The following is a 57,671-nucleotide window of genomic DNA, read 5'->3' as shown; positions in this document are numbered from 1 at the left end:
ATTGACGTTTTCTTATTGAGTTAAAACTTTCGTATATTCGTATGTTAGCCACAATTTGTACAGAATGAACCCGTTAAGTAGAAATTTAATAAATATTCCATCTCAATTTCATCGTTATCTAAATCAGAAACATGAATTTAGGTTGATAGATTGTTATCCAACTGTGGAGATTGAGGGTGATTTGATTTCTTGGAAAAGGATACCAAAATTCTACCAGGATAAATCTCATAGATTAAGCGAAGAAGTTTCTTATAAATTTTCAAAATCATTGTTTATAAAATATTCAAATAAAAATAATGGTATAGCTGAGAATTTGCTTGTTGCTGAGAACAAGTATCCTAAATTATTTTTAGCTGGCCAACTTTTTGGAGAAGTAAAACATACTGGAACAAGATTTCTTAAATACATGACATTATTTAAATCATATGAAACACTTACAAAATCTAATGTAAGAGATATTAAATTTTCATCTACAAGACATAGTATTTCTCATACAGTAACTCAACTAACACAACCAAATGTAGTTAAAACACTATATGATCTTTACGATTCCTTAGAAATTGATTTATCAAAATTCAAACATCAGAAATCATTCTATATTACATTTTGGGATATGTTGATTGAAACTGAAAATCTATTATTAGATTATATCTATGAAATAGATAATGAAGCGGAATATTTATATCCTGATTTGAAACAAATAAAATAACCGTCACTAACAATGACTATAATTCATTGCAGTTGAATTACTAACCCGATGTCGCAGATTTCTAATCCGTGACCGACTACAAATCCTCAACTGAAATTGAGGTTTTTTCATTTCAAAAAAATCCTTACTTTTACTTTTATAAAAAACGAATAACCAAAATGCTAGTAAAGATTTTCGGGAGCGCTATTCATGGCGTTTCGGCGCAAACCATCACTATAGAAGTTAATGTAGATACAGGCGGAGTAGGCTATCATCTTGTAGGCTTACCAGATAATGCCATTAAAGAAAGCAGCTATAGAATTAATGCCGCACTCAAAAATGTAGGCTACAAAATTCCGGGTAAGAAAATCACCATCAACATGGCTCCTGCAGATTTGCGAAAAGAAGGTTCTGCCTATGATTTAAGCATTGCCATTGGTATTTTGGCTGCTTCAGACTTAATAAAAGCCGAAAATTTAGAAAAATACATCATCATGGGCGAACTTTCACTAGACGGAGGTTTGCAACCGATAAAAGGCGTTCTGCCGATTGCCATAAAAGCCAGAGAAGAAGGTTTCAAAGGCATTATTTTACCCAAACAAAATGTAAGAGAAGCCGCAATAGTCAATAATCTGGAAGTTTACGGCGTAGAAAACATCAAACAAGTTATTGATTTCTTTAACGAAGATATTCCGCTAGAAAGAACAGAATTTGACACCCGAAAAGAATTTCAAGAAAAAATAGACCATTTTCCTTTTGATTTTTCTGAAGTGAAAGGACAAGAAACGGCAAAACGTGCGATGGAAGTTGCCGCAGCTGGTGGTCATAACATTATTCTCATCGGTCCTCCCGGAAGTGGAAAAACCATGCTCGCTAAACGCGTTCCGAGTATTTTGCCACCATTAACCATGAAAGAAGCTTTGGAAACTACCAAAATTCATTCTGTGGCAGGAAAAATGGGCGCTAATAATTCTTTGATGACGGTGAGACCTTTTAGAAGTCCGCATCACACGATTTCTGACGTGGCTTTAGTTGGTGGTGGAAGTTATCCTCAACCTGGCGAAATTTCTTTGGCACATAATGGCGTTTTGTTTCTTGATGAAATGCCAGAATTTAAAAGAACAGTTCTGGAAGTGATGCGTCAACCTTTGGAAGACCGAGAAGTGACAATTTCCAGAGCGAGATTTTCGGTGAATTATCCTGCAAGTTTTATGCTGGTGGCAAGTATGAATCCATCACCAAGTGGTTATTTCCCTGATGATCCTAATAACACTTCGTCTCAATTTGAAATGCAACGCTACATGAATAAACTTTCTGGACCTTTATTGGATAGAATTGATATTCATATAGAAGTTCAAAAAGTAGAATTCGAGCAACTTTCAGACAGAAGAAAAGGAGAAAGCAGTATTGCAATAAGAGAACGCGTTTTGAAAGCCAGAGAAATGCAAAATGTGCGCTACCAAGATTTAGACATCAGTTACAATGCTCAAATCGGACCTAAAGAAATAGAAAAATACTGCGAACTGAACGAAGATTCTAAAAATCTCATCAAAAACGCCATGGAAAAACTAAATCTTTCGGCGAGAGCTTATGACAGGATTTTGAAAGTTTCTAGAACCATTGCAGATTTAGAACAATCAGAACATATTCTTTCTCATCATATTTCTGAAGCCATACAATACAGAAGTCTGGATAGAGAATTTTGGAATGCTTAATTTTTTAAACTATTATAATTTATGGAAAACAATTTACATGTAGAGAACGGCGAAAATTTAGTAATCGATTGGCGTTCGAAAGAATTTTTAAAAGAAACAGCAAAATGGACTAAGTTTTTAGCCATTTTAGGATTTATTGGTGTCGGATTCATGGTATTAGGTTCAATATCAATCCTTTTCGCATCATCATCTTTTATGTCTAATGATGCTTTTCCTTTTGGTGGAAGAATATTTATGATGTTGATTTATTTAGTATTTGCAGTATTATACTATTTTCCAATTTCTTACCTGTATCAATTTTCAGAAAACACTAAAAAAGCGATTAATAGTAATGATAATGTTGCCATGAGAAATGCATTTGAGTTTCTAAAATCTCATTATAAATTTATGGGAATTTTAACTATCATTCTGCTTTCTTTTTATGCCATTATTATTTTCATTGGACTTATTGGAGCGGGAACAGCTGCAATGATGAATTAAGAGCTAACTAAAAGTTTTAAAACGCAAAGATTTAAAATAAAAAATCCACCAATAATTTGGTGGATTATATTTTTCTAAATTATTTAAATTTCATTATAAAAATGGTTTTACCACTTTTTTAACTTTTGGCTTGTCTTGGTTTTCGATGCCGAGGTTATAAGAAAAACCTATACCTAAAGTTTGCTTAAACTGCATTCTTTTAATTTGGTCGTGATCGTACAATAAATCTGCACTTACATTGGCAGAAATCAATTTATTAACTCTAAAGTTCAATTGACCGTTGTAAGAAAAATCCACTCGTTCTGTATGATATAAATAATTCGCAAAGAAATTAAACTGATTTACCAAATTAATGTCTTTATAAATTTTTTGTCTGTACAAAATATTCACCATGGCTCCCAACTCTTTTCTGAGGCTTTGACCATCTTTTTCTAAACCGTAAAAACCTACTTTTTGCAAATGCTTATCGGCCACGATGGTAAACTTACCATTAATCGGTCTAAAAATCACTTGGAAATTTTCATTAGGATTATATGAGATACCGATACCCGTATTAATATATGCAGGTGCTAAAAATTTAGAAATTCTGTCATCAAAATTCGGACTTGGCGTTTTTACATAATTATAACCCGGCGCAAACTGAGAAATAAACTGCAAACCTGAAGACAAGTAATAATTCCTTCCTAAATCATATCCATAATTCGCCATGATATTGATGAAATCTTCTGTTTTTCTAGTGGTTTGTCCGCTTGCTGCTACAATTCCGTATCCTAATTGGAAATTATTTTCTAAATAATGTTTGCGCTTTTTAAAACTCAAATTGTAGTTGATTTTCCCTAAAATCCCTATGTTATTATTTCCCCCAGAATTCCAATTGCTGAAACTCGCTTGGTTAAAAACCATATTGTTTTGACCATAGAAATACCAAACTTTTTCTTCTTTGGTTTTAATCAATTGAAACGGTGTAATAGGAAGCTCTGTGCCGAGTTCCGCAGTAATTTTATCGGTTTTTAAAATAATGGTGTCCTTGTGCTTTACATCTATTTTTTGTAGATTAATTTCTGCCAAAGAATCTAAGTTAGGAATGTTTTTTTTCCAATTTTCTGCGCTGATGGAATCTAGTATTCTTTTACTCTCAATTTGGGAGTAATACATATTTATAGATAGACAACCGAACACAAAAATTAACAACTTCTTCATTTTCAAAATTTAAAAAACCAGTCCAAAAATACAATTTGTAAAACGAATGGAAGTCTTGAAAACGAAAAAATCTTACTTTTTGTCTATAATTTTTAAAAAATTCGGGGATTTATAGTCAAATTTTCCATAAAATTGTCTTGGCATTTATTTAGTCACATTTTATTTATGCTAAAAAACACCATCCACATCAAAGCGCTTTTAATTCCTCTCTTCATGCTTTTTGCCATGTGGTTAGGTTTCTTTTTACAACACATCGGTTTTGTAGAAAACTGCGAAGGTTCCCTCATTCCTCTAGTTCCTGAAGGATTAAAAGGCGTAATATTTTCTCCGCTTTTACACGGAAATTTAGAACATATCGCCAGTAATTCTGTACCGATTGCAGCACTGCTGTTCTTGCTTTATCAGTTTTATCCTAAATTGGCCAATCCTGTATTTTTTTACGGATGGATTGTTACGGGACTCGTAGTTTGGTTACTGCCACCTATGAATTTTTTCGGACAAGAAGCTACTTATACCTGCATCATCGGAGCGAGTGGAATTGTTTACATGCTAGCATTTTTCTTATTCTTCAGCGGAATTTTTAGAAAAGACAAAAAACTGCTTACCGTTTCTCTTTTAGTTGCCTTGTATTACGGAAGTTTAATCTGGGGAATTTTTCCGGAAGAATTATTCTATCGATTAGACGAACCGAGCCGAATTTCTTGGCAAGCTCACCTTTCTGGAGCGGTAGTTGGCCTTTCTTTGGCGCTAATTTTTAGAAAAAAACATCAAGAAAAAAAGAAAAAATTCATTTGGGAGTTTCCGAATTATTACAGCGAAAAAGACGATAAACTTTGGCAAGAATACATCGAAGGTCATCCTGAACATTTTCTAGAAATGCCACAGAAAAAGAAAGAAGAAATCTGGGAACATTTAGACGAAATCAGAAAAAAGTAAAGCGATTTTTTCTTATTTTTGAGAATGTTACATGAAGAACATCTATATTCCATAGCGTTACGCGCTACTCCGCTTATTGGCGATGTAAATTTTATGAGATTGGTAGAAATTACAGGTTCTGCCAAAGAAACTTGGCATCTTTCTAAGAAATTGCTCAAAGAAATTCCGGGAATTGGCTCGAAAATTACGAAAGAAATCGGCAACGAAAAATATTTGCAATTCGCAGAAAAGGAAATTGACTTCTGTGAAAAAAATAACATTAAAATAAATCTTCGCCATTTAAAAGAATTGCCAAAATTGCTTTCTAATTGTGATGACGCTCCTGCAATTCTTTACCAAAAAGGAAGCGTAGACGAAAGCTTAACTCCCATTTCCATCGTAGGAACCAGAAACATGACCAGTTATGGCAAACATTTCATTGAAGAATTTCTAGAAATTTTAAAAAATAAAAAAGTGCTCATTGTAAGCGGCTTGGCACTCGGAACAGATGGTTGCGCTCATACAGAAGCCTTAAAAAACCAACTGAAAACAGCAGGAGTTTTAGCTCATGGCTTGCATCTTATTTATCCTTCTCAGCATAAAAAATTAGCCGCAGAAATTTTAGAACAAGATGGCGCTTTGCTTACAGAATTTAATTCTAGTGATAAACCAGACCGCGAACATTTTCTGCAAAGAAATAGAATCGTAGCAGGATTTTCTCCAGTTACCATTGTGGTAGAAACTGCTTTTGGTGGCGGTTCTATGAGTACCGTAAGTTATGCCAATGATTATAACCGAGAAGTTTTTGCTCTGCCAGGAAAAATCAATGATAAATACAGCCAAGGTTGTAATTTGCTCATCGCACAGAACAAAGCTAGAATTTTACAAAATTTTGAAGAAATTTTAGATGAACTTCAACTAGGAAAGGAAAAAGAAAAGATAGGAAGCCTTTTTGCAGCGAGAGAAATTAAACTGAGCAAAGACTTGCAAACCATTTATGACACGATTGCTTCTCAACCTCAAATTTCGTTAGACGACTTGAGCGAAAAATTAGACATTCCCCCTTATAAATTATTGCCCATTTTGCTTGATTTTGAGTTAAAAGGATACATTAAAGCACTTTCCGGAAAGCAATATTCTATAATTTAAAAATTCACAATTTTTTAATATTTCATTATTTTTCACATAACATCATGTTTTCCTTAACAGAAACATTATAATTATGAATTTAATAAAATTTTTAACATAATTTATATAATTTTCATTAAAGTCAAAATATTCCTTGTGAGAATAGAAAAAAAAATTAAATTTGTCTTTAATAATTCATAACATCTATGGAACAAAACACTATCGAACAAAAAATACAAGAGTTCGTTGCGAAAATTGAAGCAAAAAACCCAAATGAGCCAGAATTTTTACAGGCGGTAAAAGAAGTAGCAGTTACAGTTATTCCTTTTATTGTTACTAAAGAAGAATACAGAGGAATGAAGCTTCTAGAGAGAATGGCTGAACCTGAAAGAGTAATCATTTTCAGAGTTCCTTGGGTAGATGATAAAGGTGAAATTCAGGTAAATAGAGGTTTCAGAATTCAGATGAACTCTGCAATCGGACCATATAAAGGAGGAATTAGATTCCATCCTACAGTAAACTTATCAGTGCTTAAATTTTTAGCATTCGAACAGGTTTTCAAGAACTCATTAACTACTCTACCAATGGGTGGTGGAAAAGGAGGATCTGACTTTGACCCAACAGGAAAATCTAACAACGAAATTATGCGTTTCTGCCAATCTTTCATGACAGAAATGTGTAAACACATTGGTCCAGAAACAGACGTTCCTGCAGGAGATATCGGAGTAGGTGCTAGAGAAATTGGTTACCTTTTCGGTCAATACAAGAGAATTAGAAATGAGTTTACCGGAGTTCTTACTGGTAAAGGTTTAGCATATGGTGGTTCATTAATCAGACCAGAAGCTACAGGTTATGGTGTAGTATATTTTGGTGAACAAATGCTAAAAACAAAAGGCGAAGATTTCAAAGATAAAATCGTAACCGTTTCAGGTTTCGGTAACGTAGCTTGGGGAGTTATCAAAAAAATAGAAGAATTAGGCGGAAAAGCAGTAACTATTTCTGGTCCTGATGGTTATGTTTATGATAAAGACGGTATTACTGGCGAAAAAATAGATTTCTTATTAGAATTAAGAGCTTCTGGAAACAACAGAGCTGAAGATTATGTGAAGAAATTCCCAACTGCAGAATTCCATGCTGGTAAGAGACCTTGGGAAGTGAAATGTGACGTGGCGATTCCTGCTGCTACACAAAACGAACTTCACCTAGAAGATGCTAAAAATTTAGTAGAAAACGGTTGTAGATGTGTAGTAGAAGCGGCAAACATGCCTTCTACTCTAGATGCTATCAACTATTTCTTAGATAATAAAGTATTATTCAGCCCAGGAAAAGCTTCTAACGCTGGTGGTGTAGCAACTTCTGGTCTAGAAATGACGCAGAACTCAATCAGATTAAACTGGAGTTCTGAAGAAGTAGACGCTAGACTAAAAGAAATTATGATTGGTATTCACAATGCTTGTAGAAAATACGGAAAAGAAGAAGATGGATACGTAAACTATGTAAAAGGTGCTAATATTGCAGGTTTCGTAAAAGTAGCTGAAGCAATGCTTGCACAAGGTGTAGTCTAAATAATTGATGATTTTTTCAAAATAAAGACCCGTAAAACGGTAGAAAGTCTCGGATTTTATTCGAGACTTTTTTATATTTGAATAATGAAAGTATTCCTAATCAATTTATTTAAATATTCATATTACGAGGTTTATCTGCAATATAAATCCAATCCGTTTTGGGGAATAATTACCAAATACAAAGTATCAAGATACTATGGTTCTGGTTTATTTTTCTTTTTATTTCCCTTATTTCTTTCGGCTTTAATTTTAAAATTGAATTATGTAGGATATTTCATTATGATTTTCCCTTTCATTCTATTTTTGTTTTATGAGGATAAATTAATTAATTTTGAGAATATTGAAACTGAAATAAATCAATTTTATCTAAACAATAGTTTACATAGACAATGTAAAATAGTTCTTAATGTGAGTTTAGTTATATCTTATTTAATTTTGACTCTTATATTTATTTTGAAACAATTTTACTAATCATTTTCTCTACAAACGTAAATGCAGCGGGACAAATCACAGTGTTTTTCAACATGAGATTATTGATTTGATAAATCTTTTTTCTATCCGTATGAGGATATTCTCGGCAAGCTTTTGGTCTTACTTCGTAGATAGAACACGTGTTATCTTCATTCAGAAAAAAGCAAGGTAAATTTTGCAGAACTTTATCATTATCTTCGTCTATTCTTAGAAATTTTGCTTCAAAATCTGATGGTTTCATTCTCAAATGTTTCGAAATTCTCTCGATGTCTTTTTCAGTATAAAGCGGACCTGTAGTTTTGCAACAATTGGCGCAAGACAAACAATCAACCTCATCAAAAACCTCATCATGCTTTTCTTGAACCACATAATCTAAATTTTTAGGTGGTTTTTTCTTGAGGTTATCCAGAAATTTCTTGTGCTCTTTCTGCTTCTGTAAAGCTTGATTTTTATAAAATTCTAAATCCATCTTATCATTAATGATGCAAAATTAAAACTAATTGACTGAAATCATAAATTTTTGATGTTTTAAACCTCTATTTTTGTAAAATGAAAGACATTACCACCACTCAAGATATACAATTACTCGTCAATACTTTTTACGAAAGCGTTCGAGAATCAGAAATCGGTTTTTTCTTTGAAGAAATCGCCCAAGTAAATTGGGAAAAACATTTGCCCAAAATGTACATTTTCTGGCAAGCATTGTTATTTGCTGATGTAAAATTTGACGGAAATCCAATGGGTGCTCATTTTCCTATTAACGAAAAAATGGCGATGGAAAAACATCATTTTGACACATGGTTGAGACTTTGGAAATCTACTGTAGACCAATTATTCTCTGGCAAAATCGCAGAATCTGCCAAATCTAAAGCCGAAAATATTGCCAGTTTAATGTCCTACAAAATGGAAATGGATACCAAACTGAGAAAACTATAATTTCATTAACCATCTCCAGAAATAGAAATCCTGAAAATCTGTAAACATGTGAAATAGCAATCCTATTGCTATGATTCTGTAGTTCCCTCGTAGAAATAAAACGCCTAAAAAGTATAAAAAAATCATAGGATAAGTATGCAAAGGATGAAAACCAATGCTGCTTCTTCCCTCTTGGAAAATTGGCGTAGCTAAAAGATGGTCTACATCTACCAACATGGTGGCCAACATAATGAAATAAGCCTTTTTCCCATTTTCTTTATAGAAAACAAGCGCTATAAACACTGGAAATATCAAGTGTAAAAAATAGTGCGTTATGATTTTTGCAATTTCCAAAGTTTAAATTCTTCCTTTTAAAAAGTCTTGGCGTAAATCTTCATCTAGCTTTTCAATCGCATAACGAAGTGAAGTTCTTGGCATATTTTGGTAATGGTTTTTCAAGAAATTCAATAATTTTTCTTCATCTTTTTTCCCCATTTCTCTTAGAAGCCACCCGTTTGCTTTGTGCATCAAATCATGTGAATGATTCAAATTATTCAGCGCCAATTCTATGGTTAAATCATGACTTCCTTTTTTGACATGATACATGGTCGCCACAATTGCGATGCGTTTTTCCCACATATTTTCAGAATTCGATAACTTTTTCAAAATATTATCTTTCTGATTGTCAAAGCAATATCTTCCTAATAATTTATAACAAGATAAATCTACCAAGTCCCAATTGTTGATATACTTTGTATTTTTTAGATAAAAATCGACGAGTGTTCTCTTCTCTTTTTCGTCTTTGGTTTTCTCAAATTTTGTTACCAAAATCAACAGCGCCACTAATCTCATCTCGTGAAATTCTGATTTCAAAATTTCTTGAACATCATCTAAAGTGGCTTTTTGCCAATATTCCTTCACCAACTTTCTAGAATCTGGAACCACTACACCAATGAATTGGTCACCTTCTGCATATTGGCCTTTTCCCGTTTTAAAAAAATACGGCAAAAAATCTCTCTTTTCTGGTGTAGAAAGAAATTGTAAGGCTTCAAGGATTTGGTTGTGGAATTTCATTTTATTTAAATGCGTCTTTATGGTGGACTAATCTTACAAAAAATAAATCAAGACCATTCTTGAAAATGTAAAGCCAAGAACCATCTGGTAAAACTTTTTCTTTAAAATCAAGACCAGGAACAAATACAATAGAAAATTTTTCTACAGAGAGCATCAAATCTTGAAAACTTGTCACTAGAATAGCTGAATTGTCTAACTTTCCATTTCCACTTTTTTCTATGGTTTTAATTAGAAGCTGATATTGATTATAATGAAAATCGCTTTTTTCTTGGTCACTTTTAGCTTTATACAAATCTGACAAACAAAGTAAAAGTTCTTTATTTAATGGATTTTGTTCATAGAGAGGTAAAGCGTCTAGTAAAATTTTCTCTGCAAATTTCTTTGAAATTCTATTATGTGCGAATTTTGAAATTTTACCAGATTTTTGATTAAATGTTAATCTGTCATATCCATAATCTACATAATTATTCCCGTAATAAATATAATTAAGTTGTTCTTGAGAAAGTGTTTCTGGAGCAGTTTTGAAAATTTCTAAATATTCATAATAATATTTTTGAGGATTTACGGTGACATTTTTCTTTATTTCCTCAATATTAACTTGAGAAAAAACAATGCTATGTAAACACAAAAAAATAAAAGTGAATAGCGTTTTTTTCATAAATTACTATTTAGATGCTTTGCCTTCGTCGAATCTAAAGATTTCAGCATGACAAAGTGAATGCAATAATTTCATCTTCAAATTTTCAAATCAGCACATTTTCAAATTAACGTTCCTCGTCATCAAAATATTCAAACAAGAAATCGTTATATGGGAATCTTGAAATATGAATTTTATGAACCTCATCGTAAATCATTTTCTTCATTTCTGGAAAATTTTCTTTAGACAAAGCCGAAATGAAAACCGTAGGATATTTAGATTTTGCCATCCACGTTTTTTTCCATTCTTCTAGAGAAATGTTCTTTTTGGTAGCTGGAGTTAAATCATCTTCGTCTTTTTTCTCATAAGCAAAAGCATCTATTTTATTGAAAACCATAATCATAGGTTTTTGATGTGCATTAATTTCCATGAGAATTTGCTTCACAGAATCAATGTGATCTTCGAAGCTTTCGTGAGAAATATCTACTACATGAATCAGCAAATCAGCCTCGCGAACTTCGTCAAGCGTAGATTTGAAAGATTCTACCAACTGAGTCGGCAATTTTCTGATGAAACCAACCGTATCTGTTAATAAAAATGGTAAATTTCCAATCACCACTTTACGAACGGTAGTATCTAGCGTTGCAAACAATTTATTTTCTGCAAAAACTTCAGATTTAGAAAGCGCATTCATCAAGGTAGATTTTCCTACGTTGGTATATCCTACCAACGCAACTCTCACAACTTTTCCACGATTATTTCGTTGAGTTGCCATTTGTTTATCAATGGTTTTCAACTTTTCTTTTAGAAGCGTAATTCTATCACGAATAATACGTCTATCAGTTTCAATTTCGGTTTCACCAGGACCACGCATTCCGATTCCTCCTTTTTGACGTTCTAAGTGCGTCCACATTCTGGTTAATCTCGGAAGAAGATATTGATATTGAGCGAGTTCTACTTGAGTTCTTGCGTAAGAAGTTTGGGCTCTTTGTGCAAAAATATCGAGGATAAGATTAGTTCTATCGAGGATTTTCACTTCCATTTCTCTTTCCAAATTTTTCAATTGAGAAGGTGAAAGTTCGTCATCAAAAATAACGGTTCCTATTTCGTTTTCTTTTACAAAATTTTTGATTTCTTCTGCTTTTCCGCTTCCTACAAAGGTTCTAGAATCTGGTTGAGATAATTTTTGCGTAAAGCGTTTTTCTACAGTTGCACCTGCAGTATAAGCAAGAAATTCTAACTCATCGAGATATTCGGTAAGTTTTTCTTCGTCTTGATGCTGTGTAATTAAGCCTACTAAAACGGCTTTTTCGTATTGATGTTCTTTTTTTTCGAGCATAAGGTTTACTGACTACATTATTTTACAAAGGTAATATATATTCACCTATCATAGAGATTTTGAGAATTTCCATTTTAAAATCAATAAAAAAACGGTGATGGCAATAGAAATACTGTTGGTAACCATCATAGAAATGCTGTCTTTTACCACACCATAATACAACCAAAGCACACTGCTGATGATTCCTATAATACAAGTGAGCAAAGAGATTTCTTCGGCTGATTTTTCCTTGAAAATTTTAACAATTTGTGGGATAAAAAGCGCTGAGGAAATTCCACCAGCTATAAACCCAAAGACTTCTGGATTGATATTCATGTTTTTCTTTCAAAGAAAATTCCTTTTCTCCAAAAGAACATTTCAAGGTTTAAAGAATCTTTTATAGAATTTACTTTTCAGAATATTTCCACTTGAGCAAAAGCATGATAACTGCTGATATACAGACCACTACATTGGTGAGAATTACTGAAGGAAGCTCTTTCCAAATTCCGTAAACCAACCAAATTAAAGTACTGGTTACTACAATCATAAAAGACGTTACAGAAATATCTTTCACCGATTTAGATTTCCAAGTTTTAAAAATTTGCGGAACAAAGGTAGTGCAAGACAATGTTCCTGCAATCAAGCCGAGAATTTCTGGGTTAAAATTCATTTGATAATGTGTTAATATGATGATGAGTTGATATAATACTTTTTTTAATTCAAATTTGCGAATTTTTTCAAAATCTTCCTCAAATCTACTCAATATCAAACTATCAGTCCCAATCTTCAGCAACAAATTTCATGGCTTGTCCATTTTTATTTTTCAAAGTCAAAAAATGTCCTTTTACTTGATATTTTGTTATCGTAGGTAATAATTTCCCGAAGTTTTCTTCTAATTTCATGTTTCCATCACAATACATCATGGTAGAACCAACTCCTGAGAAATGTATTCTGTGATTATTTTTCAGTTTTACAGAGAAAAAAATACTATTGCAACCCATTTTTGCACCACCTCCTTTTTCGAAGTGAGTTAAGTCAAGATAAGCTTTTTTCTGAATGAGTTCTTCCTTGGTAAATCCTTGAAATTCAACCAACATCCACTTTCTCTTCAGAGAAGAAACTTCTTTCTGTGGAGCAAAACTCATCATAAAAAATGAAATTGATAATAAGCTGATTATAAAAAAACGTGTTTTCATCATAGGTAATTTGTAACAGACCAGTCAAATTATATACCAATTTTCAAAAATCGCTTTTAATTCATACATTTACCCATAAAATTTTTTAGATCAATGAAAAGAATATTTTTACTATTCACATTTCTATTGAGCTTTGCACAAATGCGTGCAGACGAAGGAATGTGGCTGATGATGCTCGTAAAGAGATTAAACGGAAAAGACTTGCAAAAACAAGGTCTTAGATTAACTGCAGAAGAAATTTATTCTGTAAACAACTCTAGCCTAAAAGACGCCATCGTACAGTTTAATGGTGGTTGTACCGCAGAAGTAGTTTCTAAAGAAGGTTTGCTTTTCACAAACCACCACTGTGGTTATGATGCTATTGCAGCACTTTCTACGCCAGAAAAAAATTATTTAAAAGATGGTTTCTTCGCCATGAACAACAAAGAAGAGCTTCCTGCAAAAAATCTTTATGTGAGATTTTTAGTAAGAATGGATGATGTAACGGCTAGAATTAACGGGAAACTTAATCCTCAAATGTCTGCTGACGAAAGAAAAGCGGTAATCGATGCAGAATACAAAGCCATCCAAAAAGAAAATTCAGAAAATGGTAAATATACTGTAGTAGTAAGAGATTTCTTCAGCGGGAACGAATTCTACTATTTCGTATATCAAGATTATAAAGACGTAAGATTAGTAGGAACTCCTACAGAATCTATTGGTAAATACGGTGGTGATACCGATAACTGGGAATGGCCAAGACACACTGGTGACTTCTCTGTTTTCAGAATTTATGGAGATGCTAACGGAAATCCTGCAGAATATTCATTAAACAATGTTCCATTAAAACCTAAATATCACCTTCCTGTTTCTATGAAAGGAGTAAAACCTGGTGATTTCACCATGATTATGGGTTATCCTGGTAGAACTAACAGATATTTAACTTCTTATGGAATCAATCAATTGGTGACTAAAGATTATATCGGTTGGGTAGAAGCTTCTAAATCTGCAATGGATGTGATGAAGAAGTACATGGACAAAGACACTCAGATCAGATTAGATTACGCTTCTCAATATGCTTCTGTAGCAAACTACTGGAAAAACAGAGCTGGAACCATAGAATCTGTAAACAAAAACGGAACAGTTGCAGACAAACAGAAAGTAGAAGCTAAATTTCAAGAATGGGCAAACTTAGCAGAAAACAAAGCTACTTATGGAAATGTTCTTTCAGAAATCGAAGCATATTACAAATTAATTGCTGATAGAAATTTAGAAAGAAACTACGCTACTCAATTCCAAAGAAATGCTAAATATGCAGTTCTTCCTTACAGAATTGGTGCTGCTCTTAAATCTTATATTGAGCAAAACGAAGCAGGTAAATCTGCGATGAAAGCTAGAGTTCTTGCTGGTGTAGAAGCTTCTTACGATGGTTTCCACCCAGTAGTAGAAAAAGATATGTTACAAACTTTGCTTTCTCTTTATAAGAACAAAGTACCGTTTGATTATCAACTTCCAGTGATGAAATATTCTAATCCAGCAGAATTAGCCAACCAAGCAGAAGCTTCTATTTTCAGCACCAAAGAATCTTTACTTAAATTCATCGAAAATCCTAGTTTAGCTGTTCTAGAAAATGATCCGCTTTACAAATTTTCAGGAATTATGGTAGCAGAAGCTATGATGTTTGGAGACAAATATGTAAAAGCTGATGACCAATTTGCTAAAAACACTAGATTATATTTTGACGGTCTTAGAAAATCTATGCCAGAAAAAGAATTCTATCCAGATGCTAACTCTACTATGAGAGTAACTTTTGGTAAAGTAGACAGATTACCAATCAGAAAAGACAGACAATATTATGGCGTAAAAGATAACTTCTATACTGATATGAAAGGTATGGTGGCTAAATACAAAAAAGGCGACACAGAGTTTGATTTACCTCAAAGATTGTTAGATTTATACAAGAAAAAAGATTTCGGTCCATACAAAGACAAAAAAGGTTACATGCCTGTAAACTTCTTATCAGATAATGATATTACAGGTGGAAACTCTGGTTCTCCTATCTTAAACGGAAATGGTGAATTAATTGGTCTTGCTTTCGATGGTAACTCTGAAGCTCTTTCAGGAGATATCGTTTTCGAAAAACAATGGCAAAAAACCATTAACCTAGATGTAAGATTCTTACTTTGGGTAATGGATAAATATCACGGAGCTGGTTATTTATTAAACGAAATGACTATCAGAAAATAAGGCAACTTTGTTGCTTCTAAAATTAACCTCGGAGAAATTTCTTCGAGGTTTTTTATTACTTTTTACTCCGTTTAGTTTTTAAAAAACTTTTATAAAAACTCAAATTTTCTTATTTTTAGGAAATCATAATTTTTTAAACGTTTCTTTTTTCTCAAAATTCATAAAATGACAACGGATTACATCACTTTTGAAGCAGAAATTAAGCAAAATGGCACTATGAATGCTACCTTTGTAGATTTTCCTTTCTCTACAGAAGAATTATTTGGCAAAAAAGGTCAGGTAAAAATCAAAGCTTTGCTTGACGAAAAAGTAGAATACAGAGGAAGCCTTGCCAAAATGAAAAGTGATGGTCATCTACTTGGATTAACTCAAGAAGTGAGAAAACAACTTGGGAAAACTTTTGGGGATAAGGTTACGGTGAAACTTTGGGAAGACCAAGAAGAAAAAATTGTAGAAATTCCTGAAGATGTTTTAGAAGTTTTCGAAAAGAACAAAGATGCTTTTGAAATGTATCAGAAAATGTCTTACACGCATCGGAAAGAATACATGAGATGGATTACCGAAGCCAAAAAACCAGAAACCAGAGAAAACCGAAAGGTAAAATTGATAGAAATGATTTTAGCAGGTAAAAAAGGAATATAACAAAATATAAACGCGTATGAAATTAAAAAAACTCTTCCATTGGACGGTTATTGCTCCTATTTTAGCTTGGGTTATTTACTTTTTAACTCCCGATTCAGACAGTACAGTTATTTTAATGCTTTGTGGCGTTTTTTTAATGTTAAGTGTGTTTTCTGCAGTACACCATTCAGAAGTCATCGCACATAAAATTGGTGAACCTTTTGGAACTATTGTTTTGGCGATTTCCATTACAATTATAGAAGTAGCACTTATTATTTCGCTCATGACAGCAGGAGGAAAAGAAACCTCACATCTCGCCAGAGATACTGTTTTCGCAGCGGTAATGCTTATTTTAAACGGTGTTTTAGGTTTAAGTTTATTGGTAGGAAGTGTGAAATTTCACGAACAGTTTTTTGCGAGAACTTCCGCCAATTCCCTACTCGTTTCTTTGATTGCTATTTTAGTGCTTACCCTTATTCTTCCTAATTTTACGACCAGTATAAATGGTCCTGTTTATACGCAACCTCAATTGATTTTTGTTTCCATAGCTTGTCTCACCATTTACAGCACATTTTTATTGGTTCAAACGGTGAGACATAGAAATTATTTTTTACCCAATAACAAAGAAGAAGTAGTTTCTGTCCCTACTGCAAAAGAAAGTATTCTGAGTTTTATTACCTTATTGGTCTGTCTAGGAATTGTAGTATTAATGGCAAAAAAACTCTCTACACCTATAGAAACAATCATCAGAAACGCAGGATTGCCACAATCTTTGGTTGGAGTTATCATTGCAGCAGTGATTTTATTACCAGAAGGAATCGCTTCCATTAAAGCAGCCAGAAAAGATGATTTACAGACCAGCCTCAATCTTTCTTTAGGTTCCGCTTTGGCTTCTATTGGACTTACCATTCCCGCAGTTGCAGTAGTGTGCAGTATTTTTGATTTAGACCTTGTTTTAGGATTAGATTATAAATCGATGGTTTTGCTGGGATTATCTATTTTTATCACCATGTTATCGCTCAGTCGAGGAAAAACCAACATTCTTTACGGTGTGGTTTTACTTGTGAACTTAGCAGCTTATATTTTTACTGTAATTTATCCTTAATTAATATGAAAACCTACGAAACCGAAAGACTTTTACTCAAACCTACAGATTTAGAGGATGCCGAATTTATTCTTCAACTTTTAAATTCTGAAAATTTCATCAAATATATTGGAGACAGAAACGTAAGAACCACAGAAGACGCCGAAAACTACATTCGCAATAGATGTTTTCCTCAGTTTGAAAGACTAGGTTACGGAAGTTTCACCGTAATTCTAAAGGAAGATTCTTCTAAAATGGGAACTTGTGGAGTTTACGCAAGAGAAAACACAGATAATGCTCCTGATATTGGCTTTGCATTTTTGCCACAATTTGAGGGGAAAGGTTATGGCTACGAAAGTGCCAATTTCATCAAAAATATAGTAAAAACAGAATTCGGCATCAATAAATTGGGCGGAATTACGGTAGAATACAACCACGCTTCCAGAAAATTATTAGAAAAACTAGGTTTAAAATTCCAAAAAAAATTCTTCATGGATGGTGATCCAGAAGAATTATTGTATTTCGAAGCTGATATTTAAATAAAATTATCTGTCATTCTGAAATGAAGTGAAACGGAATGAAGAATCTCTTTAATATAGAACAGATTCTTCACTTCAATACGTTTCGTTCAGAATGACAATGTAAAAAAGATTACTTCAAAATCTGAGCTGCGTGATTTTTGGTTTCTACTTTTTCGATGACTCCTGTACAAACAGAATTTTCATCAAATAAAAAGGTAGTTCTCACAATTCCCATGAATTCTTTGCCCATGAATTTTTTGAGTTGCCACACCCCGAATTTTTCACAAACTTCATGGTTTTCGTCAGCTAATAAATCATATTTAAACCCGAATTTATCATGAAATTTCTTTTGATTTTTCACAGGATCTGCTGAAATTCCCAAAATCGTAAAGCCTTGTTTCGTTAAGTATTCTATATTTTCATTAAGGTTACAAGCTTCTGCTGTACAACCTGGCGTATTGGCTTTCGGGTAAAAGAAAACCACCAATTTTTTCCCTTTGAAATCTGAAGATTTAACCAGATTTCCATCTTGATTATCTAATTGAAACGTAGGAAGTGTATCACCTATTTTTAACATAATGCTTATTTTTGTTCAAATTTACAGAAAATGACTAAAAAAGAGCGTGCAAAAATAGTAATGACTGAGTTAGAAAAAATCTATCCCGAAGTTCCTATTCCACTGAACCATAGAAATGCTTATGAACTATTGGTTGCTGTTGCACTTTCTGCGCAAACTACTGATAAAAAAGTAAACGAAGTAACTCCCAAATTGTTTTCTGTAGCTCCCAATCCAGAAAAAATGGCAGAATTGGAAGAAGTTGAAATCAAGGAATTAATTAAAGAAATCGGACTTTCTACCACCAAAGCCAAAAATCTAAAATTGATGGCCAATCAACTTCTAGAAAGACATGACGGCGAAGTTCCCTCTAATTTTGAAGATTTAGAAAATTTAGCAGGAGTAGGTCATAAAACGGCAAGTGTAGTAATGAGTCAGGCTTTTGGTGTTCCTGCTTTCCCAGTAGACACTCACATTCATCGATTGATGAAACAATGGAAATTAACCGAAGGAAAAAACGTGGTTCAAACTGAAAACGACGCTAAAAAACTTTTCCCAAAAGAAACTTGGAATAAACTTCACCTTCAAATTATTTTCTACGGCAGAGAATATTCTCCAGCCAGAGGAAATCAGGAGAAAGATTACCTCACGAAAATGCTTTTTGAGAAATAATCAGATTTTTTCTACAAATTTTTGGAAAATATTATCCTTATTATAAAGAATTGGTCCATGTCCAAAACAAATAATTTGGGGATTTAATGCTGATAGTTTCTGAAGTGATTTTACGTTTAAATCTTGATTTGTAGTAAACATTTTTGGTGGAAGATGTAAACCAGGAATTGTAGTGAGTAAATTCATGTTTGTGGCAACATCACCCGCAATAAGGACTCCGTCTTCTTCTCTAAAAAAAGAGATATGCCCCATAGAATGACCTGGCGTTTCTATAACTCTGAAACTTCCTAAATAATCATTTTCTCGTAGCGTTTTAGAAACCGTGTATCCTGTTCCTGCCCAAAACTTCATTTGAAATCTCTCTACTAAATTTTTTGATGGATATTCTGAGGTAACTTCTCCTGATTCTGCGTTTTCTTTATCCCTTTCACTACAAATAAAAGGAATATCGAAAGTTTTACACAGTAAATGAGAACTTCCTTGATGATCTGGATGAGCATGGGTTATCACATGACCTTTTAGATCTTTTCCATATAAATTCTTTTTTATTTTATTAAAAGAACTTTTGATACCAGAATCTATTACATAACCTTCTACTAGATAACAATTAATGCTATTTCTAAATAAAAGCGGGATTTGATAAACTTCTTTTGCAATTAAATTCATAATTTTTTTGGCAAAAGTAATTAGAATGTTTCCTTTCATTTTGAGAAAAATTTCTCAAAATTCTTCATTATTGATGATTTGGGAAACCGTTCTTCTCGTAATTCCTAGAAAAGCAGCAAGTTGTTCTTGTGTAAGTCTTTTGTAAACATTTGGTTGAATAGTTTTAAACTTTTTTATTTTATCTTTTGCTTTAATCTCGTTCAAAAAAGAAACATATTTCAACTTTTCTTCAAGACTTTGTTCTAAAATCTTTAGGGTAAGTTTTTCTAATTTTGGGTTTTGAGAAATTAAATGAACATAATCTTTTTTCTTAAGCACCAAAATTTCAGAATCTTCAAGTGCTTTTATAGAAATATCTGATCTTTTATCATTCATGAAACTTTCATAAGAAGTCAAAAAACCTTTTTCTAGATTGAAACAAACGGTTTTTTCTGTACCATCTACCTGTAAAATAAATGAATTAAAGAACCCCTTTACAATAAAGCCAATTTCTTTACAATAAGTATTTTCTTCTATAAAAAATTCGCCTTTTTTTAATTTTCTTTTCTCAAAAGAATTGAAAAATTTCTCTAATTCTTCAACGGAAATATCTACAAATTCTAAAATTTGCCCTGAAAAAATTTCTTTGGAAGTCATCTTACTGTTTCTTTGCCCAAAGTTCCATCTTTCTTTCTAAAACGGATAATGGAAGACATCCTTGGTTCAGAATTTCATCATGGAATTTAGCCAAACTAAATTTCTTACCAAGTTCTTTTTGATATTTAGCTCTTAATTCTAAAAATTTAAGCGAACCGATTTTGTAACCTAATGCTTGTCCCGGAATCGCCATATAACGCTCAATTGCGGCAGTTGCGCCTTCTTCAGAATCAGAAATATTATTCAGATAATATTTTATTGCTTCTTCTCTGGTCATTTTTCCAGTGTGAATTCCTGTATCTACTACCAATCGAACTGCACGCAACATTTGATCACTTAAATAACCCATTTTTTGATAAGGATCGGTGTACAAACCAAACTCTGGGCCTAAAGTTTCGGTATAGTGCGCCCAACCTTCTCCATAAGCTCCGAACCAACCAAATCTCATGAATTTAGGAATTTCCATGTTTTCTTGTTGAAGCGAAACCTGATAATGATGTCCCGGAATTGCTTCGTGCAAGAATAAAGATTCGAAACCATTGGTTACATTATATTGAGTAGCATCTGGAATTGGTGTGTAAAAAATTCCCGGTCTGCTTCCATCTGCAGAACCCGGTTTGTATTCTGCACTTGCACTTGCTTCTCTAAATTTTTCGGTTCTTCTGATTTCAAACGGTGTTTTAGGAGATTGACTAAACATCGTTGGAAGCTTTGGCTCTATTTTCTTTAAAATTCCATTAAATACGGCAATTACTTCTTCTGGCGTTTTATAAGGCATTGCTTTTTTATCCGTTTTTAGGCTTACTAAAAATTGTTCGAGCGTTCCTTTGAAACCTAATTGAGTTTTTACTTTCTCCATTTCTGCTCTTAACATGGCTACTTCTCTCAACCCAATTTTATTGATTTCATCGGGAGTAAGATTAGTGGTAGTCCAAGATTTTGCGAGATAAGTATAAATATTGCTTCCATTTGGAATAGCGTTAATTCCATCTGTATTTCTCGCTTTTGGCAAATATTCTTTTTCTAGAAAATCTCCCATTCTTTGGTAGGCAGGAATAATTTTCGTTTTGATGGCGTTTTGATAAAGTACGGTGTACTTTTGTTTATCCGCGGCAGAAAAATTGGCTGGAATTTTTTTGATTGGTCCGTAGAAAATATTTTTATCAAAATTTTCAGAAATAATTTCTTCACCTCTCATTTGAGGAATCATTTTCACCACCAGTTTTTTGGGAAGCATCACATTTTGTTTCATTCCATCTCTGAAATTCTTTTCGGCAGTGTTCATCCAAACCGCAAAAGCATCAATTCTTTTCAAGAAATTATCATAATCTTTGGTCGTTTTAAACGGTTGATTTCCATCTCCGCTTCCTAACAATGGAAAATCTAATGGCAAACCTTCAAATTGGTTAAAAGGCATCAGTTCTGGATGATACGCATATTTCTCAATCTTATCTTTTAAGGTAAAATCTAAAACATCATAAACGGTTTTGTCTTTATCAGAAAGAGATTCATAATCAAGTGTTTGCAACTTTTTTTGAGTTTCGGTATAGAAACCGATTTCTTTAGAAATAAAATCCTGACTGATCGCATTTGGCAATTGGTCATTATATCTATTATCGCCTTGCATAGTAGCTTCCAGAGGAAACATTTTCAGGTAACCTTCATAATATTTAGAAGCAATGCTGTCTATATTGGCTTCGGATTTCGGCAAAGCAATGTCTGATTTTTTACAACTGATAACGAAAAGCATCATTGCAAATATTCCTAAAATAGGCGCTCTAAAGAATCTCATTTGTCTTAAATTTTAAACAAAAATATAAATTATCTGTAAATGTGGATTTTAAAATCATAAAAAAATAGTTTTAAAGCATCAAGAGTAATTTTTTTCATAATTTTTTGTAACAAAGAATAAAATCTCTTACTAATTAATAAAATTTAAAAAATGAAATGGTATAAATCTTTAAGCTTTGCTTTATTGTTTTTAGTAACTCTTGCAAACGCACAATCTGCAAACAGATTTTTTTATGAATTAACCTTTAAACCCAAAAAAGGAATAGACTCTTTACAAAAAGCGGTTATGATTCTAGACGTAACCGATAAAAAATCACTTTATAGAGATTACTTGACGGTTTCACAGGATTCTGTTCTAAAAATTGAAGTTGAAAAAATGCAAAAAGCAGGTGTTTTCAAAGATTTATCAAAGTCTTTCCAAATGCCAAAATTTGCTTATAAAATCACTAAAGAATATCCTACCATGAAGGTAAACTTTAGCGAAAGAATGCTAAATTCTGTTTTTGGATATAATGAAGAACCAAAATTCAACTGGAAAATATCAAACGATAAACAAAAAATAGGAGAATACGAAGCTCAAAAAGCTACCACAGAATTTGGTGGAAGAAAATGGACGGCTTGGTTTACAGAATCTATTCCTTTCCCTGATGGTCCGTATAAATTCTCTGGTTTACCAGGATTAATCGTAAAAATAGAAGATGCTGAGAAAAATTTCTCTTGGGTTTTAACAGCGAATAAACCGCTAAAAGAATTTGAAGAACTTTCTTACAGCGAAAAACTATCGGCACAGTTTGGTGCGAGAAATGATGTAACGATTATCAACAGAGATAAATTTGAATCTTCTTTTGAGGAATATAAAAAAGATCCTTTTGCATCGATAAGAGCACAAATCACTCCAGAAATGAAAGCGATGAAAATGCCAGGAAATGATAAAACGATGGGCGAAATGATGAGTGATCAAGAAAAATCAATTAAAGATTTCTACAACGCAAGCAATAATACCGTAGAAATCTACACTCCAGAAAAAGCGAAAAAATAAAATTCCCTTCATATTAAACTTTTGTAACAGAAAACTCGAGGATTCGTCTTCGAGTTTTTTGCATTTTATAAGAGCAAGAATAGACCATTGCGCTGTGGTTTTTAGTTTTATATTTGTAAAAAATAATCGTTTGACTTCACAAGAACATCTTGCAAGAATTAGAAAGGTTTTAGATTACATTGACCAACATTTGGACGATGAACTTCCTCTGGAAAAACTCGCAAAAATTGGCTACTACTCACCTTTTCATTTTCATAGAATTTTCCGTGCAGTTACCCGTGAAACTTTGCTAGGTTACATCACCAGAAAACGCATGGAAAAAGCTGCCATGATGCTTTCTTTGAAAAAAGAAAAATCTTTAGAAGAGATTTTCTTGGAAATAGGATTCAATAGCCATTCTACTTTTGGTAAAACCTTCAAAAAGCACTTCGGGATTTCTCCTGCTGCTTTTAGAAAAAATTCGCCAGAAAATTTTAAGAAAATTCAAACCATTATCAGTAATATCGGACAAAAAGAAGTCGTTTTCGAGCAATATCTTTACCAACTAGAACAAATGAAATTTTTTATGGAAAATAAAGCCAATATCCAAATAAAAGAAATGCCAGAAATGCAGATTGCATCAGTATTAAGCATTGGTGTACAAAATATAGGGAACGCTTACAACACCCTTATTTCTTGGGCTATTTCTAAAAATATTTTCCCCAGAGAAAATGTGAAAATGATTACCATTTATCACGATAGTTTCAAAGTTACTGCTCCCAATAAAGTGAGAATTCATGCAGGAATGTTGCTAGAAGAAGCCATCAAAAATGAAGGCGAAGTTTTCCTAGAAATTTTGCCAAAAGGGAAATATATCGTTTCACGACAAGAAATTACGCTTCCCGAATTCGAAACTGCTTGGAACGCACTTTTCCTTTGGATGAACGAAAACGGACATCAGTTCAGAAAAGAATGTCCTTATGAAATTTACCATAATGATTACCAAGAACACCCAGAGAAAAAGTGTTTGGTAGATTTCTGCATTCCTATTTTGTAATTTTCTACGGTTCAGTTTCTATTTTTTACGGTTCAGTAAAACTTATTTCTTTTCGGAAATGAGCAGAGATACCTTTGCTTCATCAAAAACAGAATTATGAAAACTCGCATTTTTACATTAGTCTTTACCTTTGCCTTTACCTTTACCTTAATTGCTCAAATTACCATTTCTGGAAAAGTTTTAGGAAGAAACAACAAACCGCTGAAAGATGTTTCTGTAACACTTAGAGATACTTATGATGGCGCTACAACAGACGAAACAGGAAATTATAAGTTTGAAACTTCTGAAAAAGGAAGCCAAACCTTGATTTTCTCTCATCCTAAATTTATAGAAATCGAAAAATCTATTCAAATTGAAGACAAAAACCTTATTCTAAATGCTGAACTAAAAGAATCGGTGAGCGAAATAGATGCAGTAGTCATTTCTGCGGGAAGTATAGAAGCCAGCGATAAAAAACGCGCCACTACTCTATTGACGCCCATTGACGTCTACACAACAGCTGGAGCAAATGGTCAAATTTCATCGGCGCTAGAAACCTTACCTGGAGTTCAAAAAGTAGGAGAATCAGAAGGTCTTTTCGTGAGAGGAGGAACCGGAACGGAAACCAAATTCTTCATGGACGGAAATTTGGTCAATAATTATTTCGGAAATTCTGTACCCGGAATTAAAGCGATGGATAGATTGAATACTTCACTTTTTAAAGGAAATGTATTTTCAAGTGGTGGTTATTCAGCAGTTTACGGACAAGCTTTATCTGGAGTTTTAGCTTTGGAAAGTATCGATTTACCAGAGAGAAATGCTGCAGATTTTGGGATTTCTCCCATTTTTGCAAGCGGCGGAATTCAGCGAGTTAATCAAGAAAAAACACATTCTTACGGAATTTCTTTAGGCTATTCTAACCTAGAACTCATGCAGAAAATTCTGAAATTCAATACCGATTTCGAAAAAGCACCTCAAAATTTTGGTGGCAATGGAAACTTCAGAATTAAAACGTCAAGAGGCGGTTTTATCAAATATTACGGAAGTTATGACACCAGTTCTATGAAACTTTCTTCTCCTAATTTAGACGACGAAACTTCTTCTGATAAAATCAATCAAAACGGGAAAAATACGTTTCACTCGCTTTCTTACCGAGAAAAATTTGGCAGATATACTTTGAATCTTGGAAGTTCATATACTTATAATCAAAATATTCTTCATTTTTCTAATGTAGACCAAAACGGAAGTTCTCCATTCAATAATGATATAGATTCTAAAGGCAATTATTTCAACGCCAAAGCATTGATTGAGAGAAAATTATTTAAAATTTCGGCAATAAGAGCAGGAATAGAACTGAACACTACCAAAGAAGAAACTTGGGTTTCCATCGCTCAAAAAAATTATGAATTTAGAGATGATATCACATCACTTTTCACAGAAACCGATTTGGGAATGAGCAATGATTTATCTTTAAAAATAGGAGCAAGAGCAGAAAACTCTTCTTCGATCAACCGCTGGAATTTTTCGCCAAGATTTGCCATGGCATACAGAATTTCTAAAGAATGGACAAGTTCATTAGCTTACGGTACTTTCTTCCAAAATCCTGAAAGTAGATTTTTCACCGAAAATTATCAACCCAACTATCAAAGAGCTGACCATTATATTTTTCAAGTTCAAAGAGCAGCAGATGGAAGAAGTTTGAGATTGGAAACGTATTACAAAAAATATCAAGACTTAATAAAAACCACCACAGATTTTTACAGACCTATCGCTCTTAATAATAATGGAAGTGGATATGCAAAAGGTATAGAATTATTTTGGCGAGATAAAAAATCTTTGAAAAATATAGATTATTGGGTATCTTATTCTTACCTAGATTCTAAAAGAGATTACCTGAATTACACCGAAAGTTTATTCCCCAATTTTGCGGCAAAACATACACTTTCTTTTGTGGCTAAAAAATTTGTAACCAATTGGAAAACAGGATTTAATATTTCTTACAATTACAATTCTGGAAGACCATATTACAATTTCGTGACCGAAAATGGCAATACTGTTCTCAAAAATCAAGGCTTTGTAAAAGATTATCAAGCGGTGAATTTCAGTCTTAATTATTTACCGAATTTAGGCAAAAAAGATGCGAGAGCTTTTACCGTTTTGGTGCTTTCTATCAATAACGTTCTAGGAACTAAAAATGAATTTGGATACAATTTTTCTAGCAATGGTCTGAAATCTAGAGCCATCGTTCCTCCTACCAATACTTTTGTTTTCATCGGTGCATTCATCAGTTTTGGGACTGACAGAACTCAAGAAGCCATTAATAATAACTTATAGAATTAAGTCCAAAATTGACCATACAAACCATTCAGTCAAGAAAAACTACAGTTCGGTGAACAAAAATTTCAAGAAAATTTCTTTCAAAATATCTTTGAACCATAAAATTGAAACAACTAAAAAATATTACATATGAAAACTTTACAAAAAACCATTTTAGCACTTTCTTTCGCATTTACAACTACTTATACTTTTGCCCAAACTGCTTACGAAAAAGCCATGATGCCGAAAGTTCAAACCATCGAAATGCCAAAACCTAATCCAGATGATTACACTGCTCAAGCCAATGATTTTGCAAGAATTGGAGACAAAGAAAAAACACTTTGGCAACCGTATTATTACGCCGCTTTTTCGATTCTAAAAAAAGGAAGAACACTGATGCAACAAAACCAAATTGCACAACTAGACGAAGTGGCAAAAGAGGCTCAAAATTATATTGACAAAGCAGAAGCGCTTTCTCCAAATAATGCAGAAATCTATATTTTGAAAAAAATGAATCACGGGCTTAAAATGATGGTAAATCCTATGGAAAGATGGCAAACTGAAGGACAAGCTGCACAAAATGCTTTAAACGAAGCCAAAAAAATAGACCCAGAAAATCCTAGAATTACAATTATGGAAGCCGAAGATTTGTATTTTACACCAGAACAATTTGGCGGAAGCAAAACCAAAGGCATTGAACTTTTTAAGAAAGCTTTAGAACAGTTCAAAACTTACAAAATAAAATCGTCTCTTGACCCAAATTGGGGACAAGGTGAAGCAAATTATTTCATTGCTCAAGCGAAATAGTTTTAAAAAAAATTCTATAAAAACCACGAAAATTTCGTGGTTTTTTATTTTCTATAGTTTTCTTTAACTAAAAAATCCAACATCTTTTTTACAATTCAGTATACAAAAATGACGGTTCAGTCAACTAAAATTTGAAAGCGCCTCTTATAAAACTACCTTTACATCAAGAAATTTAACCCCATCACAAAATATTAATTTTTAAAATTCAAACACTATGGAAACGTACAAAACAACACAAGAACAGAAACTAGAAAACGCTAGAAAGCACGTAAAAAGAATCAAAGGTTTTTACACGCACGCTTTGGTTTTCGTATTGGTAAACGTATTTATTATTTTCTCTAATGCAATTGCAGACGGAAAAGGTTTTAATAACATAGATAATTATTACACGGCTTTTTTCTGGGGTTTCGGCTTATTGGCTCATGGTTTATCGGTTTTTGGTGGTGAGCTGTTTTTAGGCAGAAACTGGGAAGAAAGAAAAATCCAAGAAATTTTAAACGAAAAATAATTTTAAAATATTATTTTTAGAAAATGAAACTCGAGGTAATCAAAAAAACGGCACTTAACCTACTCTACATCAATATTATTGTAAGTCTTTTTATCTTCTTAATTGATCCAGAAGAAAAAACATTCGAAAGATACTCTGTTACTTTCCTTATTTCTGGAATGTACACGTTTTTCATAGGTTTAGGAAACGGTTTTTTAAACGATTATCTAGATTCTAAATTCTCGTGGACAGATGAAACACGCAAAAGAACCATCGCCGCAATTGTAGGAACTTTGGTGATGAATGTTGCACTGGTTTATTTTTGTAATTATTTGAATTTCATTGTAATACAAGGCAAAAATCCAGAAAAATTCTTCAATGGAGAGATGAACTTCATCAATTGGTTTTTCATCAATTTTGCGATTATGATTTCGGCAATTGGTCACGCTAGAGGTTTTATGGCGGCTTGGAAAAACTCTACCAAAAAAGAAGTAGTAGAACAAAAACTCATCGCCAAATCAGCCAATGCGCAATTCGAAAGTTTAAAAAATCAATTAGACCCGCATTTTTTATTCAATTCTCTGAACGTTTTAGACTCTTTGATTGAAGAAAATCCTGTTCAAGCGCAACGTTTTACCAATTCTATGTCGAAAATTTATCGCTATGTTTTGGAACAAAAAGACAAAGAACTGGTTTCGGTGGAAGAAGAAATAGATTTTGCCAAAACCTATTGCGAACTGCTGAAAACGAGATTTGAAGACGCTGTAACCTTTGAATTCAATATTTCTGAAGAAGACAAAAAAGGTTTTGTAGTGCCACTTTCTCTGCAACTTTTGCTCGAAAATTCGATTAAACATAATTTTGCTACTTCATCTAAACCATTGAATATCAAAATATTTACAGAAAAAGGAAACCTCATCATCGAAAATAATTTGCAAACAAGAGAATTGCCGAATAAATCTACAGGAGTAGGTTTAGCGAACATAGTTTCGAGATATAATTTATTAACCGAAAGAAATGTCTTTGTAGAAAAATCAGAAACTTTCTTCCGTGTGAAACTCCCTATTTTAACAGAAAAATTGAACCCTATGAATCCATATACTCCATCACAAGAACAATTGGCTTACGAAAAAGCCGCAAAACGCGTAGAAGAACTCAAAGGTTTCTACGGAAACTTAATTTCTTACTGCATTTTTATCCCATTTTTAATTTTTATCAACTTCCAAACTTCGCCTAAATATCATTGGTTTTGGTGGCCAATGTTAGGTTGGGGAATCGGTGTAATTTCTCACGGAATTAAGACTTTCGGAATCGGAACAGATTGGGAAGAACGCCAAATCAAAAAATACATGGAAAAAGAAGAAGAAAACGCTAGAAAATGGAAATAACTATGAAAAATCAAGATAAATTCAACGAAATTGCTTACAAAAAGGCACAAAAAAGAGTAAAAGACATCAGAACGTATTATTACATGGTTTTGGGATATTTAGCAGTGGGTTATTTCATTGTTAGCCGAAATTATGACGGGAATCTTCTTAATATTTCTAGAAATTACAGCGTTTGGATTGTAATCTTGTGGGGAATTTTTCTTTTGGGTTACGGAATTTATTTATTTACACCTTATTTCAGAAATTGGGAAGAAAGAAAAACCAAAGAATTAATGGAGAAATACAAACAAAAAAATTAAAAAAATGGAACCTATAAACGATAAAAATATTCAATACGAAAGAGCCAGAAAAAGGGTGAAAGAAATCAAAGGTTTCTATATTCACGCTTTGGTTTATGTGTTGGTCAACTTGTTTTTAATTCTGTCTACATCCATAAAATACGATTCTTTTGAAACATTTTTCCAGCAGAATCAATTCTGGGGAATCGGACTTTGGGGAATTGGACTTTTTGCTCATGGTTTATCCGTTTTCTTGCCTAATTTTATCCTCGGAAAAAACTGGGAAGAAAAGAAAATACGTGAATTGATGGAAAGAAATAGAAATTTGAAAATTTGAAAAAATGAGCTAATTTGGAGATGAAATTATTCTTAAAAATAGATTCTTCATTCCGTTTCACTTCACTCAGAATGACATTAGAAAACCAAACTTTACCTTGAACTTTGAATTGAAAATATGAAAGTAGTAATTATAGAAGACGAAAAACCAGCCGCGAGAAAACTCGAAAGATTATTAAGCAATTTTACTGATTTACAATTGGTTGCAACGCTCCATTCTGTGGAAGACGCTGTAGATTGGTTCAGTAAAAACGAACATCCGAAACTGATATTTTCAGACATCGTTTTGGGTGATGGTTTGTCTTTTGATATTTTTGAGAAAGTTCCTACCAAAAGTTTCATCATTTACACTACTGCTTTTGATCAATATACCTTAAAAGCCTTCAAACTCAATTCCATAGATTATCTTCTCAAGCCAATTTCAGAAGAAGATTTAGCCAAAGCAATTGAAAAATTCAAAAGTTTTTTGCCTTCAGAAGAAACACACAACGCTTTGGAAATGAAATCTTTAATCAAAGAAAATCAACCGAAATTATCTAGAATTCTAGTGAAAATTGGATATAATTTGAAGGTCATCAAAACTGAAGAAATTTGCTGTTTTTATTCTGAAAACAAAATTGTTTATGCACAGACTTTAGAACGCAGTTTTCCGACAGATTTTACCTTAGATGAATTGGAAGAAGTTTTGAATGAAAAAACGTTTTTCCGTGTAAACAGACAGTTTATCATCAGTTCAGATTGTATCAAAAACATTCATACTTCACCGAATTACAAAGTAGAATTGCAAGCGCAACCTGCCGAGGAAATTACGGTAAGTAGAGAACGCGTGAAAGATTTTAAGGATTGGTTGGTGAAGTAATTGAAAATTGAAAGTGCAAAATTGAAAATGATTACTATAGAAGAAATTGTAGATTTTACAAAAGATTGCTTAAAAGAAGATAATATTTTTCCTGACACTGATATTTTTTCTTTAGGAGTTTGTGGAGATGATATGGATGAATTTCTTGAAAGTTATCACAAAAAATATAATGTCAATTTTGATAACTATTTATGGTATTTTCATAATGAAGAAGAAATAAGCAGTAGCTTTTCAATTGGAAAAATTTTCTTTAAAAGACCTTATGATAGAGTAAAAAGAATTCCCATAACTCCAGAAATTTTAACAAAATTTGCTAATACAAAGGTTTGGGAAATTGATTATCCAGAACATCAACTTCCCAAATATCGCTATGATGTTTTAATAGACCAAATAATCTTTGGAGGATTAGCTTTAATAATTCTATATTTTAGTTTTAAAGACTGTTTTGGATAAAATCAACCCTTATAAAACTCACTCGCAGAATTGATAAAATGATGAAAAGCTTTTGTTACTTCTTTCTGAATTTTGTTCGTTAAAGGAAACGGAACCATGTGCGAATATTCATAAGAAAAATCCTGAATTTCCACTTCAGTTTTTATATTTCTGTAACCGCCTTGTAAAGTATTGAGTGCTTCAATTGGAGGCGCAACTTCATCTTTTTCAAGAACATAGAGTTTTATTTGATGATGCAATTTTTTAATTCTTTCTTCTCTTTCTTTTTGAAAATAATTATACCTCAACATCATTTTGAACCAACTTTCCTGCGGATGTAATTTCTCGTCCTGAAAATGTCCTAATCTTTCATCAGACTGAAAATCTGAACTCAATAATTCTGCAAAAACAGATTGCATTTTGATGGCTGCTCTTGCGTCCATAATGTATTTCGAAATCGGAAACATTCTGTCAATAGTCATTCCGCCACAAAAACAAAAGAGTTTTGAGTTTTCAAAAATTCCTTCCGGATCTGCCATTTTTAGAATCATCGACAAAAATGAACCAATAGAATAGCCAAATAAATCAATAGAAGTTTCCGTTGAAATACTTTTAATCTTCTGATTTCTAATGTCTTTCACCACTTGTATCACATCTGAATACGTCTGAAAACCAGACCAAAAAATTCTCTGAGGATGCGCTTCTAAACGTGAACTAATGGCTGCATTTACAAATGAACAATTGGTATTTTCGGGATAATTTTTCTTTCTGAACTGTGCTACTTCTACCATTGCACGTCTGTCACTCCAGATTTCTTCGGCTCTGTTCATGTGAAACGCAATCGGGAAAAGAATGATGGCTTTTTTGGTTTTTTGAGCCAATTCATAAGCCCAAGGTAAATATTTGTCCCACTTTTTCTCGTTCAATCCATGGAAAAAAATAAGCGTTCCTTCGGCGATTTCTACATCTGCTCTTTTGAGAATATAATAGTCAAAATGTTTATTTCTTTCGATGTCAAAATCTTTTACATCAATACTGGAAAAACCGTAAAGCGTTTGATTTTCATTGTTTTTTTTGAAATGTGTTTGGTGTTTTTCGCAAGAAGTGGTAGAAAAAGAACCGTTGAGTAAATCTGCTTTTTTAGAATGAAAATGAATGGTTTCTATCGTTACATTTAGGTCTTCAATTATTTTGAAATTTCCTTTTTTTTCAAAGTTTTCTTTTAAAATTTCATAGAGTTCATTGTAATTCATAAGCATCATTTTAATTATAACTTCAAAATAAAAGTTTTTATTGCTTAAAAGCCTTTATTGATAAGGTTTTTTCTTATTCTAAACATAAAAAAAGCAGACTGTAATAGACTGCTTTTCCTTTATATTTTTAAAATTTCTAAGAAATCACTCCGCTTCCTAATAGTTCTTCGCCTACATACCAAGCTGCGAACTGTCCTTCTGCAATCGCAGATTGTGGATTTTCGAATTCTATGAAAAATCCTTCTTCAAACTGATAAAGCGTGGCTTTTTCTAGCGGTTGACGGTATCTAATTCTCGCCAAAACTTCCATAGATTCTCCGTTTTTAAGACGTAAATCTTCACGAACCCAATGCAATTCTGAATTGTCAATTTTCAAAGCTTTTCTAAATAATCCTGGGAAATTTCTTCCTTCTCCTACATACACCAAATTATTTTCCATATCTCTGGAAATGAGGAAACAAGATTCTTTATGTCCGCCAATTCCTAAACCTTTGCTTTGACCAATTGTGTAAAATTGTGCACCTTGATGTTTGCCAATTACTTTTCCGTCTGATTTTTTGTAATGGATTTTTGCAGACAAATACTCTAACTCTTCTAATTTTGAAGAAAATTCAGGTTTTTCTTTGTGATATTCAGCAAAATCACTGAAAATTTCTACAATTTGGCCTTCTTTGGCTTTTAATTGTTGCTGAAGAAAAGTAGGCAAACTTACTTTCCCGATGAAACAAAGACCTTGAGAATCTTTTTTATCGGCAGTTGCCAATTCCATTTCTCTGGCAATTTCTCTTACTTCTGGTTTGGTGAGTTCTCCAATCGGGAAAAGCGCTTTAGAAAGCTGTTTTTGACTCAATTGACACAAAAAATAACTTTGGTCTTTGTTGTTATCTTTTCCAGCCAAAAGTTGATACACTTCTTCCCCATTTTCATTGGTAAAAGAATCTAATCTGGCGTAATGTCCTGTTGCTACTTTATCTGCACCTAGAGAAAGTGCGGTTTCTAAAAAAACATCGAATTTTACTTCTCGGTTGCACAAAACATCAGGATTGGGAGTTCTACCCTTTTCGTATTCGGCAAACATATAATCTACAATGCGTTCTTTGTAGAGTTCGCTCATATCAATCACTTGGAACGGAATTCCCAGTTTTTTGGCCACTAAAAGGGCGTCATTACTGTCTTCAATCCAAGGACATTCATCTTCTAAAGTTACGGAAGCATCGTTCCAATTTCTCATAAAAAGTCCGATGACTTCGTGACCTTGTTTCTGCAACAAATACGCTGCAACGCTGGAGTCTACACCTCCTGATAAACCGACTACTATTTTCATAATTGAGTTACGCTTTCGTTAAGGGAAAGTTTTACGACTGCAAAATTACGAATTAAAAACTCATTTGAAATTTTTCTGCTAAATTTGAATCATAGAAAATTTCTAAAAATGAAAAAATTATCTCTTTTCTTTCTAATGTTAATGTCTTTTTCGGCATTTTCACAGGTGGAAACACCTACACAAAACTCTAAATGGACTTTTGGTGGTTATGCTGGTTTAACTGGTGGTTTTGGCAGTAATAGCGGCATTGCAGTACATATTGCACCAAGAGTAGGCTATAAAATTTCTGAAAATTTAGAAACAGGTTTGATGGGAAGTCTCAATTGGCAAAACTCTTCTTATTCTTATTCTACTTTGTTTGGAATTGGACCATTTGTGAATTATTATTTGGGCAGAAATTTCTATTTGGGTTCTCAATTTCAGGAATATTTTATCAATCAAAAAATAAAATCCTCAGAAGAAAAATACAGTTCAAACGAAGCTGCACTTTACATTGGTGGAGGTTATATGCAAAGAATGGGCAACAATTCTTATTTGCAGATTGGCGGAATGTATAACGTACTTTGGAAACAAAACAACAGTATTTTCAGCAGTGGTTTTGTTCCTAATATTGGGGTGGTTTTTGGGTTGTAATATTTATGTATAATTTCAATTTTGAAAGAAAAAGACTAATAGAAAGTTTAGATTTTGAAATATCTCAAAATCGAGAAAATTCAATATTTGTATCTCTAAAAAATATTTTATTAGAACAAACTTCTATTAACAAATTAAATGGTGCAATTTCACGCATTGTGATTGACTCTTTGGATTTTAATCTAAAAGTTTCAGGAGAATTATTAAATTTTGAATCAAATTTTAGAAATCTTTCTAATAAAATTAAATCTAAGGAATTAAAAAATTTATTTAAATTCTTAATAGAGAACAACTTCAATACTGAATTCGTAGGTAAAGCGTGGGATAATTGTAATGCTGATTGGTATTATTTTGATTGTAGTTTGAACATTGGCAAAATAAAATCAAAATTGTCCTTTGGTCATAATATTGTTCTTCACGAAAATCTAGATAATAAAAGCGGACTTGAGCGCGGATTTATTGATAAAACAACAGGTGAAGGAATAATTGGAAAAATAAACTAAAAAAACCTCCGAAATTTCGGAGGTTTTGCTTTATGCTTTTTGTTTAGATTTCTTTTGGGTTTCACCTTCTAAAGCATCTTTAGCTTCGTTTAGTTTTAGAACTACGGTTTCGCCTTCAGAGAATTGTTTGTTTACGAGCATTTCTGCCAATAAATCTTCTATGTATTTTTGGATGGCACGTTTTAGAGGTCTTGCTCCAAAATCTTTGTCCCAACCTTTCTCTGCGATGAAATCTCTAGCTTCGTCTGTTAATTCTACTTTGTAGTTTAGTTTTTCGAGACGTTTGTAGAGTTTATTTAACTCAAGGTCAATAATTTTCTTGATGTCTTCTTTTTCAAGAGAATTGAAGATGATAATATCATCTATTCTGTTTAAGAATTCTGGTGCAAAAGCTTTTTTCAGAGCGTTTTCTATGGTTGCTCTCGCTCTAGCATCAGAAGAAGTTTTCTTCGCAGAAGTTCCGAATCCTACTCCATCCCCGAAATCTTTTAAATCTCTGGTTCCGATGTTAGATGTCAAGATGATAATCGTATTTCTGAAATCTACTTTTCTGCCTAAAGAATCGGTAACGTGACCTTCATCTAAAATTTGCAATAAAATATTGAAAACATCTGGGTGTGCTTTTTCTATTTCGTCTAATAAAACTACTGCGTAAGGCTTTCTACGAACCGCTTCGGTTAATTGTCCGCCTTCTTCATAACCTACATAACCTGGAGGCGCTCCTACCAATCTAGAAACCGCGAATTTCTCCATGTATTCACTCATGTCTATTCTAATCAATGCATCATCAGAATCGAATAATTCACGAGCCATTACTTTTGCCAATTCAGTTTTACCAACACCTGTAGTTCCTAGGAAAATAAACGTACCAATCGGTCTGTTCGGATCTTTCAATCCTGCTCTATTTCTTTGGATGGCTTTCACCACTTTTTTCACAGCATCTTCCTGGCCAATCACTTTTCCGTTGAGTAAATTATCCATATTGGCTAATTTATCCATCTCGTTTTTGCCCACTTTTGTTACAGGAACTCCAGACATCATCGAAACTACCTCAGCTACATTTTCTTCGGTCACCACTTCTTTTTTCTCCTTCACTTCTTTGTCCCATTTATCTTGAGCCACAGCCAATTCTAGTTGTAAACGCTCTTCTTCATCTTTTAATTTTCTCGCTTCTAAATAATCTTGAGCTTTTACCGCTTTTTGTTTAAGTTCCTTAATTTCTTCAATTTGCTTTTCATGCTCAATGATGTCAGTAGGAACTTTCATGTTTTTGATATACACTCTAGAACCCGCTTCGTCCATCGCGTCAATCGCTTTGTCTGGAAGGAATCTATCGGTAATATATCTCGAAGTAAGGTTTACACACGCTGCAATTGCTTCGTCTGTATACGTTACATTATGGTGATCTTCGTATTTGTCTTTAATTTGATTCAAAATCAAAATAGTTTCTTCTACGGAAGTAGGTTCTACCATTACTTTTTGGAAACGTCTTTCTAAAGCACCATCTTTTTCGATGTACTGACGGTATTCGTCTAAAGTAGTCGCACCGATGCATTGAATTTCGCCTCTTGCTAAAGCAGGTTTAAACATATTAGAAGCATCTAAACTTCCTGTAGAACTTCCCGCACCAACAATCGTATGCAATTCATCTATGAAAAGAATGACGTCTCTGTTTTTCTCCAATTCAGTCATAATCGCTTTCATTCTCTCTTCGAACTGACCTCTGTATTTAGTTCCAGCAACTAAACTTGCTAAATCCAAAGTAATTACACGCTTGTTAAACAGAACTCTAGACACTTTTTTCTGCATAATTCTGAGCGCTAAACCTTCTGCAATGGCAGATTTACCAACGCCTGGTTCCCCAATCAAAAGTGGATTGTTTTTCTTACGTCTTGACAGAATTTGAGAAACTCTTTCAATCTCTTTTTCTCTACCAATTACAGGGTCTAATTTCCCTTCAGAAGCTAGCGCAGTAAGGTCTCTACCAAAATTATCTAAAGTTGGCGTTTTGCTTTTTCCTGTTCCTAGATTTCCAGTAGGTTTTTTCATTTGACCGTATTCTTCACGCTCTTCGTCATCATCATACGCAGAACTTTTTGGTAACTGACCAGAGTTTTTAAGCATAGATTGATATTCTTTAGCTACGCTATCATAATCAATTTCGTAAGCGCTTAAAATATTGGTAGTAGGATCTTCCATTTTATAGAGAATTCCTAACAAAAGATGAACGGTATTAATTTCTGAAGCTCTATATTGTCTGCATTCTAAATCTGCTCTTTTTACCGCATAATCCGCTAATTTGGTGAAAGAAATATTCTCCTTTTCTTCTGAAAAAGGATTGGTATTTACGTTCATGTTTTCAATCTTTCTGCGAATCTGAGTAAGATCTGCCTGAAGATTTTCTAAAATTTCTTTAGCAGAATTATCCGTCTGAATAATTCCCAACAAGAAATGTTCAGTAGATAAAAATTCGCTATGCAAACGTTTTGCTTCGCTTTTACTGTGTTTGAAGACTTTGGTTAAGCCTTCTGAAAATTTATTTTCCATGATAATTTCTCTCAATAAAATTCTAATGAAGTCAATATGAATTGATTTCGTAAATCAAAGTTACAAATACTTTACCAAACTCATATTATGACTTTATGACATTATTTTACAAAATTAATAGCAGGAAATTAGTAATTTTGTCGTCTTAAATTTTTTTGAAATGGACGCGAATTGGGCAAATTATGTAGGTTATGCTGCATCATTCTTTGTAGTGCTGAGCTTTATGGTGAAAAACATCAAGCAAATTAGAGTGATTAATCTTATCGGTTGTATCGCTTTTGTAATTTATGGTGTTTTCAGCGGAATGTTGTGGCCTATCATTATTCCTAACGCAATTCTTTGCGTTATACAACTTTATCATTTAATAAAACACGATTAAAAGTTTTACATAATGAAAATTTTGGTAAGCGTTTTCAATAATTTATACACCGATCAGCGTGTGGAAAAATTCTGCAAAACCTTGCACGAAAATGCTTACCAAATAGAAGTAATAGGCAATAATTGGGGCGGAAATCCCGAAATGAAAAGGCCTTATCCATTTTCAAGAATTTCTTTACAGTCCAAAAAATTACGTTTCGCTTACTTAGAATTTCAGTGGAAATTATTCTTTGAATTGTTGAAAAAAGCTGACCGAAATACAACTCTTCACGCCAATGATTTAGATGCACTTTTACCCAATTATCTGGTTTCTAAAATCAAAGGAATTCCTTTAGTTTGGGATAGTCACGAGATTTTTACCGAAATGCCCACTGTTACCAATCGTTGGGTTCAGCATGTTTGGAGACTTCTGGAAAATGCTTTGATTAGAAAAATCAAATATTTTATAACGGCAAATGATTCTTATGCCAACTGGTTTGAAACCAATTATAAGATTAAAAGGCCCATCGTCATTAGAAATTTTCCTCAAAAATCAGAATCACCGAAAAGTTTCGTTGAAAACTCTCCAAAAATCATTCTTTACCAAGGAACCATCAATTATTCTAGAGGAATTGATAAGATGATTGAAGCGATGCAATTTATAGAAAATGCAGAATTTCACATTGCGGGAAGAGGTCCTTTTTTAGAAGAATATCAACAACTTACGAAAAAATTACATCTAGAAAATAAAGTAAAATTCTTAGGGAATCTACATCCAGATGATTTAAGAAAGATTACCGAAAAAGCAGATGTAGGTTTAAGCATAGAAGAAAATAAAGGTTTAAGTTATTACTACTCACTTCCGAATAAAATCGTAGATTACATACAAGCCAGAGTTCCTGTAGTTGTTTCTAAATTCCCCGAAATGCAGAAAATTGTAGAAAATTATCATTTAGGCGAATTTATCACTTCTCACGAACCAAAACATTTGGCAGAGAAAGTAAAAATTGTTTTAGAAAAGGGGAGAAATTCTTATCTTCCTCTGTTAGAAACGGCTGCAAAAGATCTTTGTTGGGAAAATGAAGCTCCGAAAATTCTGGAACTTTATGAAAGAGTAGGGAAGTTTCTGTAAAATAAAGGTTTACTCTAAATTCACTTGTTTCTACATTTAATTACTTCTAATTTGTATATTTGGTTAATTGATTGAACAAAAAAAACTATTCATAAAATGAAAAAACAAATGCTACTATTGATAGGAGTTTTCATCTTTTCCTTTATTAAATCTCAGAATACTGAATACATTTCAATAGGTAATGATCAATATGGAAATTCTTTATTTTACAAAATTGACAAAACTTTAAATAATGAATTTTATTTCTGGTTCAAGATTGAATATACTTTAGAGAATGATCCTGGAATGTCAAAATCAGAGTATTATTTACATGCAAAATGTGACAACAAGACTGAAGCAATTCTAAAGTACAAAAACGATTGGAGAAAAGATGATGAGGATGATGGAATCCATGAAGCCACAAAAGATCAAATCAAGTATGTTCAAACTTCTAAAAATCACAAAACATACTTTCTATTTGAGAAAAATTGTAAAAAATAAAAAAATAGATTGCTCTTTCAAAAGTGTTAATTTCTCATGCTATAGATTTAAAACTCTTTGCAACAAAAACAAAATATTAAATCCGCTTTTTGCGGATTTTTTTTGGAAAAGCCTTTGAATCTTCTACGAGTCAAATTAGGGTTTTGCTTTAGGTTTGCTCGTGGTTTCTTCGTGTTTCCTTCGAATCAGCCTCGGAAAAGTACCATAAATTACGAACAAACCACGAACAAACGTAAAACTTGAGTAGACTTTGACTCGAATGTGAATCTACTAAATCAACAGTTCTACTTACTCAATTTTACCTCATCTCAATTTTTAAAATTCTCAAAAAAAACTTCCAGCATCTGACTTTCAGCTTCCAACAAAAAAGATTTATCTTTGTACCATGACAATTCAAGAAAAACAACAAGAAATCATAGAAGAATTCGAGTTTCTGGACGATTGGGAACAGAAATACGAATACATTATAGACTTGGGAAAAGAACTGAAAGGTTTACCTGAAGACAAAAAAACAGACGAAAATCTGATTAAAGGTTGCCAGTCCAAAGTTTGGTTAGACGCCGAATTCAGAGAAGGAAAACTCTTCTTCAATGCAGATTCTGACGGAATTTTACCGAAAGGAATTGTTTCTCTTTTGGTGAGAATTTACAGCGGTCATTCTACCCAAGAAATTTTGGATTCTGATTTTGATTTTATCTCAAAAATCGGTTTGCAAGAATTTTTATCGCCTTCTAGAGCCAATGGTTTAATGGCAATGACCAAACAAATTAAGTTTTACGCGGTTGCATTTCAGTTAAAATCGTGAAAAAAATCTTAGCATATCGTTTTTCCGCTTTTGGAGATGTAGCGATGATTGTGCCTGTTTTGAAAGAATTTTTGGCGCAAAATCCTGACACAGAAATTGTTTTCGTTTCCAGAAAAAACTTTGCCGATTTATTCGATGGAGTAGAGCGATTGACTTTTCGTGGCATAAATCTGGATGATTACAAAGGATTTTTCGGACTCAGAAAATTGGCTTTGGAACTAAAAAAAGAATTTCAGCCAGATTTTGTAGCCGATTTGCACAATGTTTTGCGCACTAAAATTCTGAGTTTTTTCTTCAAAAAAACGGCAACGCTTGACAAAGGAAGAACTGAAAAAAAATTACTTACGAGAAAGGAAAATAAAGTTAAAAAACCACTGAAGCCAACTACAGAACGTTATGCAGATGTTTTCAGAAAATTAGGTTTTAAACTAAAACTTTCTCATCAATTATTCCCAAAATCTCAACAAAAATCTGGAATTGGATTTGCTCCTTTTGCGCAACATGCAGGGAAAATGCTTCCCATTGAAAAATCTTTAGAATTGGTAAAAACGCTTTCTAAAAATCATGCAATTTATCTTTTTGGTGGCGGAAAAAAAGAAGTAGAAATTCTATCAAAATGGGAGCAAGAATTAGAAAATGTAACTTCTCTTGCTGGGAAACTTTCGCTTAAAGAAGAACTTCAAAAAATTTCTGAATTAGAACTCATGATTTCTATGGATTCTGCTAATATGCATTTGGCAAGTTTGGTGGGAACTAGAGTGGTTTCGGTTTGGGGAGCTACCCATTATTTCGCTGGATTTTTAGGATACGGACAGTCCGAAAAAGATATTGTAGAAATTGCAGATTTAGCGTGCAGACCTTGTTCTGTTTTTGGCATTAAACCTTGTTACAGAGGAGATTACGCGTGTCTTAATCAAATAGAAATTTCACAAATCTTGAAGAAAATTTAGATTTAAGTTAATTCATAGTTTTATTAATTTTTTTAAAACATCTTAGATGTTTTCTTAATGAACTTAATCCCTTAATAGAGACTTAATGTTTAAATTTTAATCTCAATAAATACTTGTATTTCTTATCTTTGCTCTATGCAAATTGTACTCATCGGTTCTGGAAATGTGGCATTTCACTTAGCAAAAGCTTTTACAGAAGCTCAAATTCCTATTTCTCAAATTTTTGGAAGAAATACCACCGAACTTCAGAAAATTTCTGAGCAATTTTCCATTCCTTTTTCTACGGAAACGCTTGCTGATGCTGATTTGTACATTATTTCGGTAAGTGATTCTTCGATTGCTGAAGTTTCATCACTCATCAAAAATGAAAATGCTTTGGTAGCGCATACTTCTGGTTCTGTTTCACGTGAAGCATTGAGTGGAAATTACAGAAAATCAGTTTTTTATCCGCTTCAAACGTTTTCAAAATCTAAAAATTTAGACTATTCTAAAATTCCATTTTTCATAGATGCAGAAAATGAAAATGATGAAGAAATTTTGAAAAATTTGGCTTCCAAAATTTCTAAAAATGTAATAATTGCCAATGATGAAAAACGAAAATACATTCATTTGACGGCGGTTTTTGCTTGTAATTTTGTGAATCATTTGTACGCGAGAGCCAAGGAAATTTCTGACAGTCAAAACATTCCGTTTGATTATTTTTTGCCATTGATTGACGAAACTACCCAAAAAATACATGAATTAGAACCAAAATTGGCACAAACTGGACCTGCTATTAGAAATGATGAAAAAGTGCTGAAGCTTCATGAATCTTTATTAACCGATGAAGAAAAACTAAAAATCTATAAAACCTTAAACGAATCGATAAAGAAAATGTATCATTTTGAGTAAAATCGCTTATTTGTAAAGTCGTTAATCGTATTTTTTACAACTTTACAACTTAGCGGTTTTACAACTTTACAACATAGAAAATATGAGTCATTTAGAAAAATTAAAAAATATAAAAGCCTTTGTTTTTGATGTAGACGGCGTTTTCACAGACGGTAGCGTTTATCTTTTACCAGAAGGAAATATGTGCAGAGTAATGAATGTTTTAGATGGTTTTGCAGTGGTAAAAGCATTGAAAAAAAACTATAAAATCTGCGTGATTACCGGTGGAGATGATCCCATGGTTCGTCACAGAATTCATTATTTAGGCATTACTGATTATTATGCAAAAGTGCATCATAAATTAGAAAAATTCGAAGAGTTTAAAGCCAAATACAATCTTCAAAACGAAGAAATTCTTACGATGGGAGATGATATTCCAGACATCAAAATGATGAAAATTTCTGGAATTTCGGCTTGTCCGCCCAATTCTGTGGCAGAAGTAAAAGAAATTTCGGACTATATTTCTCCTATTTATGGTGGAAGAGGCGCTGTAAGAGACGTGATAGAGCAAGTCATGAAAGTGCAAGGAACTTGGATTGATGATGATACGCAGTCTATTTAAGTGGGAGAGTTTGTAGAATTGGAGAGTAAAAAGTGAAAACAATTTTCCTGTTTGTATTAAAAGTTGTAAATTATATATCTTTTTAAAATCTAAAATCTAAAATCTAAAATCTAAAATCTAAAATCTAAAATCTAAAATCTAAAATCTAAAATCTAAAATCTAAAATCGTAAATGAAAATATTACTCGGCTCTAATTCACCCAGAAGAAAGGAACTTTTACAAAGTTTAGGTTTTGATTTTGAGGTGGTTTCTATAGATTGTGACGAAGTTTTTCCAGAAAATTTACCCGTAGAAAATATTGCAGGATACCTTTCTGAACTCAAAGCAGATGCTTACCAAAATCTACAAAAAGATGAAGTGTTACTCACTTCTGACACGATTGTTACCTTTGAAGGAAAAGTTCTCGGAAAGCCTAAAAATAGGGAAGAAGCGGTAGAAATGCTTCAACATTTGTCGGGGAAAACACATCAGGTTTACACCGCAGTTTCATTTAAAACTAATGAAAAAATCATCACTAAAACTGATGTAGCAGATGTAGAATTTTCAGAAATTACTGACCAAGAAATCAATTTTTACATCGAAAATTATCATCCTTTTGACAAAGCAGGAAGCTACGGAATTCAGGAATGGTTAGGCATGGCAAAAATCTCAAAAATCAACGGCAGTTTTTACACGATTATGGGATTGCCTACACATTTGGTTTACGAAACTTTAAAAGATTTAGGTTTCTAAAAAATTCCTTATTTTTACTGAATGTTTTTCGCCTCAATCACAATAAATTGTGGCAATTTCAGTTATTAAAACACTCCATGAAAAAATATATACTTCTCGCTTTAGGTTCTGCAGTTTTTTTGGCTTGTTCGCCAAGAAAAGATGGCTATTTGAACCGTAAATATCAAGATTTCACCACTTTTTACAATGTTTTGTTCAATGGAGAAGAAGCGCTCAATGCCGAATTAAAACAGCGAGATAAATCTTATCGAGATAATTTTCATGCGCCTTACATTAAATTACTCACTTATGAAGAGCAAATTTCTTCTGCTCAAATGGAAAATTTAGGTGTTTCTGATAATGAAAATGGGCTACCTTTTAGAGGTTCGGATAATGAAAATAACCAAACCGCAGTCTTAAATCCTACCAGATTAAGTATTTTAGAAATCGCAGAATTGAAGGCTCAAAAAGCCATTGATAAACATTCGATGATGTTTAAGGGCGAAGAAAAAAACAAAACTATTTTTGATGCTTATCTTGTTTTAGCAAAAGCAAGATTGTTCCAAAATAAGCCTTTAGAAGCGCTTGACGCACTAAATACAGTTCAAAAAATTTATAAAAAAGACAAGAGACTTTCTTTAGCCAAAGTTTACGAAGCCTACACTTACGGAAAAATGAAGGACTATTACCGTGCAGATGAAACCTTCCGTGAGTTGAAAGAAAATAAAAAACTCAAAAAATCTGAGAAAAAATTACTGAGTATTTTCTATTCGGAAATGCTTTTAAACGCTGGTAAAAAGGAAGAAGCTGTAACAGAATTAGAAAGTGCGTATAAACTCAATAAAAACAAAAAATTAAGAAGCAGAATTGCTTTTCTTCGTGGACAAATCCTTGCCAATCTTGGCAAAAATGAAGAAGCGAGAGAAAGTTTTGTCACCGCTTATAAAAACGCCAGAAATTTTGAATTTGAAGTAAAATCTCAAGTAGAAATCGCCAAAACATTCAATGGAAAAGATGATGATTACGAAGGCGCAAAAGAATATTTGGAAAAAATTAGTAAAAAAGGAACCTATGCTTCTAGAAAAAATGAATTCTATTATGCACTAGGTTTAATGGCGAAAAAAGCTGGTAAAAAGGAAGAAGCGCAAGAATTTTTCCAGAAATCTATTAAAGAAAAAGTATCTGATCCTCAAGTAAGAGGTTTGGCTTACTATGAAATCGGGAAAAAGTTTTTCGAAGATAATGATTACTTAAGCGCTGGTGTTTATTACGATTCTGCTTATGCCGCAATGAATTATGCCCCTGCAAAAGAAGAACTGAAATCGCTTACCGAAAACATAAAAGACATTTCTAAAAATTATTATCTCATCAAAAAGAATGACAGCATTCTGAAACTTACTAAAATGTCTAATGATGAGCGAATTGCCTTTTTTAACAAACATATTGAAGGCATAAAAGCCAAAGAAGCAAAGGAAGAATTGGAACGTAAAAAAGCAGAAAAAGAAAGCAAAAATAGAGTAGAAACCGTAGATTTTGCCTTATTAGGAAATACAGACAACAACAATTCTTTCTTGGATTTTAATGGAAGTAAAGGCTTCTATTTTGCCAATCAAGCCAATATTTCTAAAGGCGAAAAAGAATTTAAGCAAATCTGGGGAAATAGAGCGCTTACAGACAACTGGCGAACTTCTACCAAAATGAATTCTATAGAAGATCTTAAAAATGAAGCACTCGGAATTACGGCTGCTCCAGATCCTAGAAGATATGAACCGGATTTCTACATTGAAAAAATTCCGACCAAAACAGAAGAAATTTTAGCGCTCAAAAAAGACAGAGATACGGCAAGTCTTGGTCTGGGAAGAATGTATGAAAACTTCTTTTCTAATACTTCTTTAGCCACCAAAACATTGTACGATTTGGTAGATTCTAAGACTGATGAAGAAACGGAATTGCAAGCATTGTATCAGATTTTCTCTATGAATTATGAGAAAAATCCGAGTGCTGCAGAACGTGCGAAACAGTTGATTTTAGAGAAATATCCTTACACTTCTTATGCGGAATTTGTGAAAAACCCTAAGAAAGCAGATTTCACCACGTCTGATTCTGAAGTAGAAAAAATCTATACACAAGCTTTTGCTCTTTACTCCGAAGAAAAATTTGATGATTCTAAAAAATTGATTGAAGAAACTTTACAGAAATATCCAAAAGATGTTTTGGTTCCTAAATTTATCTTGTTGAATGCCTTTAACACAGGAAAAACTGCAGGAAAAGAAATCATGATTCTTCAGTTAGAACAATTAATGCTGAATTATGCGAAAACTCCTGAAGGTATAAAAGCAAAGGAAATGCTTCAATATCTGAAAAGCGATATAAAAGTTGAACAGTTCGATGATAACGGAAATCCTATTTCACCGAAAAATGAACCAGCATTTGCGCCACAGAATGTGAATTCTAGCTCTACAAATCCTGAAAGAATTCAGCAAAATAATTCTAAACAAAGGAATTTGCAAGAAATGCAACAAGATGATCCGCTGCAACCAAAAGATTTAAAACCTAAAAAATAAGCAGTTTTCTCAGCGCAAAGCTTAAATTTTTACAATCTTTAACAGAGTGAGCAAAGTTTTTTCGATTTTGCGAATGAAAAAGCTATCGCTTAAAAGGCGAATTTATTCGCTTCTTTGCTATCTTAATTTTATACCAATTTTTAAGAAATCTTTGCGTGATAAATAGGAAGGATTAAAGATTAAGATTTTTTCTTTACCCCGTGGAAATCTTTTAAATAAAACGGCTCGAAATACGCCACGTCTTCAAAATCTTGTCGGTTGAATTTCTCCACCGATTTTTTGATGAGATATTTCGCAGATGGATACACATTTTCGTTAAAATCTGCTCCCGAAATTTGTAAAATCTCTTGCGCTTTTTTGGCGCCATCTCCTACGAAAAGGATTTTTTTACCTTCTAATTCTTTGAAAGATTGTTCGTCTAAGATTTTTGCTTCTGTCTCCGTCAACATCTCCCCTGAATTTCCATCAAAAACGGCGCAATAAACCTCCATTCTTCTCGCATCGATTAATGGAATGATTATATCATAGTTTTGACCTAAAAACGGCTCTATCATCGTTTCCAGAGAATTGACAGCAATGAGAGGAACTTTCAGTCCATAACAAAAACCTTTTGCCGAAGCTGCGCCAATTCTGAGACCGGTGTAAGAACCTGGACCTTTTCCTAATGAAACTGCTTCAATATCTTTCAAAGAAATTTCTGCGCCTTCTAAAGCCCATTCTACAAAAGTGTGTAGCGATTCTGACTGTTTATAGTTTTCTGAAACTTCTTCGCAAAGACATAATAATTCTTCGCCATCAGAAATAGCAACTGAACAGTTTTTAGACGAGGTTTCTATATGGAGGATTTTCATTTTTTGATGTGGTAATTTGAAAATGTGATGATGTGATAATTTTTGCAAAGATAATCAACGAATCATCACATTAACAAATCAACAAATTATTTACGGTGAATCGTTCTCGGTTCTGCTTGTGCTTTTGGATAAATGCATAATTCTGCAATAGAAACTCTTTCTGGTGCATTTACACAATACGAAATCGCATCTGCAATATCTTCTGCTTTCAGTGCTTCATAACCCGCATAAACAGTTGCAGCACGTTTTTCATCTCCTTTAAATCTTACTTTAGAAAAATCAGTTTCTACTGCTCCTGGTTGTATATTAGTCACTTTGATTCCAAATTCTGTAAGTTCTAAACGCATTCCTTCGGAAATAACGTCTACAGCGCGTTTTGATGCACAATATACCACACCATTTGCATACGTTTGTCTCGCAGCAACCGAAGAAATATTGATAATATGTCCTGTATTTCTCGCTTTCATGATTTTAATAATCGGTTGAGAAACATAAAGCAGTCCTTTTACATTTCCGTCCATCATCGCATCCCAATCTGCAATATTTCCTTCGGAAATAGATTCTAAACCATGAGCATTTCCTGCATTATTCACCAAAACATCTATGTTTTTCCATTCTTCTGGAAGTGAATGGATGGCATTTTCTACTTCTTCTTGGTTTCTTACATCAAAAACCAAACTGTACACTTCTGTAATATTGCTTAATTCGATTTGTAATTGCTCTAAAACTTCTTTTCTACGACCACAAATGATTAATCTATGACCTTGTTTAGCAAAAGTTTCTGCGGTAGCTTTTCCAATTCCTGAAGTTGCACCGGTGATGAATATTGTTTTCATTTTATAGTTGATAGATTTATTTTTAATTTGCATCAAATGCTTCAAAAGCGTCTTCTAAATGTGAAATTTTAAGTTTTCCTGTTTCGTCTGGAAGGACAGAAATAATATCAAACCTCACTTCTTTGTCTATATTTAGAGATTTTAGGTATTCGTCTGTGGCAGAAACGATGGATTTAATTTTCTTTTTGGTCACCGCTTCATGAGGTTCCATAAAAATATCTGTTCCTCTCGCTTTTACTTCTATCACTACGATTTTCCCATCAAATTCTGTAATGATATCTACTTCTGCTTTTTGAAAACGAAAGTTTTTGGCTAAGATTTTATAGTTTTTTTCGACTAAAAATTGCTCTGCCAATTCTTCTGCGAGTTTGCCAAAATCATTGTGTTCTGCCATAATATTTAAACACAGAGAGCTCCGAGTTTTCACTGTGAACAATGTGAATTCTCTGTTTCACTGTGGTTTATAAAATTTTTACTAATCCTTTTTCCTCAACTTCCATCTTTACCTTACTTCCTATAATTAAAGGTCTGTTATCAAAAATATGTCCATTTGGAAAGCCAAAAAGAGTAGGGAAGTTGTATTTTTTTATTCTTTGAGCAATGATTTCATAGGCAAATTCATCGAAAGGTTCATCATAGTTTTTGTTTTCTTTTGCATCGCCCATATTGGTCATTCCGCCGATGATTAATCCCTTAATTTTTCTGAAAACTCCTGCTAAATCAAGACTTATTAACATTCTATCGAGTGCATAAAAATTCTCGCCAATGTCTTCTATGAAAAGAATTTTATCTTTGAAATCAAATGAATATGGCGTTCCTAAAAGGGCATAAATCAAAGCTAAATTTCCACCAATGAGTTCTCCTTCAGCTTTTCCATTTTTATTAAGTTGATGTTTTTCTACGGAATATTGAATTTTTTTTCCTTCTAAAATTTTGAAAATGTCTTCATAGCTTCCTTCAGAAACCCCGAAACTTGCTGTTTTAATGGTTTGTCCGTGAATAGAAGAGAAATTATTTTTAAGTAAATAACTGTTAATCACTGTATTATCAGAATAACCAATATACCATTTCGGATTTTGTCTGAATTCTGAAAGTTTGAGGTGTCTCAATAAATGCTGACAACCATAACCACCTCTAGAAGCCCAAATTGCTGAAATTTCTGGATTATTGAAAGCCCAATTTAAATCCTGAATTCTTTCTTTTTCGGTTCCTGAATAATTGTAACCGTTTTCAAATTTTCCAAGAGTATTTTTACCAAGAATAGGTTCGTAGCCTTTTGATTTTATCAAATTGATGGTGCTCTGAAGTGATGTTTCTTCCACAAATCCTGCAGGAGAAATAATGGCTATTTGGTCACCTTTTTTTAAATTTTTAGGAAAAATAATATTTTTCATTTTGCTTTTTGGTAGAGTATTTCTTTGCTTTCTGCTTCTTCTAAACGTTTATCAAATTGATTGAATTTTTTATAACTCTGCAGAAAGATGAAAAAACTAAAAATAATCAGAATAATTCCTACAGTTTTTCTGATTTTATTAGCTAAATTTTGAGTCAATTTATAGTGAAATTGCTTGGCTAACAATATTTTGAGTAAATCTATCACAAGATAAGTCGCAATCACTAAACTGATGTAAAGCAGGAAATTCTGCAAATCTGGATATTCATTTCTCACCGAAATTACGGTAACCAGCCAAAATAAAATAACTCCTACATTCAAAATATTGAACAAGAAGCCATTTACAAAAGTTTTGAAATAATTTTGACTGATGATTTTTTTCTCATTAGCAACGTGCATTTGAGTTTTGGTAAGCATCATAAAAATTCCGTAAACCAAAATAATAAGCGCTGTAATTCTGTAAAATCCTGGATGTTTGTCTATAAGTTCTACCAAGTCTGCGCTGGCAAAATAAGCAGCTACAATACACAAAATATCTGCAGTAATCACGCCTAAATCTAATGCCAAAGCATGACGGTGACCTCTACAAAAACTAGTCTCAATCAATAAAAAGAATATTGGTCCTATAAAAACAAGACTCAACATAAATCCTAATCCGATTGCCGAAAGTATAAGTTCAAGCATTTAACAAAGGTAAGAAATAAGTATTTAAAGATTAATATTTTTTAAAACTTTGCTTGTTGTTTGAACTAAAATCTTACAAATTTTAAATTCTTAAATCTTTAAATAATTTTTAATCCACCACTTTAAAATCTAATTGTTTAGCCACCAAATTCGCTTTCACCACTTTAATTTTTATGGTGTCTCCCAATTGATAGGTTTTACCTGTTCTCATTCCTACAATAGAATGTGTTTTTGGTTCGTGGAAGTAAGAATCATCCATTAAATCACGCAATTTTATTAAACCTTCTGCGCCGTTTTCTGGAATTTCTACCCAGAATCCGAAGTCTGCAGTTCCAGAAATCACACCTTCGAAAAATTCTCCTACGTGTTTTTCCATGAATTTTACTTGCATAAATTTAATAGAATCTCTTTCTGCATCTGATGCGAGACGTTCCATATCACTGCAATGTTTGCAATATTCTTCGTATTCAGCAGCAAAAGGAGATTTTCCGCCATCTAAATAGTGTTGTAACAAACGGTGAGCTATTAAATCTGGATATCTACGAATAGGAGAGGTAAAGTGCGAGTAATATTCGAATCCTAAACCGTAATGTCCAATAGGATTGGTAGAATAGACTGCTTTGCTCATGCTTCGCATGGCTAGAGTTTCAATCATGTTTTCTTCGCCTTTTCCTTTTACATCTCGTAATAAATTATTGAGTGATTCTGCTACTTTTTTAGAATTAGCAAGGTTCATTTTATACCCGAAAGTTCCTACGAATTCTCGCAATGCTTCTAATTTTGTAGGATTAGGATCATCGTGAACTCTATACACAAAAGTATTTCCAGTAGTTTCTCCTTTTCTAGTTAGTGAAACAAATTCAGATACTTTTCTATTGGCTAAAAGCATGAATTCTTCAATCAAATGATTAGAATCTTTGCTAATTTTAAAATAAACACCAATAGGTTCATTATTTTCGTCTAAATTGAATCTTACTTCACTTCTGTCAAAAGTAATTGCTCCATTTTTAATTCTATTTTTTCTTAGAATTTTAGCGAGTTTATCTAATACCAGTATTTCTTCTGCTAATTCTCCTGTTTTCGTTTCAATTCGTTCTTGCGCTTCTTCATAGGTAAATCTTCTGTCTGAATGAATAACCGTTCTTCCAAACCATTGATTTTGAACTTCAGCTTTGTCATTGAGTTCAAAAACTGCTGAAAATGTGAATTTATCTTCATTGGGACGAAGTGAACAAACATCATTACTCAAAACTTCAGGAAGCATAGGAACAACTCTGTCTACCAAATACACAGAAGTGGCTCTGTTATAAGCTTCATCATCTAAAATAGTTCCCGGTCTTACGTAATGCGAAACGTCTGCAATGTGAACACCAATTTCCCAGTTTCCATTTTCTAATTTCTGTAAAGAAAGAGCATCATCAAAATCTTTTGCATCTTTTGGGTCAATAGTAAATGTGAGAACTTTACGCATATCTCTGCGTTTTTTCACTTCTGCAGCGGTAATTTTTCTATCAATTTTATCTGCTTCAGCTTCTACTTCTGGTGGAAACTCATAAGGCAAACCATATTCTGCTAGAATAGAGTGGATTTCAGTTTCATGTTCACCAGAAAGTCCCAAAACTTGAATAATTTCGCCTTCTGGATTTTTAGAATTCGCATCCCAATTCAGCATTTTTACCACAACTTTTTCGCCATCTTTAGCACCATTTATTTTATTTTTTGGGATAAAGAAGTCATTATTAATTTGTTTTTTATCAATGACTACAAATCCAAAATCTTTATGCGGAACAAACTGAAAAGTCCCTACAAAAGTATCATTAGCCCGTTCTAGAACTTCTAAAACTGAGCCTTCTAATTTTTTACCTTTAAAATGATAGGTGACGATAAGAACCGTGTCTCCTTGCAACGCATCTTTTACATTTTTTTGATGAATAAAAACATCATCTTCTATTCCTTCTACTTTTACATAGGCATTTCCATTGGCTGCAAAATCGATAACTCCTGTTAACGTATCGGTAATTTGAAGGTTTACAATGTATTTATTCTTCTCTGTTTCTTTAATTTTATCTTCGGCTTTCAATTTATGAAGTGCCTGAATAACGAGTTCTCTTTGTCTAGGATTTTTATATTCTATTCCGTCAGCAATCTGTTTGTAATTATAGATTTTAGACGCTTTTTTATTCATAAAACGCAGAATGAGCTTCCCAATATCGCGAAGTTTCTGATCTTGTTTTTGTGATTTATGTTGTTGTTTCATATATGTTTTAGTGTTTTTTTTATTTTTATAAATTTAAATAAAAATCTCCAACTTTCGTCGGAGATGGTTTTATTTACAAGTGATTTTATCTACTCTGTTTTGATGTCTTCCTCCTTCGAAATCGGTGGTGAGAAATTTCTCTATGATTTCTAGCGCCAATTCTTTGGCAATAAATCTGGCAGGCATTGCTACCATATTACAATTGTTATGTTGGCGAGATAATTCTGCAATTTCTGGCATCCAAGCTAGAGCACATCTTATTCCTTGGTGTTTATTAGCACTTAATTGTACACCTTGTCCGCTTCCACAAAATAAAATTCCAAATTCACAATCTCCGTTTTCTACAGCACTTGCAGCAGGATGTACAAAATCTGGATAATCTACAGAATCTAAACCATGGGTTCCAAAATCTACCAATTCATATTTTCCTTCTAATTGTTTCTTTGCAAATTCCTTGTATTCATAGCCTGCGTGATCTGCGGCGATTGCTATTTTTTTCATTTTATTCTTATTATTTCTACAAAATTAACACTTTAAATGTGAATTGTGGATTAAATTTTAAAATCGATTTTTTAAATGAGCTTTAAAATCAAGTGTTTAAGAAAATCTTGGCAAATTACTTTTAATTGTATCATACTAATTTACAGTATTTTAAGAGAATGTTACACAATTATTAACAGAATGTTAATTACTATGTTTAAAACTTCTGCTAAATAAAATAAAAAGTTAAAGAATTTTTGTGTAATAGAAAAAATCTTGCAAGATTATAGATTTTGTTTATCTATTTTTTTGAGGTCAAATTCTTTAGTTTTTCCATAACATGTTTTTCAATATATGCATGAAATAAGAGATATTCACAATTGTTAGTAAACTTATTATTTATTTGATTATTAATCTATTATAATATGGAAAACTTATGAATTGTACTACAACTCTTTCCGTAAAAAAATTAGAAAATAGTTTTCCCCATTATTCACAACTACAACAATAGTATTCATTTCTTTTTTTATTAAAAAGAAGAAAATATGTTAGAAAATGTTTTTCGTCAGTTTGTGGAAATTTTTCTCAGGATTTTTCTTTTTGCCATTTTAGAAATCTTAAATTTGTAAAGCTTTAAAAAAAGCAGTATAATCTAAAAACTTTAAAAAGAAAAAATTTATGAAAACCATTAATGATATTAGTTTCGCTGGAAAAAAAGCATTAATTAGAGTAGATTTCAATGTACCTCAAGATGAAAATAAAAAAGTAACCGATAATACCAGAATAGTTGCTGCAAAACCAACGATTGATAAAATCTTAAATGATGGAGGTTCTGTAATTATCATGACGCATCTTGGTAGACCAAAAGGCAAAGTAAATCCAGAGTTTTCTCTTTCTCAGATAGTAGATGAAGTTTCTAAAGTTCTAGGAAAAGAAGTGAAATTTGCTTCTGATTGTATAGGTGAAGTTGCAGAAAAAGCAGCTGCTGATCTTCAACCAGGAGAAATTCTATTGTTAGAAAACCTTAGATTTTATAATGAAGAAGAAGCTGGTGATGAAGAATTTGCAGGAAAATTAGCAAAATTAGGTGATGTTTATGTAAATGATGCTTTTGGTACGGCTCACAGAGCACATGCTTCTACTGCTGTAATTGCTAAATTTTTCCCTTCAACTAAATTTTTCGGTTTATTGATGGCTAAAGAATTAGAAGCGATAGATAAAGTATTAGGAAGTGGAGAAAAACCAGTAACTGCAATATTGGGTGGTTCTAAAGTTTCTACTAAAATTACCATTATTGAAAATATTTTACCAGCTGTAGATAATTTAATTATCGGAGGTGGAATGTCTTTTACTTTTATTAAAGCTTTAGGCGGAAATATCGGAACTTCTTTATTAGAAGCAGATAAAATGGATTTGGCTTTAGAAATTTTAGAAAAAGCTAAATTAAATAATGTAAAAGTTTTCTTACCTGTAGACGTAATTGCTGCAGATGAATTTAATAATGATGCGCATAGAGAAGAGGTAGATATTTATCACATTCCAGAAAATATGATGGGAATGGATGCAGGTTCTAAAACTAGAGAAATCTTCCATGATGTGATTATGAATTCAAGAACTATCCTTTGGAACGGACCGATTGGAGTTTTTGAAATGGATAATTTCTCAGCTGGAACTAAAGCTTTAGGAGACAGTATAGACGAAGCTACACAATTAGGAGCTTTCTCTTTAGTTGGAGGTGGAGATTCTGTTGCTTTTGTAAAACAAAACGGATATGCAGACAAAGTTTCTTATGTTTCAACAGGAGGAGGTGCTATGTTAGAATCTTTAGAAGGTTTAGAACTTCCAGGAGTTGCTGCGATTAATAATTAAAAAATTTTGATTTAAACTTTATCTAAGTTTAAAGGTTTAAAAAAAATCTTCAGAAAATTTTCTGAAGATTTTTTTGTTTTATTAAAAGAGAAGTTTTTTTAAAGTATTAAATTTCCAAAAACTTGAAATTTTAATCAAAATAGCTGAAAATTGACTTTCATAAATAGCTTAAAAATCGATTTTCTATATTTTTTTGATTATATATACCAAACTTGAAAATTCTCCGGTTTTTGATGCTTTTATGTTAGAAATAGATCCAAGAATTCCTCCAAAAATCCAAAAAAATGGATTTTTCTTATATTTTTCACTCAAAATTGAAATATAATAAGAATCGAGTAGGAGAGGTTTTATTTTTTCTAATTTCCAATTTTCGGTGTTGAAAAATTTTTCCATTCCTTTTTTTGAGAAATGAAAAATATGACGAGGTACATCATAAGCTGCCCAAAAATCTTTATAATATTTTGCATCGTAAGAAGTACAGTTGGGAACTGCAATTATTAAATGACCGTTTGATTTTAATTTGTCATAAAATAATGAGAGTATTTCAGTCTGATTTTCGATATGTTCAAAAACATGCCAAAGTGTAATAACATCTAAACTGCCGTTTTCTATTTCATTTAAGTCTTTTATAAACTTTGTTTTGGTATTTTTTTGTTTGGCAAAATTTCTGGCAGCGTCACTTGGTTCATATCCGAAAGTTTGAACATCATTTTCTATATGTTTCAAAAATTCACCAGCACCGCAACCATAATCTAGAACTTTAGCATTTTCAAAACTTACAGAAGAAAGAATATTTCTTTTATAATTTAAATTAAAAGATTGAGCAAATTTGTAAATTTTTTCTTTTAAAGAATTAGAATCTTGGTGATGAGAAATGTAATCTTTACTCTCATAATACTTACCTAAATTTTCTGGAATAGGGTAAGTTTTAAAAATTCCTTCTATTTCGGTTTCTTTAATTTCAAAAATTTCTTTGCTTAAAAAATGATCTTTTATTTTCATATTTAATTTGCTAAGTCCAATCTAAATTTGATATAAATTTCTAAAATGTTTCACGTGAAACATTTTACTTTTATCTTCCTAAATAAATAAGTAGTACATTAATATCTGCTGGAGAAACACCAGAAATTCTTCCAGCTTGCGCAATGGTTTTAGGTTGAATTTTATTGAGCTTTTGTTTTGCTTCAGCAGAAAGAGATGAAATTTTAGAATAATCAAAATCTTCTGGGATTCTAATGGTTTCTAATCTTTGTAATTTGGCTACATTATCTCTTTCTTTTTCTATATAACCTTTATACTTGATATTGATTTCCGCCTGTTCTTTTTGCTCTTCATTATACTGTTCTACTTTTTCTTTGATGAAATCGATTGCAGTTAATTTTTCTAAGGAAAGATTAGGTCTGGTAAGAATTTGTGCAGCTCTGTACGCTTGGTCTACCGGTGAACTTTCATTAGCTTCTAAGATAGGATTGATAATACCAGGCTTTAAAGAAGTTTCTCTCAAAAATTCTTCAAGTTCAGAAGATTTAGCAACTTTTTCTTCCATATTTTTTAACCTTTCTTCTTTAGCTAGACCAAGATTATAAGCTTTTTCTGTAAGTCTAATATCAGCATTATCTTGTCTTAAAAGCAGTCTGTATTCTGCTCTAGAAGTAAACATTCTGTATGGTTCTTCGGTTCCTTTGGTAATTAAATCATCTATTAAAACTCCAATATATGCCTCGTCTCTGCTAAGTATGAATTCATCTTTTTCGTGAACTTTATTATGAGCATTAATTCCAGCCATTAAACCTTGTCCTGCAGCTTCTTCGTAACCAGTAGTTCCATTAATTTGACCAGCAAAATAAAGGTTTTCTATCAATTTAGTTTCCAAAGTATGCTTTAATTGAGTAGGAGGGAAGTAATCATATTCTATAGCATAACCAGGTCTGAAAATTTTAGCTTTTTCAAAGCCAGGAACATGATGTAATGCTTTCAATTGAACATCTTCTGGTAATGAAGAACTGAAACCATTTACATAAACTTCTACCGTATTCCAACCTTCAGGTTCAGCAAATAATTGATGACGATTTCTTTCCGCAAAACGATTGATTTTATCTTCAATACTTGGGCAATATCTTGGTCCAATACTTTGGATAGTACCATTAAACATTGGAGATTTATCAAATCCAGTTCTTAAAATTTCGTGAACGGTATCATTGGTATAAGTAATGTAACAACTGCGTTGTTTCGTTAATTTAGGAGTATCTAAATAGCTGAATTTTTGTGGATTTTTGTCTCCAGCTTGTTCTTCCATCTTAGAATAATCAAGGCTTCTTCCGTCTACACGAACTGGAGTTCCTGTCTTCATTCTACCAGCTTCAAAGCCTAAATCTACCAATTGTTCGGTAATTCCATAAGCTTTTGGTTCTCCCATTCTTCCTCCTCCTAACTGTTTATCACCAACGTGAATGAGTCCATTTAGGAAAGTTCCATTGGTTAAAACCACGGATTTTCCTTTGATTTCTATGCCTAAAGAAGTTATTACGCCTTCTACTTTGCCATTATTGATGATTAAAGATTTAACCATATCCTGAAAAAAGTCAAGATTTGGTGTATTTTCTAGTACATATCGCCATTCTTCTGCGAATTTCATTCTATCATTTTGTGTTCTAGGAGACCACATTGCAGGTCCTTTTGAAAGGTTAAGCATCTTGAATTGAATAGCAGATTTATCAGCTACAATTCCGCTAAAACCACCCATTGCATCTATTTCTCTTACAATTTGTCCTTTTGCAATACCACCCATTGCTGGATTACAAGACATTTGTCCGATGGTTTGCATATTCATGGTAATAAGCATGGTTTTAGAACCCAGATTAGCAGCAGCAGCAGCAGCTTCGCAACCAGCGTGACCAGCTCCTACTACGATTACATCATATGTTTCGTTGAATAACATTTATATCTATTTATTTATAAATTTTCTATTTTTCAAATGTTTCACGTGAAACATTGTATAAATTTTCTACAAATTACGGAGTATAATTAGTCCCGATTATAGCATTTTTTTGAGCTCTTTTTATATTTTTTGTATGGACAAAAAGCGTCTGGAAAATATAAAAAGCGAGTGCGGAAAGCGGGAATGGCTTCTGAAAATTTTATTCTGTTTTTAATGACAAATAAAAATCTTCTTTTGCACGCATTGTTTTTTGTTCTTCTTCGGTTTTATCTTTATAACCACAAAGGTGAAGAATGCCATGTGCAATTACTCTTTTCTTTTCTTCTTCGTAATTTTTTGAAATAAGACTAGCATTGTCCTTAATTCGCTGCAAAGATACAAAAATCTCTCCTGAAATGGTTTTTCCACGAACTTGGTCGAAAGTAATGATGTCTGTATAATAATCATGGTCTAGAAAATCTTGATTGATTTTGAGCAAATATTCATCATCACAGAAAATATAATTGATTTCTCCGAGTTTTTTTCCTTCGGAAATAATGATATTTTCTATCCAATTTTTAAGATTTTCGTCTATATTTTC

Annotated in this window: 60 protein-coding genes (1 of these 60 only partly in view); 34 read left to right on the top strand and 26 right to left on the bottom strand. The window is 32.7% G+C overall.

From position 1 onward, the window contains the following. Positions 1 to 64: 64 nt before the first annotated feature. The 3 genes from C3729_RS04535 to C3729_RS04525 all read left to right on the top strand — a co-directional run bounded on the left by C3729_RS04535 (position 65) and on the right by C3729_RS04525 (position 2,883). Positions 65 to 709 carry a hypothetical protein gene (locus tag C3729_RS04535; RefSeq protein ID WP_104793063.1) on the top strand — a complete coding sequence of 215 codons (645 nt, stop codon included), beginning with the start codon at positions 65 to 67 and terminating at the stop codon, positions 707 to 709. 158 nt (positions 710 to 867) lie between these two features. Next, positions 868 to 2,403 carry a YifB family Mg chelatase-like AAA ATPase gene (locus C3729_RS04530; protein ID WP_104793062.1) on the top strand — a complete coding sequence of 512 codons (1,536 nt, stop codon included), beginning with the start codon at positions 868 to 870 and terminating at the stop codon, positions 2,401 to 2,403. A gap of 21 nt (positions 2,404 to 2,424) precedes the next feature. After that, positions 2,425 to 2,883, top strand: coding sequence for a DUF5362 family protein (locus C3729_RS04525; RefSeq protein WP_104793061.1), 459 nt, complete (start codon positions 2,425 to 2,427; stop codon positions 2,881 to 2,883). Positions 2,884 to 2,976: 93 nt separating this feature from the next. On the opposite strand, the gene C3729_RS04520 is transcribed toward C3729_RS04525, so the two are convergent. Further along, positions 2,977 to 4,083, bottom strand: a complete 1,107-nt coding sequence (locus C3729_RS04520; RefSeq protein WP_260204437.1) for a DUF3078 domain-containing protein — start codon at positions 4,081 to 4,083, stop codon at positions 2,977 to 2,979. Positions 4,084 to 4,248: 165 nt separating this feature from the next. On the opposite strand from C3729_RS04520, the gene C3729_RS04515 reads away from it, so the two are divergent. The 3 genes from C3729_RS04515 to gdhA all read left to right on the top strand — a co-directional run bounded on the left by C3729_RS04515 (position 4,249) and on the right by gdhA (position 7,691). Continuing rightward, on the top strand, positions 4,249 to 5,019 hold the full coding sequence (locus tag C3729_RS04515) for a rhomboid family intramembrane serine protease (RefSeq protein WP_104793059.1): 771 nt from the start codon (positions 4,249 to 4,251) through the stop codon (positions 5,017 to 5,019). Positions 5,020 to 5,043: 24 nt separating this feature from the next. Further along, positions 5,044 to 6,147, top strand: a complete 1,104-nt coding sequence (gene dprA / locus C3729_RS04510; RefSeq protein WP_104793058.1) for a DNA-processing protein DprA — start codon at positions 5,044 to 5,046, stop codon at positions 6,145 to 6,147. Positions 6,148 to 6,332: 185 nt separating this feature from the next. Beyond that, entirely contained in the window at positions 6,333 to 7,691 is a 1,359-nt protein-coding gene (gdhA, locus tag C3729_RS04505) for an NADP-specific glutamate dehydrogenase (RefSeq protein ID WP_104793057.1), read from the top strand. A 448-nt stretch (positions 7,692 to 8,139) separates the two neighbouring features. Here gdhA and C3729_RS04495 read toward each other — a convergent pair whose 3' ends face one another. Further along, on the bottom strand, positions 8,140 to 8,631 hold the full coding sequence (locus C3729_RS04495; RefSeq protein WP_104793055.1) for a YkgJ family cysteine cluster protein: 492 nt from the start codon (positions 8,629 to 8,631) through the stop codon (positions 8,140 to 8,142). Positions 8,632 to 8,711: 80 nt separating this feature from the next. Between C3729_RS04495 and C3729_RS04490 the strand changes: the two genes are divergently transcribed. Continuing rightward, positions 8,712 to 9,098 carry a group III truncated hemoglobin gene (locus C3729_RS04490; protein ID WP_104793054.1) on the top strand — a complete coding sequence of 129 codons (387 nt, stop codon included), beginning with the start codon at positions 8,712 to 8,714 and terminating at the stop codon, positions 9,096 to 9,098. Here C3729_RS04490 and C3729_RS04485 read toward each other — a convergent pair. From C3729_RS04485 to C3729_RS04455, 7 genes are all read right to left on the bottom strand, one after another. Then, positions 9,093 to 9,431 (bottom strand): DUF6122 family protein, encoded by a 339-nt coding sequence (locus C3729_RS04485; protein WP_317615408.1) that lies wholly within the window; start codon positions 9,429 to 9,431, stop codon positions 9,093 to 9,095. The genes C3729_RS04490 and C3729_RS04485 overlap by 6 nt on opposite strands. 3 nt (positions 9,432 to 9,434) lie before the next feature. Then, positions 9,435 to 10,151 (bottom strand): DNA alkylation repair protein, encoded by a 717-nt coding sequence (locus C3729_RS04480; RefSeq protein WP_104793053.1) that lies wholly within the window; start codon positions 10,149 to 10,151, stop codon positions 9,435 to 9,437. 1 nt (position 10,152) lies between these two features. Beyond that, positions 10,153 to 10,809, bottom strand: coding sequence for a DUF4919 domain-containing protein (locus C3729_RS04475; protein WP_104793052.1), 657 nt, complete (start codon positions 10,807 to 10,809; stop codon positions 10,153 to 10,155). Between the two features lie 106 nt (positions 10,810 to 10,915). Beyond that, positions 10,916 to 12,127 carry a GTPase HflX gene (gene hflX / locus C3729_RS04470; protein ID WP_104793051.1) on the bottom strand — a complete coding sequence of 404 codons (1,212 nt, stop codon included), beginning with the start codon at positions 12,125 to 12,127 and terminating at the stop codon, positions 10,916 to 10,918. A 48-nt stretch (positions 12,128 to 12,175) separates the two neighbouring features. Further along, positions 12,176 to 12,442 (bottom strand): SemiSWEET family sugar transporter, encoded by a 267-nt coding sequence (locus tag C3729_RS04465; protein ID WP_104793050.1) that lies wholly within the window; start codon positions 12,440 to 12,442, stop codon positions 12,176 to 12,178. Positions 12,443 to 12,512: 70 nt separating this feature from the next. Next, positions 12,513 to 12,776 (bottom strand): SemiSWEET family sugar transporter, encoded by a 264-nt coding sequence (locus C3729_RS04460; protein WP_133159940.1) that lies wholly within the window; start codon positions 12,774 to 12,776, stop codon positions 12,513 to 12,515. Between the two features lie 103 nt (positions 12,777 to 12,879). After that, positions 12,880 to 13,254, bottom strand: coding sequence for an META domain-containing protein (locus C3729_RS04455; protein WP_165785713.1), 375 nt, complete (start codon positions 13,252 to 13,254; stop codon positions 12,880 to 12,882). A gap of 141 nt (positions 13,255 to 13,395) precedes the next feature. Here C3729_RS04455 and C3729_RS04450 point away from each other — a divergent pair, with 141 nt between their 5' ends. From C3729_RS04450 to C3729_RS04435, 4 genes are all read left to right on the top strand, one after another. Continuing rightward, positions 13,396 to 15,528: a S46 family peptidase gene (locus C3729_RS04450; RefSeq protein WP_104793047.1), complete on the top strand. Its 2,133-nt coding sequence runs from the start codon at positions 13,396 to 13,398 to the stop codon at positions 15,526 to 15,528. 165 nt (positions 15,529 to 15,693) lie between these two features. Next, a complete protein-coding gene (locus C3729_RS04445; protein WP_104793046.1) occupies positions 15,694 to 16,170 on the top strand; it encodes a YdeI/OmpD-associated family protein in 477 nt (158 codons plus the stop codon). 16 nt (positions 16,171 to 16,186) lie between these two features. Further along, positions 16,187 to 17,254 (top strand): calcium:proton antiporter, encoded by a 1,068-nt coding sequence (locus tag C3729_RS04440; RefSeq protein WP_104793045.1) that lies wholly within the window; start codon positions 16,187 to 16,189, stop codon positions 17,252 to 17,254. 5 nt (positions 17,255 to 17,259) lie between these two features. Beyond that, entirely contained in the window at positions 17,260 to 17,772 is a 513-nt protein-coding gene (locus tag C3729_RS04435; RefSeq protein ID WP_104793044.1) for a GNAT family N-acetyltransferase, read from the top strand. 112 nt (positions 17,773 to 17,884) lie between these two features. On the opposite strand, the gene bcp is transcribed toward C3729_RS04435, so the two are convergent. Next, on the bottom strand, positions 17,885 to 18,331 hold the full coding sequence (gene bcp / locus C3729_RS04430) for a thioredoxin-dependent thiol peroxidase (RefSeq protein ID WP_104793043.1): 447 nt from the start codon (positions 18,329 to 18,331) through the stop codon (positions 17,885 to 17,887). A 30-nt stretch (positions 18,332 to 18,361) separates the two neighbouring features. On the opposite strand from bcp, the gene nth reads away from it, so the two are divergent. Further along, positions 18,362 to 18,982 (top strand): endonuclease III, encoded by a 621-nt coding sequence (gene nth, locus C3729_RS04425; protein ID WP_104793042.1) that lies wholly within the window; start codon positions 18,362 to 18,364, stop codon positions 18,980 to 18,982. Here the strand turns inward: nth and C3729_RS04420 are convergent, their stop codons facing one another. From C3729_RS04420 to C3729_RS04410, 3 genes are read right to left on the bottom strand one after another with little or no spacing between them, the layout of a single operon-like run. Further along, positions 18,983 to 19,687: an MBL fold metallo-hydrolase gene (locus C3729_RS04420; protein WP_317615407.1), complete on the bottom strand. Its 705-nt coding sequence runs from the start codon at positions 19,685 to 19,687 to the stop codon at positions 18,983 to 18,985. 15 nt (positions 19,688 to 19,702) lie between these two features. After that, positions 19,703 to 20,284, bottom strand: coding sequence for a Crp/Fnr family transcriptional regulator (locus C3729_RS04415; protein WP_104793041.1), 582 nt, complete (start codon positions 20,282 to 20,284; stop codon positions 19,703 to 19,705). Position 20,285: 1 nt separating this feature from the next. After that, a complete protein-coding gene (locus tag C3729_RS04410) occupies positions 20,286 to 22,076 on the bottom strand; it encodes a DUF885 domain-containing protein (RefSeq protein ID WP_104793040.1) in 1,791 nt (596 codons plus the stop codon). Between the two features lie 150 nt (positions 22,077 to 22,226). Between C3729_RS04410 and C3729_RS04405 the strand changes: the two genes are divergently transcribed. The 10 genes from C3729_RS04405 (at position 22,227) to C3729_RS04360 (ending at position 31,053) form a co-directional block, all read left to right on the top strand. Further along, on the top strand, positions 22,227 to 23,114 hold the full coding sequence (locus C3729_RS04405; RefSeq protein WP_104793039.1) for a GLPGLI family protein: 888 nt from the start codon (positions 22,227 to 22,229) through the stop codon (positions 23,112 to 23,114). Positions 23,115 to 23,244: 130 nt separating this feature from the next. Further along, entirely contained in the window at positions 23,245 to 24,150 is a 906-nt protein-coding gene (locus tag C3729_RS04400) for a GyrI-like domain-containing protein (protein WP_133159939.1), read from the top strand. A 96-nt stretch (positions 24,151 to 24,246) separates the two neighbouring features. Further along, complete coding sequence (locus C3729_RS04395; RefSeq protein WP_104793037.1) at positions 24,247 to 26,463, top strand: TonB-dependent receptor; 2,217 nt, start codon at positions 24,247 to 24,249, stop codon at positions 26,461 to 26,463. A gap of 132 nt (positions 26,464 to 26,595) precedes the next feature. Next, a complete protein-coding gene (locus C3729_RS04390) occupies positions 26,596 to 27,252 on the top strand; it encodes a hypothetical protein (protein WP_104793036.1) in 657 nt (218 codons plus the stop codon). A 214-nt stretch (positions 27,253 to 27,466) separates the two neighbouring features. Further along, positions 27,467 to 27,760, top strand: a complete 294-nt coding sequence (locus C3729_RS04385; protein WP_104793035.1) for a 2TM domain-containing protein — start codon at positions 27,467 to 27,469, stop codon at positions 27,758 to 27,760. A gap of 23 nt (positions 27,761 to 27,783) precedes the next feature. Beyond that, positions 27,784 to 29,127, top strand: coding sequence for a 2TM domain-containing protein (locus tag C3729_RS04380; protein ID WP_104793034.1), 1,344 nt, complete (start codon positions 27,784 to 27,786; stop codon positions 29,125 to 29,127). A 2-nt stretch (positions 29,128 to 29,129) separates the two neighbouring features. After that, a complete protein-coding gene (locus C3729_RS04375) occupies positions 29,130 to 29,426 on the top strand; it encodes a 2TM domain-containing protein (protein WP_165785711.1) in 297 nt (98 codons plus the stop codon). Between the two features lie 4 nt (positions 29,427 to 29,430). Further along, complete coding sequence (locus C3729_RS04370) at positions 29,431 to 29,742, top strand: 2TM domain-containing protein (RefSeq protein WP_069799824.1); 312 nt, start codon at positions 29,431 to 29,433, stop codon at positions 29,740 to 29,742. Positions 29,743 to 29,859: 117 nt separating this feature from the next. Further along, positions 29,860 to 30,600, top strand: a complete 741-nt coding sequence (locus tag C3729_RS04365) for a LytR/AlgR family response regulator transcription factor (protein ID WP_104793032.1) — start codon at positions 29,860 to 29,862, stop codon at positions 30,598 to 30,600. 27 nt (positions 30,601 to 30,627) lie between these two features. After that, entirely contained in the window at positions 30,628 to 31,053 is a 426-nt protein-coding gene (locus tag C3729_RS04360) for a DUF1493 family protein (RefSeq protein WP_104793220.1), read from the top strand. Positions 31,054 to 31,055: 2 nt separating this feature from the next. Here C3729_RS04360 and C3729_RS04355 read toward each other — a convergent pair whose 3' ends face one another. Together C3729_RS04355 and mnmA are read right to left on the bottom strand one after the other, a co-directional pair. After that, positions 31,056 to 32,285: a DUF6051 family protein gene (locus tag C3729_RS04355; protein WP_104793219.1), complete on the bottom strand. Its 1,230-nt coding sequence runs from the start codon at positions 32,283 to 32,285 to the stop codon at positions 31,056 to 31,058. A 136-nt stretch (positions 32,286 to 32,421) separates the two neighbouring features. Next, complete coding sequence (gene mnmA, locus C3729_RS04350; protein ID WP_104793031.1) at positions 32,422 to 33,609, bottom strand: tRNA 2-thiouridine(34) synthase MnmA; 1,188 nt, start codon at positions 33,607 to 33,609, stop codon at positions 32,422 to 32,424. Positions 33,610 to 33,717: 108 nt separating this feature from the next. Between mnmA and C3729_RS04345 the strand changes: the two genes are divergently transcribed. Both C3729_RS04345 and C3729_RS04340 read left to right on the top strand, forming a co-directional pair. Further along, positions 33,718 to 34,242, top strand: coding sequence for a hypothetical protein (locus C3729_RS04345; RefSeq protein WP_104793030.1), 525 nt, complete (start codon positions 33,718 to 33,720; stop codon positions 34,240 to 34,242). A 5-nt stretch (positions 34,243 to 34,247) separates the two neighbouring features. After that, complete coding sequence (locus C3729_RS04340) at positions 34,248 to 34,745, top strand: hypothetical protein (protein ID WP_104793029.1); 498 nt, start codon at positions 34,248 to 34,250, stop codon at positions 34,743 to 34,745. Positions 34,746 to 34,775: 30 nt separating this feature from the next. On the opposite strand, the gene C3729_RS04335 is transcribed toward C3729_RS04340, so the two are convergent. Further along, positions 34,776 to 37,292 (bottom strand): ATP-dependent Clp protease ATP-binding subunit, encoded by a 2,517-nt coding sequence (locus tag C3729_RS04335; RefSeq protein ID WP_104793218.1) that lies wholly within the window; start codon positions 37,290 to 37,292, stop codon positions 34,776 to 34,778. 160 nt (positions 37,293 to 37,452) lie between these two features. Here C3729_RS04335 and C3729_RS04330 point away from each other — a divergent pair, with 160 nt between their 5' ends. The 9 genes from C3729_RS04330 to C3729_RS04290 all read left to right on the top strand — a co-directional run bounded on the left by C3729_RS04330 (position 37,453) and on the right by C3729_RS04290 (position 45,783). Next, positions 37,453 to 37,671, top strand: coding sequence for a uroporphyrinogen decarboxylase (locus tag C3729_RS04330; protein ID WP_069799835.1), 219 nt, complete (start codon positions 37,453 to 37,455; stop codon positions 37,669 to 37,671). 12 nt (positions 37,672 to 37,683) lie between these two features. Then, positions 37,684 to 38,781 carry a glycosyltransferase gene (locus tag C3729_RS04325; protein WP_104793028.1) on the top strand — a complete coding sequence of 366 codons (1,098 nt, stop codon included), beginning with the start codon at positions 37,684 to 37,686 and terminating at the stop codon, positions 38,779 to 38,781. 96 nt (positions 38,782 to 38,877) lie between these two features. After that, the gene (locus C3729_RS04320) at positions 38,878 to 39,261 is read left to right on the top strand and encodes a hypothetical protein (RefSeq protein WP_104793027.1); all 384 of its coding nucleotides are present in this window, start codon (positions 38,878 to 38,880) and stop codon (positions 39,259 to 39,261) included. Between the two features lie 385 nt (positions 39,262 to 39,646). After that, on the top strand, positions 39,647 to 40,066 hold the full coding sequence (locus C3729_RS04315) for a SufE family protein (protein WP_104793026.1): 420 nt from the start codon (positions 39,647 to 39,649) through the stop codon (positions 40,064 to 40,066). After that, the gene (locus C3729_RS04310) at positions 40,063 to 41,016 is read left to right on the top strand and encodes a glycosyltransferase family 9 protein (RefSeq protein ID WP_317615406.1); all 954 of its coding nucleotides are present in this window, start codon (positions 40,063 to 40,065) and stop codon (positions 41,014 to 41,016) included. The genes C3729_RS04315 and C3729_RS04310 overlap by 4 nt, the downstream gene beginning before the upstream one ends. Positions 41,017 to 41,151: 135 nt before the next feature. Then, entirely contained in the window at positions 41,152 to 41,907 is a 756-nt protein-coding gene (locus C3729_RS04305; protein ID WP_104793025.1) for a Rossmann-like and DUF2520 domain-containing protein, read from the top strand. Positions 41,908 to 41,989: 82 nt separating this feature from the next. Continuing rightward, entirely contained in the window at positions 41,990 to 42,508 is a 519-nt protein-coding gene (locus C3729_RS04300) for a KdsC family phosphatase (protein WP_104793024.1), read from the top strand. A gap of 171 nt (positions 42,509 to 42,679) precedes the next feature. After that, positions 42,680 to 43,240, top strand: a complete 561-nt coding sequence (locus C3729_RS04295) for a Maf family nucleotide pyrophosphatase (protein WP_104793023.1) — start codon at positions 42,680 to 42,682, stop codon at positions 43,238 to 43,240. Between the two features lie 77 nt (positions 43,241 to 43,317). Then, positions 43,318 to 45,783 (top strand): tetratricopeptide repeat protein, encoded by a 2,466-nt coding sequence (locus C3729_RS04290; RefSeq protein ID WP_104793022.1) that lies wholly within the window; start codon positions 43,318 to 43,320, stop codon positions 45,781 to 45,783. Between the two features lie 179 nt (positions 45,784 to 45,962). Here C3729_RS04290 and tsaB read toward each other — a convergent pair whose 3' ends face one another. The 7 genes from tsaB to C3729_RS04255 all read right to left on the bottom strand — a co-directional run bounded on the left by tsaB (position 45,963) and on the right by C3729_RS04255 (position 52,305). Next, on the bottom strand, positions 45,963 to 46,634 hold the full coding sequence (gene tsaB / locus C3729_RS04285; protein WP_104793021.1) for a tRNA (adenosine(37)-N6)-threonylcarbamoyltransferase complex dimerization subunit type 1 TsaB: 672 nt from the start codon (positions 46,632 to 46,634) through the stop codon (positions 45,963 to 45,965). 86 nt (positions 46,635 to 46,720) lie between these two features. Then, positions 46,721 to 47,470: an SDR family NAD(P)-dependent oxidoreductase gene (locus C3729_RS04280; protein ID WP_104793216.1), complete on the bottom strand. Its 750-nt coding sequence runs from the start codon at positions 47,468 to 47,470 to the stop codon at positions 46,721 to 46,723. Between the two features lie 22 nt (positions 47,471 to 47,492). Next, positions 47,493 to 47,864: a YraN family protein gene (locus C3729_RS04275; RefSeq protein WP_104793020.1), complete on the bottom strand. Its 372-nt coding sequence runs from the start codon at positions 47,862 to 47,864 to the stop codon at positions 47,493 to 47,495. A 67-nt stretch (positions 47,865 to 47,931) separates the two neighbouring features. Then, positions 47,932 to 48,864, bottom strand: a complete 933-nt coding sequence (locus tag C3729_RS04270; protein WP_104793019.1) for an LD-carboxypeptidase — start codon at positions 48,862 to 48,864, stop codon at positions 47,932 to 47,934. Next, positions 48,861 to 49,547, bottom strand: coding sequence for a LysE family translocator (locus C3729_RS04265; protein WP_069799864.1), 687 nt, complete (start codon positions 49,545 to 49,547; stop codon positions 48,861 to 48,863). The genes C3729_RS04270 and C3729_RS04265 overlap by 4 nt, the downstream gene beginning before the upstream one ends. A gap of 109 nt (positions 49,548 to 49,656) precedes the next feature. After that, the gene (gene rnr, locus C3729_RS04260) at positions 49,657 to 51,804 is read right to left on the bottom strand and encodes a ribonuclease R (protein WP_104793018.1); all 2,148 of its coding nucleotides are present in this window, start codon (positions 51,802 to 51,804) and stop codon (positions 49,657 to 49,659) included. A 69-nt stretch (positions 51,805 to 51,873) separates the two neighbouring features. Then, the gene (locus C3729_RS04255; RefSeq protein WP_104793017.1) at positions 51,874 to 52,305 is read right to left on the bottom strand and encodes an RpiB/LacA/LacB family sugar-phosphate isomerase; all 432 of its coding nucleotides are present in this window, start codon (positions 52,303 to 52,305) and stop codon (positions 51,874 to 51,876) included. Between the two features lie 657 nt (positions 52,306 to 52,962). Here C3729_RS04255 and C3729_RS04250 point away from each other — a divergent pair. Continuing rightward, positions 52,963 to 54,153: a phosphoglycerate kinase gene (locus C3729_RS04250; protein ID WP_104793016.1), complete on the top strand. Its 1,191-nt coding sequence runs from the start codon at positions 52,963 to 52,965 to the stop codon at positions 54,151 to 54,153. Positions 54,154 to 54,336: 183 nt separating this feature from the next. Here C3729_RS04250 and C3729_RS04245 read toward each other — a convergent pair whose 3' ends face one another. The 3 genes from C3729_RS04245 to ybeY form a co-directional block, all read right to left on the bottom strand. Continuing rightward, complete coding sequence (locus C3729_RS04245; RefSeq protein WP_104793015.1) at positions 54,337 to 55,155, bottom strand: class I SAM-dependent methyltransferase; 819 nt, start codon at positions 55,153 to 55,155, stop codon at positions 54,337 to 54,339. A 70-nt stretch (positions 55,156 to 55,225) separates the two neighbouring features. After that, positions 55,226 to 57,091, bottom strand: a complete 1,866-nt coding sequence (mnmG, locus tag C3729_RS04240) for a tRNA uridine-5-carboxymethylaminomethyl(34) synthesis enzyme MnmG (RefSeq protein ID WP_104793014.1) — start codon at positions 57,089 to 57,091, stop codon at positions 55,226 to 55,228. Positions 57,092 to 57,290: 199 nt separating this feature from the next. Beyond that, a protein-coding gene (gene ybeY / locus C3729_RS04235) for an rRNA maturation RNase YbeY (RefSeq protein WP_104793013.1) crosses the window boundary here: on the bottom strand, positions 57,291 to 57,671 show its 3' portion. The gene runs 30 nt beyond the window's last position; the window shows 381 of its 411 coding nt (coding positions 31-411); the start codon falls outside the window, past its right edge — the gene reads right to left on this strand; it ends in the stop codon at positions 57,291 to 57,293.

Origin of the sequence: Cloacibacterium normanense (genome assembly GCF_002943105.1) — a bacterium.
GTDB lineage: Bacteria > Bacteroidota > Bacteroidia > Flavobacteriales > Weeksellaceae > Cloacibacterium.
This window is presented reverse-complemented; position numbering and strand designations above follow the sequence as displayed.

Bases quoted from the DNA above. Each gene is read 5' to 3' on its own strand.
- C3729_RS04490 (WP_104793054.1), top strand. From the start codon at position 8,712: ATGAAAGACATTACCACCACTCAAGATATACAATTACTCGTCAATACT.
- C3729_RS04480 (WP_104793053.1), bottom strand. From the start codon at position 10,151: ATGAAATTCCACAACCAAATCCTTGAAGCCTTACAATTTCTTTCTACA.
- C3729_RS04465 (WP_104793050.1), bottom strand. From the start codon at position 12,442: ATGAATATCAATCCAGAAGTCTTTGGGTTTATAGCTGGTGGAATTTCC.
- gdhA (WP_104793057.1), top strand. From the start codon at position 6,333: ATGGAACAAAACACTATCGAACAAAAAATACAAGAGTTCGTTGCGAAA.
- C3729_RS04520 (WP_260204437.1), bottom strand. From the start codon at position 4,083: ATGAAGAAGTTGTTAATTTTTGTGTTCGGTTGTCTATCTATAAATATG.
- mnmA (WP_104793031.1), bottom strand. From the start codon at position 33,609: ATGAAAATAGTAGTCGGTTTATCAGGAGGTGTAGACTCCAGCGTTGCA.
- nth (WP_104793042.1), top strand. From the start codon at position 18,362: ATGACTAAAAAAGAGCGTGCAAAAATAGTAATGACTGAGTTAGAAAAA.
- C3729_RS04460 (WP_133159940.1), bottom strand. From the start codon at position 12,776: ATGAATTTTAACCCAGAAATTCTCGGCTTGATTGCAGGAACATTGTCT.
- C3729_RS04515 (WP_104793059.1), top strand. From the start codon at position 4,249: ATGCTAAAAAACACCATCCACATCAAAGCGCTTTTAATTCCTCTCTTC.
- C3729_RS04355 (WP_104793219.1), bottom strand. From the start codon at position 32,285: ATGAATTACAATGAACTCTATGAAATTTTAAAAGAAAACTTTGAAAAA.
- C3729_RS04365 (WP_104793032.1), top strand. From the start codon at position 29,860: ATGAAAGTAGTAATTATAGAAGACGAAAAACCAGCCGCGAGAAAACTC.
- C3729_RS04410 (WP_104793040.1), bottom strand. From the start codon at position 22,076: ATGAGATTCTTTAGAGCGCCTATTTTAGGAATATTTGCAATGATGCTT.
- C3729_RS04450 (WP_104793047.1), top strand. From the start codon at position 13,396: ATGAAAAGAATATTTTTACTATTCACATTTCTATTGAGCTTTGCACAA.
- C3729_RS04305 (WP_104793025.1), top strand. From the start codon at position 41,152: ATGCAAATTGTACTCATCGGTTCTGGAAATGTGGCATTTCACTTAGCA.
- dprA (WP_104793058.1), top strand. From the start codon at position 5,044: ATGTTACATGAAGAACATCTATATTCCATAGCGTTACGCGCTACTCCG.
- C3729_RS04475 (WP_104793052.1), bottom strand. From the start codon at position 10,809: ATGAAAAAAACGCTATTCACTTTTATTTTTTTGTGTTTACATAGCATT.
- C3729_RS04395 (WP_104793037.1), top strand. From the start codon at position 24,247: ATGAAAACTCGCATTTTTACATTAGTCTTTACCTTTGCCTTTACCTTT.
- C3729_RS04435 (WP_104793044.1), top strand. From the start codon at position 17,260: ATGAAAACCTACGAAACCGAAAGACTTTTACTCAAACCTACAGATTTA.
- C3729_RS04370 (WP_069799824.1), top strand. From the start codon at position 29,431: ATGGAACCTATAAACGATAAAAATATTCAATACGAAAGAGCCAGAAAA.
- C3729_RS04380 (WP_104793034.1), top strand. From the start codon at position 27,784: ATGAAACTCGAGGTAATCAAAAAAACGGCACTTAACCTACTCTACATC.
- C3729_RS04385 (WP_104793035.1), top strand. From the start codon at position 27,467: ATGGAAACGTACAAAACAACACAAGAACAGAAACTAGAAAACGCTAGA.
- hflX (WP_104793051.1), bottom strand. From the start codon at position 12,127: ATGCTCGAAAAAAAAGAACATCAATACGAAAAAGCCGTTTTAGTAGGC.
- C3729_RS04330 (WP_069799835.1), top strand. From the start codon at position 37,453: ATGGACGCGAATTGGGCAAATTATGTAGGTTATGCTGCATCATTCTTT.
- C3729_RS04325 (WP_104793028.1), top strand. From the start codon at position 37,684: ATGAAAATTTTGGTAAGCGTTTTCAATAATTTATACACCGATCAGCGT.
- C3729_RS04315 (WP_104793026.1), top strand. From the start codon at position 39,647: ATGACAATTCAAGAAAAACAACAAGAAATCATAGAAGAATTCGAGTTT.
- C3729_RS04335 (WP_104793218.1), bottom strand. From the start codon at position 37,292: ATGGAAAATAAATTTTCAGAAGGCTTAACCAAAGTCTTCAAACACAGT.
- C3729_RS04345 (WP_104793030.1), top strand. From the start codon at position 33,718: ATGAAAAAATTATCTCTTTTCTTTCTAATGTTAATGTCTTTTTCGGCA.
- C3729_RS04535 (WP_104793063.1), top strand. From the start codon at position 65: ATGAACCCGTTAAGTAGAAATTTAATAAATATTCCATCTCAATTTCAT.
- C3729_RS04455 (WP_165785713.1), bottom strand. From the start codon at position 13,254: ATGATGAGTTTTGCTCCACAGAAAGAAGTTTCTTCTCTGAAGAGAAAG.
- C3729_RS04415 (WP_104793041.1), bottom strand. From the start codon at position 20,284: ATGACTTCCAAAGAAATTTTTTCAGGGCAAATTTTAGAATTTGTAGAT.
- C3729_RS04495 (WP_104793055.1), bottom strand. From the start codon at position 8,631: ATGGATTTAGAATTTTATAAAAATCAAGCTTTACAGAAGCAGAAAGAG.
- C3729_RS04420 (WP_317615407.1), bottom strand. From the start codon at position 19,687: ATGAAAGGAAACATTCTAATTACTTTTGCCAAAAAAATTATGAATTTA.
- rnr (WP_104793018.1), bottom strand. From the start codon at position 51,804: ATGAAACAACAACATAAATCACAAAAACAAGATCAGAAACTTCGCGAT.
- C3729_RS04525 (WP_104793061.1), top strand. From the start codon at position 2,425: ATGGAAAACAATTTACATGTAGAGAACGGCGAAAATTTAGTAATCGAT.
- tsaB (WP_104793021.1), bottom strand. From the start codon at position 46,634: ATGAAAATCCTCCATATAGAAACCTCGTCTAAAAACTGTTCAGTTGCT.
- C3729_RS04300 (WP_104793024.1), top strand. From the start codon at position 41,990: ATGAGTCATTTAGAAAAATTAAAAAATATAAAAGCCTTTGTTTTTGAT.
- C3729_RS04530 (WP_104793062.1), top strand. From the start codon at position 868: ATGCTAGTAAAGATTTTCGGGAGCGCTATTCATGGCGTTTCGGCGCAA.
- mnmG (WP_104793014.1), bottom strand. From the start codon at position 57,091: ATGTTATTCAACGAAACATATGATGTAATCGTAGTAGGAGCTGGTCAC.
- C3729_RS04245 (WP_104793015.1), bottom strand. From the start codon at position 55,155: ATGAAAATAAAAGATCATTTTTTAAGCAAAGAAATTTTTGAAATTAAA.
- C3729_RS04340 (WP_104793029.1), top strand. From the start codon at position 34,248: ATGTATAATTTCAATTTTGAAAGAAAAAGACTAATAGAAAGTTTAGAT.
- C3729_RS04375 (WP_165785711.1), top strand. From the start codon at position 29,130: ATGAAAAATCAAGATAAATTCAACGAAATTGCTTACAAAAAGGCACAA.
- C3729_RS04275 (WP_104793020.1), bottom strand. From the start codon at position 47,864: ATGGCAGAACACAATGATTTTGGCAAACTCGCAGAAGAATTGGCAGAG.
- C3729_RS04265 (WP_069799864.1), bottom strand. From the start codon at position 49,547: ATGCTTGAACTTATACTTTCGGCAATCGGATTAGGATTTATGTTGAGT.
- C3729_RS04440 (WP_104793045.1), top strand. From the start codon at position 16,187: ATGAAATTAAAAAAACTCTTCCATTGGACGGTTATTGCTCCTATTTTA.
- C3729_RS04250 (WP_104793016.1), top strand. From the start codon at position 52,963: ATGAAAACCATTAATGATATTAGTTTCGCTGGAAAAAAAGCATTAATT.
- C3729_RS04320 (WP_104793027.1), top strand. From the start codon at position 38,878: ATGAAAAAACAAATGCTACTATTGATAGGAGTTTTCATCTTTTCCTTT.
- C3729_RS04360 (WP_104793220.1), top strand. From the start codon at position 30,628: ATGATTACTATAGAAGAAATTGTAGATTTTACAAAAGATTGCTTAAAA.
- C3729_RS04405 (WP_104793039.1), top strand. From the start codon at position 22,227: ATGAAATGGTATAAATCTTTAAGCTTTGCTTTATTGTTTTTAGTAACT.
- C3729_RS04280 (WP_104793216.1), bottom strand. From the start codon at position 47,470: ATGAAAACAATATTCATCACCGGTGCAACTTCAGGAATTGGAAAAGCT.
- bcp (WP_104793043.1), bottom strand. From the start codon at position 18,331: ATGTTAAAAATAGGTGATACACTTCCTACGTTTCAATTAGATAATCAA.
- C3729_RS04390 (WP_104793036.1), top strand. From the start codon at position 26,596: ATGAAAACTTTACAAAAAACCATTTTAGCACTTTCTTTCGCATTTACA.
- C3729_RS04295 (WP_104793023.1), top strand. From the start codon at position 42,680: ATGAAAATATTACTCGGCTCTAATTCACCCAGAAGAAAGGAACTTTTA.
- C3729_RS04255 (WP_104793017.1), bottom strand. From the start codon at position 52,305: ATGAAAAAAATAGCAATCGCCGCAGATCACGCAGGCTATGAATACAAG.
- C3729_RS04445 (WP_104793046.1), top strand. From the start codon at position 15,694: ATGACAACGGATTACATCACTTTTGAAGCAGAAATTAAGCAAAATGGC.
- C3729_RS04290 (WP_104793022.1), top strand. From the start codon at position 43,318: ATGAAAAAATATATACTTCTCGCTTTAGGTTCTGCAGTTTTTTTGGCT.
- C3729_RS04270 (WP_104793019.1), bottom strand. From the start codon at position 48,864: ATGAAAAATATTATTTTTCCTAAAAATTTAAAAAAAGGTGACCAAATA.